At 70.9% G+C, this 55,991-nt stretch carries 55 protein-coding genes, 1 tRNA gene and 1 pseudogene (1 of these 57 running past the window's edge); 38 read left to right on the top strand and 19 right to left on the bottom strand.

What is annotated here, in order from left to right; genetic code table 11:
• The 3 genes in view from ACFVT5_RS40035 to ACFVT5_RS40025 are tightly spaced (each overlapping or abutting the next) and all read left to right on the top strand, a layout consistent with a single transcriptional unit that may run on beyond the window.
• Positions 1 to 478, top strand: partial view of an alkane 1-monooxygenase gene (locus ACFVT5_RS40035; protein WP_389898775.1) — the final stretch only. Its footprint begins 698 nt before the window's first position; the window shows 478 of its 1,176 coding nt (coding positions 699–1,176); its start codon lies off the left edge, out of view; its stop codon occupies positions 476 to 478.
• On the top strand, positions 475 to 645 hold the full coding sequence (locus tag ACFVT5_RS40030) for a rubredoxin (protein ID WP_389898773.1): 171 nt from the start codon (positions 475 to 477) through the stop codon (positions 643 to 645). The genes ACFVT5_RS40035 and ACFVT5_RS40030 overlap by 4 nt, the downstream gene beginning before the upstream one ends.
• On the top strand, positions 642 to 815 hold the full coding sequence (locus ACFVT5_RS40025) for a rubredoxin (protein WP_389898771.1): 174 nt from the start codon (positions 642 to 644) through the stop codon (positions 813 to 815). Before ACFVT5_RS40030 ends, ACFVT5_RS40025 begins: the two co-directional genes overlap by 4 nt.
• A gap of 41 nt (positions 816 to 856) precedes the next feature.
• Here the strand turns inward: ACFVT5_RS40025 and ACFVT5_RS40020 are convergent, their stop codons facing one another.
• Positions 857 to 1,267 carry a PIN domain-containing protein gene (locus ACFVT5_RS40020; protein WP_389898768.1) on the bottom strand — a complete coding sequence of 137 codons (411 nt, stop codon included), beginning with the start codon at positions 1,265 to 1,267 and terminating at the stop codon, positions 857 to 859.
• Entirely contained in the window at positions 1,264 to 1,485 is a 222-nt protein-coding gene (locus tag ACFVT5_RS40015) for a type II toxin-antitoxin system VapB family antitoxin (protein WP_389898767.1), read from the bottom strand. Before ACFVT5_RS40015 ends, ACFVT5_RS40020 begins: the two co-directional genes overlap by 4 nt.
• 114 nt (positions 1,486 to 1,599) lie before the next feature.
• Here ACFVT5_RS40015 and ACFVT5_RS40010 point away from each other — a divergent pair, with 114 nt between their 5' ends.
• The 3 genes from ACFVT5_RS40010 (at position 1,600) to ACFVT5_RS40000 (ending at position 4,285) form a co-directional block, all read left to right on the top strand.
• A complete protein-coding gene (locus ACFVT5_RS40010; protein WP_389898765.1) occupies positions 1,600 to 2,283 on the top strand; it encodes a helix-turn-helix domain-containing protein in 684 nt (227 codons plus the stop codon).
• Positions 2,284 to 2,330: 47 nt separating this feature from the next.
• The gene (locus tag ACFVT5_RS40005; RefSeq protein ID WP_389898762.1) at positions 2,331 to 3,239 is read left to right on the top strand and encodes a hypothetical protein; all 909 of its coding nucleotides are present in this window, start codon (positions 2,331 to 2,333) and stop codon (positions 3,237 to 3,239) included.
• Between the two features lie 215 nt (positions 3,240 to 3,454).
• Entirely contained in the window at positions 3,455 to 4,285 is an 831-nt protein-coding gene (locus ACFVT5_RS40000) for a hypothetical protein (RefSeq protein WP_389898760.1), read from the top strand.
• Positions 4,286 to 4,347: 62 nt separating this feature from the next.
• Here ACFVT5_RS40000 and ACFVT5_RS39995 read toward each other — a convergent pair whose 3' ends face one another.
• A complete protein-coding gene (locus tag ACFVT5_RS39995) occupies positions 4,348 to 5,856 on the bottom strand; it encodes an FG-GAP repeat protein (protein ID WP_389898758.1) in 1,509 nt (502 codons plus the stop codon).
• 134 nt (positions 5,857 to 5,990) lie between these two features.
• Between ACFVT5_RS39995 and ACFVT5_RS39990 the strand changes: the two genes are divergently transcribed.
• Complete coding sequence (locus ACFVT5_RS39990) at positions 5,991 to 6,521, top strand: DUF1203 domain-containing protein (RefSeq protein ID WP_389898756.1); 531 nt, start codon at positions 5,991 to 5,993, stop codon at positions 6,519 to 6,521.
• A 201-nt stretch (positions 6,522 to 6,722) separates the two neighbouring features.
• Positions 6,723 to 8,798, top strand: a complete 2,076-nt coding sequence (locus ACFVT5_RS39985) for a YncE family protein (protein WP_389898753.1) — start codon at positions 6,723 to 6,725, stop codon at positions 8,796 to 8,798.
• 69 nt (positions 8,799 to 8,867) lie between these two features.
• Here the strand turns inward: ACFVT5_RS39985 and ACFVT5_RS39980 are convergent, their stop codons facing one another.
• Positions 8,868 to 10,082: an aminotransferase class V-fold PLP-dependent enzyme gene (locus ACFVT5_RS39980; RefSeq protein ID WP_389898751.1), complete on the bottom strand. Its 1,215-nt coding sequence runs from the start codon at positions 10,080 to 10,082 to the stop codon at positions 8,868 to 8,870.
• Positions 10,083 to 11,171: 1,089 nt separating this feature from the next.
• On the opposite strand from ACFVT5_RS39980, the gene ACFVT5_RS39975 reads away from it, so the two are divergent.
• The 5 genes from ACFVT5_RS39975 to ACFVT5_RS39955 all read left to right on the top strand — a co-directional run bounded on the left by ACFVT5_RS39975 (position 11,172) and on the right by ACFVT5_RS39955 (position 14,237).
• The gene (locus ACFVT5_RS39975) at positions 11,172 to 12,392 is read left to right on the top strand and encodes a helix-turn-helix domain-containing protein (protein ID WP_389898749.1); all 1,221 of its coding nucleotides are present in this window, start codon (positions 11,172 to 11,174) and stop codon (positions 12,390 to 12,392) included.
• Positions 12,393 to 12,538: 146 nt separating this feature from the next.
• On the top strand, positions 12,539 to 12,967 hold the full coding sequence (locus ACFVT5_RS39970) for a hypothetical protein (RefSeq protein WP_389898747.1): 429 nt from the start codon (positions 12,539 to 12,541) through the stop codon (positions 12,965 to 12,967).
• A complete protein-coding gene (locus tag ACFVT5_RS39965; protein ID WP_389898745.1) occupies positions 12,964 to 13,146 on the top strand; it encodes a hypothetical protein in 183 nt (60 codons plus the stop codon). Before ACFVT5_RS39970 ends, ACFVT5_RS39965 begins: the two co-directional genes overlap by 4 nt.
• 199 nt (positions 13,147 to 13,345) lie before the next feature.
• Positions 13,346 to 13,765: a hypothetical protein gene (locus ACFVT5_RS39960; RefSeq protein WP_389898742.1), complete on the top strand. Its 420-nt coding sequence runs from the start codon at positions 13,346 to 13,348 to the stop codon at positions 13,763 to 13,765.
• A 283-nt stretch (positions 13,766 to 14,048) separates the two neighbouring features.
• Positions 14,049 to 14,237 (top strand): hypothetical protein, encoded by a 189-nt coding sequence (locus tag ACFVT5_RS39955; RefSeq protein ID WP_389898740.1) that lies wholly within the window; start codon positions 14,049 to 14,051, stop codon positions 14,235 to 14,237.
• 19 nt (positions 14,238 to 14,256) lie between these two features.
• On the opposite strand, the gene ACFVT5_RS39950 is transcribed toward ACFVT5_RS39955, so the two are convergent.
• Positions 14,257 to 14,508, bottom strand: a complete 252-nt coding sequence (locus ACFVT5_RS39950; RefSeq protein ID WP_389898738.1) for a hypothetical protein — start codon at positions 14,506 to 14,508, stop codon at positions 14,257 to 14,259.
• Between the two features lie 688 nt (positions 14,509 to 15,196).
• Between ACFVT5_RS39950 and ACFVT5_RS39945 the strand changes: the two genes are divergently transcribed.
• Positions 15,197 to 15,913, top strand: coding sequence for an RNase A-like domain-containing protein (locus tag ACFVT5_RS39945; protein ID WP_389898736.1), 717 nt, complete (start codon positions 15,197 to 15,199; stop codon positions 15,911 to 15,913).
• A 208-nt stretch (positions 15,914 to 16,121) separates the two neighbouring features.
• Positions 16,122 to 16,697: a contact-dependent growth inhibition system immunity protein gene (locus tag ACFVT5_RS39940; RefSeq protein WP_389898733.1), complete on the top strand. Its 576-nt coding sequence runs from the start codon at positions 16,122 to 16,124 to the stop codon at positions 16,695 to 16,697.
• A 32-nt stretch (positions 16,698 to 16,729) separates the two neighbouring features.
• Here ACFVT5_RS39940 and ACFVT5_RS39935 read toward each other — a convergent pair whose 3' ends face one another.
• The 4 genes from ACFVT5_RS39935 to ACFVT5_RS39920 form a co-directional block, all read right to left on the bottom strand.
• Entirely contained in the window at positions 16,730 to 17,281 is a 552-nt protein-coding gene (locus tag ACFVT5_RS39935; RefSeq protein WP_389898731.1) for a GNAT family N-acetyltransferase, read from the bottom strand.
• Positions 17,282 to 17,323: 42 nt separating this feature from the next.
• A complete protein-coding gene (locus ACFVT5_RS39930) occupies positions 17,324 to 18,070 on the bottom strand; it encodes a phosphotransferase (RefSeq protein WP_389898729.1) in 747 nt (248 codons plus the stop codon).
• 18 nt (positions 18,071 to 18,088) lie between these two features.
• Entirely contained in the window at positions 18,089 to 18,769 is a 681-nt protein-coding gene (locus tag ACFVT5_RS39925; RefSeq protein WP_389898934.1) for a response regulator transcription factor, read from the bottom strand.
• Positions 18,770 to 18,927: 158 nt separating this feature from the next.
• Positions 18,928 to 20,118, bottom strand: coding sequence for a sensor histidine kinase (locus ACFVT5_RS39920; RefSeq protein ID WP_389898727.1), 1,191 nt, complete (start codon positions 20,116 to 20,118; stop codon positions 18,928 to 18,930).
• Positions 20,119 to 20,246: 128 nt separating this feature from the next.
• Between ACFVT5_RS39920 and ACFVT5_RS39915 the strand changes: the two genes are divergently transcribed.
• The 7 genes from ACFVT5_RS39915 to ACFVT5_RS39885 all read left to right on the top strand — a co-directional run bounded on the left by ACFVT5_RS39915 (position 20,247) and on the right by ACFVT5_RS39885 (position 27,598).
• Positions 20,247 to 21,254: an ABC transporter ATP-binding protein gene (locus ACFVT5_RS39915; protein ID WP_389898725.1), complete on the top strand. Its 1,008-nt coding sequence runs from the start codon at positions 20,247 to 20,249 to the stop codon at positions 21,252 to 21,254.
• Positions 21,251 to 22,819, top strand: a complete 1,569-nt coding sequence (locus ACFVT5_RS39910) for an ABC transporter permease (RefSeq protein ID WP_389898723.1) — start codon at positions 21,251 to 21,253, stop codon at positions 22,817 to 22,819. Before ACFVT5_RS39915 ends, ACFVT5_RS39910 begins: the two co-directional genes overlap by 4 nt.
• Positions 22,816 to 23,601, top strand: a complete 786-nt coding sequence (locus ACFVT5_RS39905; RefSeq protein ID WP_389898721.1) for an ABC transporter permease — start codon at positions 22,816 to 22,818, stop codon at positions 23,599 to 23,601. The genes ACFVT5_RS39910 and ACFVT5_RS39905 overlap by 4 nt, the downstream gene beginning before the upstream one ends.
• A gap of 62 nt (positions 23,602 to 23,663) precedes the next feature.
• The gene (locus ACFVT5_RS39900; protein WP_389898719.1) at positions 23,664 to 24,494 is read left to right on the top strand and encodes an NAD(P)H-binding protein; all 831 of its coding nucleotides are present in this window, start codon (positions 23,664 to 23,666) and stop codon (positions 24,492 to 24,494) included.
• 149 nt (positions 24,495 to 24,643) lie between these two features.
• The gene (locus ACFVT5_RS39895) at positions 24,644 to 25,372 is read left to right on the top strand and encodes a hypothetical protein (protein ID WP_389898717.1); all 729 of its coding nucleotides are present in this window, start codon (positions 24,644 to 24,646) and stop codon (positions 25,370 to 25,372) included.
• Positions 25,369 to 26,031, top strand: coding sequence for a hypothetical protein (locus tag ACFVT5_RS39890; protein ID WP_389898715.1), 663 nt, complete (start codon positions 25,369 to 25,371; stop codon positions 26,029 to 26,031). The genes ACFVT5_RS39895 and ACFVT5_RS39890 overlap by 4 nt, the downstream gene beginning before the upstream one ends.
• A 46-nt stretch (positions 26,032 to 26,077) precedes the next feature.
• Positions 26,078 to 27,598, top strand: a complete 1,521-nt coding sequence (locus ACFVT5_RS39885; protein WP_389898711.1) for an oxidoreductase — start codon at positions 26,078 to 26,080, stop codon at positions 27,596 to 27,598.
• 23 nt (positions 27,599 to 27,621) lie between these two features.
• Here the strand turns inward: ACFVT5_RS39885 and ACFVT5_RS39880 are convergent, their stop codons facing one another.
• The 5 genes from ACFVT5_RS39880 to ACFVT5_RS39860 form a co-directional block, all read right to left on the bottom strand.
• Positions 27,622 to 32,550, bottom strand: a complete 4,929-nt coding sequence (locus ACFVT5_RS39880) for a DNA repair ATPase (protein WP_389898709.1) — start codon at positions 32,548 to 32,550, stop codon at positions 27,622 to 27,624.
• A gap of 122 nt (positions 32,551 to 32,672) precedes the next feature.
• Entirely contained in the window at positions 32,673 to 34,763 is a 2,091-nt protein-coding gene (locus ACFVT5_RS39875; protein WP_389898706.1) for an SPFH domain-containing protein, read from the bottom strand.
• A gap of 216 nt (positions 34,764 to 34,979) precedes the next feature.
• Positions 34,980 to 35,690, bottom strand: a complete 711-nt coding sequence (locus ACFVT5_RS39870) for a hypothetical protein (protein WP_389898705.1) — start codon at positions 35,688 to 35,690, stop codon at positions 34,980 to 34,982.
• A 240-nt stretch (positions 35,691 to 35,930) separates the two neighbouring features.
• Positions 35,931 to 36,488, bottom strand: a complete 558-nt coding sequence (locus tag ACFVT5_RS39865; RefSeq protein ID WP_389898703.1) for a potassium channel family protein — start codon at positions 36,486 to 36,488, stop codon at positions 35,931 to 35,933.
• A 134-nt stretch (positions 36,489 to 36,622) separates the two neighbouring features.
• Complete coding sequence (locus tag ACFVT5_RS39860) at positions 36,623 to 37,354, bottom strand: DedA family protein (RefSeq protein ID WP_389898701.1); 732 nt, start codon at positions 37,352 to 37,354, stop codon at positions 36,623 to 36,625.
• Between the two features lie 114 nt (positions 37,355 to 37,468).
• Here ACFVT5_RS39860 and ACFVT5_RS39855 point away from each other — a divergent pair, with 114 nt between their 5' ends.
• The 3 genes and pseudogenes from ACFVT5_RS39855 (at position 37,469) to ACFVT5_RS39845 (ending at position 41,320) form a co-directional block, all read left to right on the top strand.
• Entirely contained in the window at positions 37,469 to 37,939 is a 471-nt protein-coding gene (locus ACFVT5_RS39855) for a BlaI/MecI/CopY family transcriptional regulator (RefSeq protein WP_389898698.1), read from the top strand.
• Positions 37,936 to 38,859 (top strand): M56 family metallopeptidase, encoded by a 924-nt coding sequence (locus ACFVT5_RS39850; RefSeq protein ID WP_389898696.1) that lies wholly within the window; start codon positions 37,936 to 37,938, stop codon positions 38,857 to 38,859. The genes ACFVT5_RS39855 and ACFVT5_RS39850 overlap by 4 nt, the downstream gene beginning before the upstream one ends.
• A gap of 184 nt (positions 38,860 to 39,043) precedes the next feature.
• Positions 39,044 to 41,320, top strand: a pseudogene (locus ACFVT5_RS39845) (ATP-binding cassette domain-containing protein).
• Between the two features lie 119 nt (positions 41,321 to 41,439).
• On the opposite strand, the gene ACFVT5_RS39840 reads toward ACFVT5_RS39845, so the two are convergent.
• Together ACFVT5_RS39840 and ACFVT5_RS39835 are read right to left on the bottom strand one after the other, a co-directional pair.
• Positions 41,440 to 42,072, bottom strand: a complete 633-nt coding sequence (locus ACFVT5_RS39840) for a GNAT family N-acetyltransferase (RefSeq protein ID WP_389898694.1) — start codon at positions 42,070 to 42,072, stop codon at positions 41,440 to 41,442.
• Complete coding sequence (locus tag ACFVT5_RS39835; RefSeq protein ID WP_389898692.1) at positions 42,062 to 44,206, bottom strand: penicillin acylase family protein; 2,145 nt, start codon at positions 44,204 to 44,206, stop codon at positions 42,062 to 42,064. Before ACFVT5_RS39835 ends, ACFVT5_RS39840 begins: the two co-directional genes overlap by 11 nt.
• A gap of 173 nt (positions 44,207 to 44,379) precedes the next feature.
• Here ACFVT5_RS39835 and ACFVT5_RS39830 point away from each other — a divergent pair, with 173 nt between their 5' ends.
• On the top strand, positions 44,380 to 44,985 hold the full coding sequence (locus tag ACFVT5_RS39830; RefSeq protein ID WP_389898689.1) for an HhH-GPD-type base excision DNA repair protein: 606 nt from the start codon (positions 44,380 to 44,382) through the stop codon (positions 44,983 to 44,985).
• A 136-nt stretch (positions 44,986 to 45,121) separates the two neighbouring features.
• Positions 45,122 to 45,463 (top strand): hypothetical protein, encoded by a 342-nt coding sequence (locus ACFVT5_RS39825; protein ID WP_389898687.1) that lies wholly within the window; start codon positions 45,122 to 45,124, stop codon positions 45,461 to 45,463.
• A gap of 317 nt (positions 45,464 to 45,780) precedes the next feature.
• Here ACFVT5_RS39825 and ACFVT5_RS39820 read toward each other — a convergent pair whose 3' ends face one another.
• Entirely contained in the window at positions 45,781 to 47,253 is a 1,473-nt protein-coding gene (locus tag ACFVT5_RS39820; protein ID WP_389898686.1) for a hypothetical protein, read from the bottom strand.
• A 437-nt stretch (positions 47,254 to 47,690) separates the two neighbouring features.
• Between ACFVT5_RS39820 and ACFVT5_RS39815 the strand changes: the two genes are divergently transcribed.
• Positions 47,691 to 47,987, top strand: a complete 297-nt coding sequence (locus ACFVT5_RS39815) for a type II toxin-antitoxin system VapB family antitoxin (RefSeq protein WP_006377352.1) — start codon at positions 47,691 to 47,693, stop codon at positions 47,985 to 47,987.
• 166 nt (positions 47,988 to 48,153) lie between these two features.
• Entirely contained in the window at positions 48,154 to 48,792 is a 639-nt protein-coding gene (locus tag ACFVT5_RS39810) for a LytR C-terminal domain-containing protein (protein WP_389898683.1), read from the top strand.
• Positions 48,793 to 48,858: 66 nt separating this feature from the next.
• Here ACFVT5_RS39810 and upp read toward each other — a convergent pair whose 3' ends face one another.
• Positions 48,859 to 49,494, bottom strand: coding sequence for a uracil phosphoribosyltransferase (gene upp / locus ACFVT5_RS39805; RefSeq protein WP_389898681.1), 636 nt, complete (start codon positions 49,492 to 49,494; stop codon positions 48,859 to 48,861).
• A gap of 154 nt (positions 49,495 to 49,648) precedes the next feature.
• On the opposite strand from upp, the gene ACFVT5_RS39800 reads away from it, so the two are divergent.
• The 9 genes from ACFVT5_RS39800 to ACFVT5_RS39760 all read left to right on the top strand — a co-directional run bounded on the left by ACFVT5_RS39800 (position 49,649) and on the right by ACFVT5_RS39760 (position 55,587).
• Positions 49,649 to 49,831, top strand: a complete 183-nt coding sequence (locus ACFVT5_RS39800; protein WP_389898679.1) for a hypothetical protein — start codon at positions 49,649 to 49,651, stop codon at positions 49,829 to 49,831.
• A 308-nt stretch (positions 49,832 to 50,139) separates the two neighbouring features.
• On the top strand, positions 50,140 to 50,679 hold the full coding sequence (locus ACFVT5_RS39795; protein WP_389898931.1) for a hypothetical protein: 540 nt from the start codon (positions 50,140 to 50,142) through the stop codon (positions 50,677 to 50,679).
• 34 nt (positions 50,680 to 50,713) lie between these two features.
• Complete coding sequence (gene tadA, locus ACFVT5_RS39790) at positions 50,714 to 51,208, top strand: tRNA adenosine(34) deaminase TadA (RefSeq protein WP_389898676.1); 495 nt, start codon at positions 50,714 to 50,716, stop codon at positions 51,206 to 51,208.
• Between the two features lie 41 nt (positions 51,209 to 51,249).
• Positions 51,250 to 51,334 (top strand) — tRNA-Ser (locus ACFVT5_RS39785).
• Between the two features lie 565 nt (positions 51,335 to 51,899).
• Positions 51,900 to 52,076, top strand: a complete 177-nt coding sequence (locus ACFVT5_RS39780; protein WP_389898673.1) for a hypothetical protein — start codon at positions 51,900 to 51,902, stop codon at positions 52,074 to 52,076.
• Positions 52,077 to 52,110: 34 nt separating this feature from the next.
• Positions 52,111 to 52,404, top strand: coding sequence for a Dabb family protein (locus ACFVT5_RS39775; RefSeq protein ID WP_389898670.1), 294 nt, complete (start codon positions 52,111 to 52,113; stop codon positions 52,402 to 52,404).
• A gap of 202 nt (positions 52,405 to 52,606) precedes the next feature.
• Positions 52,607 to 53,620 carry an RNA polymerase sigma factor SigF gene (locus tag ACFVT5_RS39770; protein ID WP_389898929.1) on the top strand — a complete coding sequence of 338 codons (1,014 nt, stop codon included), beginning with the start codon at positions 52,607 to 52,609 and terminating at the stop codon, positions 53,618 to 53,620.
• 244 nt (positions 53,621 to 53,864) lie between these two features.
• The gene (locus ACFVT5_RS39765) at positions 53,865 to 54,746 is read left to right on the top strand and encodes an RNA polymerase sigma factor SigF (protein WP_389898667.1); all 882 of its coding nucleotides are present in this window, start codon (positions 53,865 to 53,867) and stop codon (positions 54,744 to 54,746) included.
• A gap of 115 nt (positions 54,747 to 54,861) precedes the next feature.
• Complete coding sequence (locus tag ACFVT5_RS39760) at positions 54,862 to 55,587, top strand: hypothetical protein (RefSeq protein ID WP_389898664.1); 726 nt, start codon at positions 54,862 to 54,864, stop codon at positions 55,585 to 55,587.
• Positions 55,588 to 55,618: 31 nt separating this feature from the next.
• Here the strand turns inward: ACFVT5_RS39760 and ACFVT5_RS39755 are convergent, their stop codons facing one another.
• Entirely contained in the window at positions 55,619 to 55,840 is a 222-nt protein-coding gene (locus ACFVT5_RS39755; protein WP_389898661.1) for a hypothetical protein, read from the bottom strand.
• Positions 55,841 to 55,991 lie beyond the last annotated feature (151 nt).

Raw genomic sequence — 55,991 nt, 5'->3', positions numbered from 1 at the left:
CTGGGCGATGTCACTCGCCCTCTTCGGCGCCCTGGTCATCGCCTTCGGCCCGGGTGTCCTGCCCTACCTCGTCCTCCAGGCCGTGTTCGGATTCTGCCTGCTGGAAGTCATCAACTACACCGAGCACTACGGGCTGTTGCGCGGACAGACCACGAAGGGCCGCTACGAGCGGTGCGCGCCCCGGCACAGCTGGAACAGCGACAACGTCGCCAGCAATGTGTTCCTCTACCACCTCCAGCGGCACAGCGACCACCACGCCAACCCCACCCGGCGCTACCAGGCGCTGCGCCACTTCGAGGAAGCCCCCGAACTGCCCACCGGCTACGCGGGGATGATCGTGCTCGCCTACTTCCCGCCGCTGTGGCGCCGCGTCATGGACCACCGCGTACTCGCCCACTACGACGGCGATGTGACCCGGGCCAACCTCCAGCCCTCGAAACGGGCCGCCCTCCTCGCCCGGTACGGATCCGCCGTATGAGCCGCTACGCCTGCCCGGTCTGCGGCTACCTCTACGACGAGGAGACGGGCGCGCCCCGCGAGGGCTTCCCCGCAGGTACCGCCTGGAGCGAGCTGCCGGACGACTGGTGCTGCCCCGACTGCGGGGTACGAGAAAAGATCGACTTCGAGCCCGAGGTGACGTCATGAAGACCTGGCAGTGTCTGGTGTGCGGTTGGGTCTACGACGAGGCCGACGGCTGGCCCGACGAGGGCATCGCCCCCGGCACCGCCTGGGCCGACATCCCCGACGACTGGTCCTGCCCGGACTGCGGCGCCGCCAAGGCGGACTTCGAGATGGCCGAGATCACCCACGCCTGATCCGCACGGCGGCCAGGCACCCAACTGTTCGGTAGGCGCCCTCAGATGACGTCGTGGACGTTGTGCTCGGTCAGGTCGGACGCGTGCCGGGCGACAGCGCGGTAATCGGCGTCGTCATGGAGGACAGCCAGTCCGTGGTGGGCGGCGGTGGCGGCGATGACGAGGTCCACCGCCGAGGCGCCGCGATGCTCCCCGGCCTGGGCCATTCGGTGTTGCACCGCGCCGATCCAGCGCCCGGCGTTCTTGGGCACCGACACATCGGGGTAGAGGTCGGTGAACATCTCCACGATCTCGTCGTACTCGCGTCCGTTGCGGGCGCTGTGCAGGAACTCGGTACGTTGCGGGTAGCAGGACGCTATGGCCCCGGCGTCGATCGCGTCGTACCAGGCCGATTGCAGTTTTGGCTCGCGGAGCAGCCGGACCAGGCCGGATGTGTCGAGCAAGTAGATCACCGGCTGTGCTTCTCCGCCCGATGCAGACGCTCGGCGTCCTCGACGGCGCCCCACTCACGGGCACGCTCGAAGTGACGGCTGATGCGCGCCGCACGCTCCTGCTGCTCGGCGTAGAAGCGCAGCGCGAGATTGACGGCTTCCTTCTTGGTCCTGACCTGGGACAAGGCCATGGCGCGTTCCAGGGCGTCGTCATCGATGTCGATCTGGGTCACAGACATACCCGCACCTCCCGCACATGTTGGTGATGTACATAGAAGGATACGTCATCAACATTCAGGCTGCCTCCGGGGAGGCCGCATACCATCGTCAGGCACCACGGAGGTGGACGGCATATGGGGAGCTACGTGACGCGGCGGGGCGTTCGGACCGGGGCGACGCTGTGGCGGGTGTGTGCCGAGGGGACCGAGCAGCGTGTCGTTCCCGATGGTGTGATGGATCTGATGTGGCTCCAGGGCCGGCTGGTCGTGGCGGGGCCCGATACCCGGGCGATGGTCGCGGCGACGGGTGTCGGCGAGGTCACCTGGGGTCTTCGCTTCGCGCCGGGCGTGGCGTACGCGCTGCTCGGTGTGCCCGCGCATGAACTGACCGACCGGCGCGTCGAGTTGTCGGACCTGGTCGCGTCCACCGGGTACGACGGCCGGTCGTTCGGGGCGGGCGCCCTGGAGCGGGTCTTCGTCGCGCTGTGGACCCGGGCGGAACCTGAGCGTTCCGTTCTACGGCTCGCGGCCTCGCTCGACCGTGCCGCTCGCGAGGGGCGGGGCGTGCGGGAGACGGCGGAGGTCCACGGACTGTCGGAGCGGTCGTTGCTCCGGCTCAGCAACCGGCTCTTCGGCTACGGCACCAAGACGCTCGCGCGGATCCACCGTTTTCAGCACGCGTACCACTTGGCTCGGACAGGGCCGCTGCCGCTGAGTGAGGTCGCGGCGACAGCCGGTTACACCGATCAGGCCCACTTCAACCGTGAGTGCAAACGGCTCACCGGCCGGACCCCCGTCACGCTCACCCGCGCCGGCTGACCGTTTCGTCCAAGCCTGCGGTGCCCGAGCGGTGCCAAGGTCGCCGTATGAACATCAACCTGGGCCGCGCGGGAGCCTTCATGGCCGCGCACGCACGCGTACTCGACCGGCGGCGCTTCGAGGCCGTCACCACCGCCACCACCGCCACCACCGACAGTGACGCCGCCCGCCGGGCCGTCGTCCACGGGCTCGACGCCTACCGGAACCCCGACGGCGGCTACGGATGGGGACTCGAACCGGACCTCCGCGCACCGGAGAGCCAGCCGGGAGGCGCCCAGCACGCGTTCGAAGCGCTCGCCGACGCCGGTCCCGTGACCTCCCCGCACACCGCCGCGCTCCTCGACTGGCTGGACTCCGTGACGCTGCCGGACGGCGGGCTGCCGTTCGCGCTGCCGATCAGCGATCCCGTGGCCTGCGCCCCGTTCTGGGTCGGGGCCGACCCCTCGGAGTCGTCACTCCAGATCACGGCCGCCGTGCTGGCGCAGACATATCGGGCCGCGCGCTGGGACGCGACCGTACGAGAGCATCCGTGGACGGCGACGGCGACGCGCTACTGCTTCGACGCGATCGGCCGGATCGACGAGGCGCCCTTCGCGTATGTGCTCTCCTTCGCGCTCCGGTTCCTCGACATCGCGACCGACACCCACCCACTAGCACATGAACTGCTCGACCACCTCGGGCAGTTCATCCCGAGGGACGGCGCGGTCCCCGTCGTCGGCGGGGCCGAGGGCGAGACGCTGCGCCTTCTCGACTACGCGCCCGAGCCTGGACGCCCGGTCCGCGAACTCCTCGACCCCCAGGCGGTATCCGACGATCTCGACCGCCTGGAACGCGGACAGCGACAGGACGGCGGCTGGGCGGTCGACTTCACCAGCTACTCACCCGCCGCGACACTGGAATGGCGCGGCCACGCGACGGTCGGCGCCGCCGCTGTGCTGCGCATGAATAGTCGGTGACCACCCGATACGCGGACGACCCGCACCCGTATGCCGTAGGTGACCGTATGGCACACATGCCTGGCTTGCAGAGAATCCGTGCAGGAGTGTCACACAGACTGCACACAGTTGTTCGGCTTCCTCGTTAGCGTGACTGGCTGCTCTATTCCCACGTGCGAACGTGATCAGGCCGCGGTCCGGCGGCTCGACGGCATGCCAAGTCAGGAAGACCGCCAATGGATTACTGCTCCTCGTGCCGCCGACATCTCAATGGCGCCCTGGTGTGTCCCGGGTGCGGTGCCTACGCCCCGGACATCGCTCCGGTCGCCGAACTCGACCTCGCCATGAACTCCATGAACACCGTGGCCGTCGTGGACACCGTTCCGCCCACCCCCAACGGTCATGTCGCCGTACCGGCCCCGATGGCGTCCATAGCCACCGCGGATTACGAGTTCGAGCCCTCCGGTGATGTGTACGCTCCGGCTCCGCTGCCCCAAGGGCGGGCGGCCAGGCGGCGGCAGCGGGCCCAGTGGAAGAAGAACCAGCGCCGGGCCGTCGTCGCCACCGCCGTCGCGCTCGTCGGGGGCGGTTTGACCGTCGCCGCGATGGACCGGGGCTCCGCCGACCGTGCGCAGGCCGCGTCGGCGCCGGAGCATGACGGTCCGGATGTCGAGAGCATGGGTGTCGCCGAGGAAGAGGCGACGCAGGAGCCGGAGGCGCCCGCCGCCCGGCCCGGGGGGCGGCACCGGGCGCCGGACAGTTCCACGTCCACGTCCACGGGGCGGACCGTCGCCGATGTTCCGCGTCAGCAGTCCGCCGTCGCGCCGCAGCACAACGCGCCGCCGAGCACCGTGCGGGCGGACACCACGGATCGGAAGTCGCTGGCCACGGCGGTGCCGAAGCCGGTGACCACGCCTCCGGTTGTCTCCGACACCGTCCCTGACACCGTCGTCACACCGCCGCCGGCGCAGACTCCCGCGCCCGCCGATCCGGGTGCCCCGGCGGCCAACCCGGCACCGGAGAAGACGAAGCCGCAGCTTTGCGTGCTGGTGCTTTGTATCGGTTGACCTGCATCCGCTGACCTGCCTCGGCTGACCGGCAGCGCCGGGTGGGCACTGCCGGTACCGAATCAGCGCAGGTAACTGCCGAATTGGGCTTGGGTGGTCGGGGCCCCGACCGTGCCTGGGCCGAAGGCTGTTGCCCCGGTCGTCGTCAGACCGGTCGTGGTGCCGCGTAGGGACCACACCGCTCCCGCCGACGCGTTCTCCGCCACCGACGAGACCGCCAGGTCCCGGTGGCCGTCGCCGTTGACGTCGAGGAGGGTGCAGGCCGCGCCGAACTTGTCGCCCTTCTCGGCGACTCCGGGCACACCGGGAGTGTTCTGGTGCATCACCTGGCTCCCGGTACCGGTGACGCCGGACGCGCTGCCGTGGAGCAGGGCGAACGAACCCGCGTCGGTCAGCCCGCTGAAGTCCTCGCCGCTGATGCCGAGCGCGACCTCCGCGCGGCCGTCGCCGGTGACGTCGGCCACCGCGACGCAGGACCCGACCCGGTCGCCCGGTTCCTGAGCCCCGTAGAAGCCGGGCAGTCTCTGGTCGAAGGACTGCGCGCGGGTCGCGGACGGACCGGTGGGCGTGCCGTAGGTGACGGTGACCTGTTCCTTCTCGCCCGCGCTGCCGGTCACCAGGTCGTCGTAGCCGTCGCCGTCCACGTCGCCCACGCCGGTGGCCGGGTCGTCGCCGGAGGTACCGATGCCGCCGATGGTGCCGGTCCGCTGGAAACCCGTGCCGGCGCCGAGCAGGACATGGGTGCCCCACACCCCGTCGCCCTCGTACTGCCAGACGGCGATGTCGTCGCGGTGGTCGCCGTTCACATCGCCGACGGCCTTCGCGACGGTGGGTCCGCTGGTCGAGTGGGGACCGTCGACGCAGGTGTCGTTCGTGGCGCACGCGGCGCCGTCGTTCTCGTAGCCCCACCACTGGGACTTGTTCAGGAAGTCGAGCTTCGCGGCCGGTGTCCCCTGGCGGGAGATCGGGCCCTTCCAGAGGGCCGCCGACTGTCGTACGGGGTCGTCGCCCTGGACCTTGGCGGCGCCGAACAGCGCGAGGTCGGCCCGGCCGTCGCCGTCGAAGTCGCCGACCTGGGGCGTCCGTCCGTGCCCCGCGATCGCTGTGCCGCCGGTCAGACCCGACGCCGAACCCCACAGCACGACGGCGCCCGCCGCGCCGTCGGCCGAGCCGATGACGAGGTCGCCGTAGCCGTCGCCGTCCAGGTCTCCCTTGGCGAAGGTCTCCCCGAACCGCTGCTTCGCGACGGCCGAACCGGGCACCCCGGCGGTCGAGCGGCTCACGAGCTTCTTGCGCGCGGGGTCGAGCCCGGTCGCCGAGCCGTACGTGACCGCCACATAGCCGGCCTGCGGCTTGCCGGAGATGGTGCCGCCCGGGGCGCCGGTGACCAGGTCCGCGTATCCGTCACCGTTGAAGTCGTCGGCCGGAGCCGCCTTGCCCGAAGCCGCCTTGCCCGGGGCCGCCGTGGCCGGGGCCGCGTACGCGTCGTGCGGGGCGAGCGTCCAGGCACTCAGCCCGCCCGCCACCAGAAGCGCGGCGGCGAGGGGGGCCGCCGCATGACGGCGTCGCATCAGTAACATCCGGATTCCTTACGGTCGTCAGGCAACGTTCACCTCTGAGGACACGGGAACGGCGGGGAGGGTTGCACGACCTCCGCGTCCGAATGCCGCCAGCGGGACCGTCACCCCCCGCCGACACTGAAGCCATGACCCACTACTCCCCCCTCCCCATCGCCCCCGCCGCCCTCAAGGAACTCCGCGACACCGACGACTCCGGGCGGCCGATGCGCCCGTACACCGCGCGCGAGGACGGTGTCCCCGTCAACTGCGTGGGCAGCCCGCTGCGCTGCTGTCTGCGCGGGATCGAGCCCGGCGAGCGGGTCGCGCTCGTCTCCTACGCGCCGCTGCGGCGCTGGGCGGCGGAGACCGGGGCCGAGCCCGGCGCGTACGACGAGGCGGGGCCGGTCTTCATCCACGCCGACGACTGCGAAGGCCCCACCGAGCCTCGGGGATACCCGGTCATCCGCCCGGGAGCCCTGCGCACTCTCCGCCGCTACGACGCCCAGGGCCACATCCTCGGAGGCCGCCTGTTCGAGATCCCCGAGGACGCCGACACCGCATTCGACCGGGCCTTCGACGAGGCGTTCGCGGACCCGGAGGTGGCGCTCGTGCACGTACGGGCGGTGGAGTTCGGCTGCCTCCACTTCGAGGTGCGGCGACCCGAGGGCAGGCCCTGACCACCTGATGACCAGAAACCCCCTCTGCCTCTGTCAGTGCCATGCCTTACGCTGCCGATGGAAGCCGCGCCCCGCACGTCACCGCCCGCACTTCCGGAGCGGGCACGTCCGGGTGTTGCGCGGCGCTTTCGTCTCGCCGGTCATGCACCGTCATGCGCCGGTATTCCTTGTGGGGGGAACGTCACTGTGCGAAGACGCACCATGTCGACCGCTACGGCACTCGCGGTCCTGTTCAGTTCGGCGGCGCTGACCGCCGTCACAGCCGGCCCCGCGTCGGCGGCGTCGGCCACCGTCGCCACACCCGGCGGCGTCGTCGCGGACGGCACGCTCAAGCGGGTGTTCGTCGGCGACCGGTCGGCGGGGAAGATTCTCGCCACGGACTACAACGGCGCCTTCCTCGACTCGGTGAGCGGTATCAGCGGGGTCTCCGACCTGGCGCTTTCCGAGGACGGTACGACGCTGTACGCGGCGGCGTCCGGCAGCCATGAGATCGTCGCGCTCGACGCGGCGACCCTCGACGTCAAGGCCCGCTACGCGGTGGCCACCAACACGGGCCCGCGGTACGTCGCCTTCACCGGCGGCAAGGTCTGGTTCACCTACGGCGACCAGTGGGACGGCAACCTGGGCTCGGTCGACCCGACGCCGGAACCGACGCCCGACCCGACGCCGGACCCGACCTCGGAACCGACAACCGACCCGACGCCCGACCCGACCACGGAACCGACAACCGACCCGACGCCCGACCCGACCACGGAACCGACAGCCGACCCGACGACGGAACCGGCGGCGGGCCTCGCGAGCGCCGCCGACCCGGTGACGCTCGGTCAGTTCCCTCTGGCGCTGGGCATCTGGGGACCGGGTCTCCTCGACACCGACGCGTCATCGCCCGGCCTGCTGGCCGTCGCCCAGTCGGGGATCTCCACGGACTCGATGGCCGTCCTGGACGTCTCCACCGGAGAGCCCCGGATGGTCGCCTACCACCAGGGCGACTACACGCTGAACACCGGCATCGGCGACATCGACCTCGTCCCCGGCACCGCGCAGGTCCTGGTCAACGGCACCGAGCGGGACGCGTACGCGGACGGCAAGTTCACCCGCGCCGGCGCGTACCCCACCGGGCACCGGGCCGACGTCGCGGCGAACGGACTGATCGCCCAGGTCTACGGCGACAAGCTCGCCGTCTACCGTCCCAACGCCACCAAGCCGCTCCGTACGTACACCACCAGCTCGACCGGCACCGGCGACCTGGCGTGGGCCCCGGACTCCTCGCGGATCTTCGCGCTCGTGGGGTCGGGTGGCCGTTACACCCTCAAGGCGCTCACCGGCCCGACGCTGAACGTGCCGACCCTGACGGTGAACGCGCCGTCGAAGGCCACGCGCGCGAAGAAGCTCACCGTGACGGGGAAGCTGTCGGCGACGGTGGCGCTGCCGACCGGTGTCTCCTTGCAGGTCACCCGTACCGACCTGGACAGCCCGAACGGCAAGGCGCTGCCCTCCGTGAAGGTGAAGACGGACGGCACGTACAGCTTCACGGACACCCCGCCGGCCGGCGGCACGGTCACCTACCGGGTCGCCTACGCGGGCGACGCCGGGCACACGGCCGTCTCCGCGTCCGACAAGGTCGATGTCTCCCGTAACAAGGCGACGCTGACGCTGAGCAACAACGGCAAGGTCTACTCGTACGGCAAGGACGTCTCCTTCAAGGCGCACCTCGGGTCGACGTACAAGAACCGCACGGTCGAGATCTGGGCCAACCCCTACGGCGCCGACAAGCCCAACAAGCTGGTGCGGACCGGGAAGGTCAACTCCAGCGGCAACTTCTACGGCACCGTGGACATGAAGCGGGACACCGTCGTCACCGCGATCTTCCGGGGCGACTCCCGTACCGCGCCGAAGACCACGAAGGTCACCGCGTACGCCAAGGTCAAGATCTCCACCACCGTCTCCAGGCACTACAAGACGGGCAAGGTCGGCGGCTCGACCACGTACTACTGGTTCCACAAGAACAGCGACGCGGTCCTGAACACGACGATGACCTACTACAAGGGCCGTCAGATGCGGTTCGACCTCCAGGTCTACTCGGGCGGCAGGTGGTACTCCGCGGACTCGCAGTACTTCAGCCTCCCTTCGAACGGAAAGCTGTCCGTACTGCTCCCGGGACCGGGCGAGTCGGGCATCAAGGCGCGGATCCGGTCCGCGTACATCAACGGTTCGTCGGGCGACAACGTCAACTCGACTACGTACGGGTCGTGGAAGTACCTGTACTTCACCAGGTGACCGGTAACCGGTAACCGGTAACCGGTAGTTAATAGCAGGTGGTCGGTGGAGGGGGCGCGCCTTACCCCTTCACCGGGCCCATTCGACGAGTGCGGGGACGGCGCGCTCGACGAAGTCCTCGAAGTCGGCGGGGGTGTTGTAGACGTGGGTCGACAGGCGGAAGTACCCGGCGCCGCCGAAGCTGGTGAACGCGGCCTCGAAGCCGAGTTCGGCGGCGACCCGGTCGCGTAGGGCATCCGCGTCGGCGCGGGTGGTGCCGAGCCCTTCGGGGATACGGACGAGACGCAGCGCGTTGACGGGCATGCCGACATCCACGGTGGCGTCGGTGCCGGTGGCCTCGGCGAAGGCGTCCGCGATGAGGCGTTCCGCGTAGTCGGCGAGGTCCCGCATATAGGTGCGGGCGGTGTCCCAGCCCCAGGTGCCGTCGATGAAGGCGAGCGAGGTCGGGGCCGCCAGGTAGCTCGTCACGTCGAGCGTGCCCTGGGTGTCGAAGCGGTGCGGGAACGGTTCCTCGGCGCCCCAGGAGTCGATCAGCGGATGGAACGCGTCCCGTAGCGGGCCCCGGGCGACCAGGGCCGACGTACCGCGGGGCGCGCAGCCGAACTTGTGGAGGTTGCCGACCCACGCGTCGCAGTCGACGCCGGCGAGGGGGTCCGCGGCGAGGCCGGGGACGTGGGCGCCGTCGATCAGCAGCGGGATGCCGCGCTCCCGGGCCAGCGCGCCGATCCGCTCGACCGGCATCCAGCGGGCGGTGGCCGAGGTGATGTGGTCAAGGACGATCAGCCCGGTGGCGTCGGTGAGTTGGGCGGCGATCGCCCCGTACGCCTCGTCCTCGCCGGCGTCGAGCGGGACGTGGGCGGTCCGGACGGTGCCGCCCCAGCGGCGGGCGAGACGCCGGGCGCCCATGGTCACGGCGCCGTAGCCGTGGTCGGTGACGACGATCTCGCCGCGAGTCCTGGTGGGCAGGTTGGCGTAGACAACGCTGGCGCCGCCACTCGCGTTCGGGACGAGGGCGAGGTCGTCGGCGGCGACGCGGAGGAACGCGGCGATCTCGGTCCGCGCCGCGGCGACCCGGGTGTGAAGGCCCGGGAACCAGGTGCCGGGTGAGCGCTCCATCTCCTCACGGAGCCGGTGCTGTTCCCGCTGGGCGACGAGGGGGACGGCGCCGAACGACCCGTGGTTGAGGTGCCGGTGCGCGGCAAGCAGCGACCATGCCTCGCGGGCCGGGCGACCGTCGGCGAGGAGGAGGGGGCGGGGCGCCGTGACGACACCGGTCTCGCTCACGTGACTCAAGATCTCCTTTTGACTGAGGGGTCCGGGGGTCCGGGGGTCCGGGGGTCCGGGGGTCCGGGGGTCCGGGGGTCCGGGGGTCCGGGGGTCCGGGGGTCCGGGGGTCCGGGGGTCCGGGGGATAGGCTGCGATGCCTGGTCGGTAGCAGTCAATAGCGGTCAGTAGCGGCGCCGGTGCCACTGGCCGTCGGCGAGATCGAGTTCCGAGTACGCGGCCTCGCAGCGTACTGCCGTGGCCGACCGGGTAGACGTCATGCGCGACACGGCCACGGATGGCGCCGATCGGCTTACCGATGCCGGGATAGAACTGCGACCAGTCGTGGCCGTTCCAGTGGTAGAGCACGCCGCCGAAGGTGGCGATGTGGACGTCTCTCGATGCACACGTAGATCGGTCGCATGGTGCGCTCTCCGTTCTGTCAGCTCGTTCCGCTGCCGTGGCACTGCGAGCACTGGCCTGTCCACCGGTGCACGGTCGGTATGTGGTTCCCGTCCTTGTCGATCTCGACGGTGTGCTATCCGTGCTCGGTCACAACGGCTCCACCACAGGCGCCGCAGGGCGGGTCAGGCATACGGTGAGGATGCCCGAATCGACCCCCTCGTGTCAGGCCATCGGTCGACAGGCGTCCGCACGGATCCAGAACCGTTCACGAAATCGGGGGACGTGAGACCCAGGCTACGGACAGTCGACAGCACTGCGGCCCCCACAACGCGAGGGCCGCAAGGCGTACCGTTGGCCACCTCACCGCCGCCGGATGCCGAGTCGGTACCTAGGACGCCGGGGCATAAGGCTTACGCCCCCTCACCGACGACGAACGAACAACCCATATGTCCGGTTCATTGAAAGTGAAGAAAAACGGCATCGCCCGTCCGTAAAGCACCAGGTCAGCGCCTGTGGTCCCCGCGCGTGCGGGGATGGTCCCGACAAGAAGTCAGCGCTCTGGCAAATGGGCGCCTACTCCCCGCATCTGCGGGGAATTTGGTCGACGTCGGACACGGCCGCCCCGCCGAAACGAAGGCCGTCTGCGATTCAACCCGGAGTCATCCAGGCGTAGATTGCGAGGGACAGCACGCAATGGGAGCCAGCATGTCCGAGCACCCTGAAAGGCACGTCGGGACCCGTATTCGCGAGTTCCGTGCCATACGAGACTTCAGCCTTGCCGAGCTGAGCCGCCTTGCCCACGTGTCCACCAGCCAACTGTCCCGGGTCGAGACCGGTGAGCAGCCGGCCAGCCCGTCCGTGCTCGCGGCCGTAGCCCGCGCGCTCGGCGTCACGCTGTCCGTACTGCACGGTCAGCCCTACGTGCACATGCTCCAGAAGGACCAGCTCGACCGGCTACTCGCGCCGATCAGCAGCGCCCTGGACGCGTGGGACATCCCACCCGACGATGACATGCCGTCACGCCCTCTGGACGAGGTGGCGGTGCGCACAGCACAGATCGCGAAACTCCGTGCGGCAGGAGAGTTCGGCGACGTTGCCGAAGCTCTGCCGGAACTCATCTCCGACACGGCGGTCGCCGTACAGATGCACAGCGCCCCGGGCCGGGAGCGCGAGCGTGCACACAACATGCAAGCGGAAGTTGCCCGCACTACGGCGATCATCGCCTACCGGCTCGGCTTCATGGACCTCGCCCGGCTCGCACTCGCCCGCATGGCCATGGCCGCCCCGCAGTCCGGGGACCCGCGTCAAGTCGCTGTCGAACGGTACGAGCGAGCCGTCATCACCCATGCGGAGGCGACTCGACCCGACCGAGGCGTGGCGTTGGTCAAGAAGGCGCTACGGGACCTCGATGACGACGGTGACCCATCGACGCTTGCCGTACGGGGAACGTTGCTGCTGCGCGCCTCGGCTCTGTCCGCCGTACAGCGTGATCACTCCGCCGCGCAGGACTGGCTCGGCCAGGCCAACGAACTCGCCGGGGCCGCGGCGGCGGCCGATGCGGCGGCAGATCCGCCCGGTACTCGATACGCCCTGGCGTTCGGTGAACTCAACGTGGCACTCGGACGCCTCGATGTGGCCATGTACCAGGACGACCACGACGAGGCGCTGCGCGTCGCTTCCGGGGTGCGCTTGCCGGACTCCTACCAGCCGACCAGAGTCGCCGGGTTCCTGATCCGTAAGGCCAGCGCGGAAACGTGGACGGCGCACCACGACGAGGCGCTGGAATCTCTGGAGAAAGCACGCGAGACCGCGCCGCAACTGACGCGGTACCACCCGGAGGTTCACGAGACCGTCGGAACGCTGCTGCGAGCGCGCAGGCGAGCACCGGACCCACTACGCGAGTTCGCACAATGGAGCGGTGTGTAGCGCAACGGGCACTCTGAGTCAAGGCTCTGCTTGTCCCCAACTTGGGGACGGCAGAGCCTTGTTCTGTCGGCACGCTGAGTCAGCAAGCGAGACCCCGGCGACCGCGCGAACGGCCCCGGGGCTCGGCCGACTTCGAGGGAGCCGACATGCCGCACCGCACAACCGCCCTGACCTCAACCGATACGGCGTCCCCGGCAGACGCCCCGCCGCTGCTGACGGACCAGCTCGCCGAGTGGGTGCGGGACCAACCCCCCTGCGAACGGGTGGCCGTGGCCGCGCTCATCGAGGAGGACGAGTTACTGGCGCGGGAGTGGGTGCGCCGACTTCTGGTTGCCGAGCACGATGACGGTGCGGTGTCGTGTGACTGGCTGGCGTTCGAGGCCCGCTACACCCGGGCGCCGGGTCTGACTCCGGAGGACAAGGCGTTCCTCCGCCTGGTCGTCGCGGTCCGCTTCCCCCGCAATATCTCACTGTGGAATCTCGAACTGCTGGATGAACGGCGCCTGTGCATCGTGCTGCGTGCCATGGCGAAACTGGCCGGGTCCGACACCGTCGCCGTGGGGACGCGGGTATGACCGGGCCCCAGCTCATGTACGACACCAACGACGGCCGCGTCGAGTTCTTTCCGGAGGCCGCCATCGCGTACGAGGCCCTGATCGAACACACCGTGACGTGCGCACAGTGCAACGCCAACCAGAAGAAGTGCGTACCCGGTACCGCCCTGCGCCGCGCCCTCCGGGACACCCGCCGATGATCTGCTGCCGCTGCCAGGCCCCCATCCTCCCCGGCGAAGAATCCGAACGGCTCATCCTGGACCGGGCATCCGGCCCGCCCCTGATCAACCACCGCCACACCACCTGCTCCATCGACGCCGAACGGGCGGCCCTCGGACGCCTGTTGTCGCGATTCCTGTGACCAGGGCGGCCAGTCGCACCCCGCCGAAAGGATCCCCCATGTCGCCATGCGGCACCCCCTTAACCCTGCCCGCCAACCTCATCGACACCACCGTCAACCTGGCCGGCGGAGACACCGCCGCCACCGACGTATGGCCGTACGTGAAGTGCGAGGTCGAGACGCACACCGAGGGCGAACACGCCGCCCACCTCGTGTTCGTCCCCGGTGTATCCGGACGGGCCGTATGGGCGGTGTGGAAAGAGTCGTACATCGCGGCACAGATCAAAGAACCGTGCATGGCCGCCGTCGGATCGGGCGGAACCGAGGAAGTCTGCGTCCTCTTCGCCGAACATCCCGGACGCCACACATGGGAGATGTCCCCCAACCATCAAACAGGCAAGGAAGCATGGGAAGGGAAGGAGTGCGCCAGCGCCCGCTCGCGGGTCGCCGAGGTGCCGGCCCCGGTGGACGAGACGTGAGTATCCGCGTATCGCCCGTACGGGACTTGCCCGGCTTGTCTACAGATACCGGGGCATCGTGCTGCCGCACTTCACGTACCCAACCGGCTCGGCGGTCAGGGTTTGATAGACGATCAATCATCCGGTCGTCATCGTCCAAGCCACTACTACGTGGCGCTCCCGCGCATGGTTCGTGTCCGCCGGCACCCGGGCATCATCCCCGGGGCCGGCCGTGAGACGGTCCACCCATGCCCCGAAGAGGTACCGCTCCGCGCCGCCGCTGAGCCGGGTGCGAGGAGGAGATGTGAGTCGGAGGCGGTACGTCGCCAGAGGGGTACCCGGGGGCTACCGGATCTGGGACAACCGACGGCGCGGGTGGTGGGGCGACCTCTACCAACTCTGTCCTGACGACCTGCTGACCGAACTCAACGGACAGGCGGACCAAGCGCGAATCACGGCGCTGCTCAAGCGGTACCGGGCACTCAAGCGGTAGTGGTGGCCGGCCGCCCGTCTCAGTCGGCGCGCGGGACCGCGCGCCCCAGCGCCTGGTCCGTGATGCACACCTTCATGTTCACCTCGTACAGATGACTGACCAGATCGTCGATGGCCTTCGTCCTGCCCTCGACTATGACGCGCGTGAGGTAGCTGAGGCGGGCTATCGGTTCGGACACCCGCTCCCCGGTGACATCGTTGTCCTCGGGCCGCGCGGGACGCCCGACATGGCCCGGACGCGCCTTGCGCACCGAGTCACGGAGATGCGTCACGGCATCATCGGAGTGCTTGAATTTCCGCTTATCACCCATGAATTACCCATCCGTCCCGTTGCCTTGAACCCACCGTCCCTCTCCCACACGAGGGTAGCTTGAACGGGTCACGGGCTACGGAAAACGGAGGCTACTGGGGTGGGCAGGCCGACGGACTGGGAGTTGCTGGGTCTTTCCAAGGATCCAACACCTGGCGACGCGGACGTACTCCTTGAATGGCAACGCTTTTTCCGGCGCAGAGAGCAGGACGCCGAGGACGCGCACAGTCAATTAACCCGCGTGATCAACGACTTGCCGTCCGCCGACCTGGAGAGCACCTGGTTCACCGCGGTATGGGGCCGGTTGAACTTCATCAAAGATCAAGTCTCTCCCGAGATGAGCGCCCACAAGCAAGCGGCCGACGGAATCAAGACGTTCCGACGCCTCCTCCTTGAGTATCAGCACGAGGCGGACATGGCCCTCGGCAACGCCCGCGCGATCGCCGAGGCCGGCGACGACACGACCGACGAACTGCTCCACACCGCACGGGAGAAGGCCGAGCGCGCGGGGGCTGACCATCACTCTGCGGCTACCAATCTGGTGCGGGCACTGGAGGACGCCTGCGACACGATGGTCAACAAACATCCACCACACCAACGACACCGCGTTCGTCCGGGAGCCGAGCTTCGCGACCTGGTATTTCCGGCAGGTGGTGGCCGACGTCTACGCGCTCGCGGGCATCACGGCCGACACCCTGGACGGTGCCACCCAGGTCGGCATGGACATCGAGACGATGATGATGCTCGGCGGCCCCGGCTCCGGCGGCATGAGCGCCGGCGGCGCGTGGGCCGTCGCCGGCGGTCGCGGCGGGTCGGGCGGGCTGGCCGAGGCATACGCGTCCGGAAGGAATCCGTACCGGGGCTACGGGGTCAACCCGGAGAGCCCCGACGCCCACTGGCTCAAGAGGAATTGGAAGACCTACGAGCAGAAGTGGGTCCGCGGGGGCGCGAGCCCGCCGAAGCTGCGGGAGCTGGACCCGGCGGTGGAGGAGAGCCTGGGCGGCCACACCATCCAGAAACACGTGGGCAAGAGCGACCAGCACCTACGGAACCGACTGAAGGACGAGCCCGACATTCCTGCCGCGTCCACGTATGAGAGCTTCACCGAGGCCAAAACCTATATGGACAAGGTGGCCACCAAGAGAAAGGTAGGGATTGAGACTTGGCTGAAAAGCGGAACTGGTAAGACCAAGGAATTTACGGCGGATTTTCCAGATGCCCAGATTGGGCGCAGGATATCCCAGGAAGAAGCACGAAAGAGCACGAAGCCGCACTCTGTCAGTGACGCGACCATCGTGATCAAACGAGACCCATCGGCACCGGATGGTTACATAGTGATAACCTCCTTCCCTGGCCCGGCAATTTAGAATCTCCATCAGCGAAAGCGAACCGTACCTCATGTCCGACACCCCCATCCCTTCCGCCGAAGAGGGCGAAGAAAGGGACATCACATTCCATGAGCTGCCGGACCTACTGGCTGCCTACGAAGGGACCCGTAGCACCAAAAGGCGGTCTCGGGACGGGGAATTGTTGGGGGTCGGGGATCTTGATACCCCCGATGTTCCGTCTCGGGCCATGCGGGGGTATTTGCGGGTGGCCGCGCGGCATCCTGGGCGGGCCGCCCGGGTGTTGGCGGAGCTGGAGACGCTGTTGGAGGCCGGGCCCACGGAGCCTGTGTTCAACGCGCTCTACGACGCCGGTATCCCGCCCGAGGCACTGCAGTCCTCGGACGGCAAGGACCCCGACGACTTCTTCGCGTTGATGCTCCCGCACCTGCGGAAGTTCATCGCCTCGGGCGAGCGGATCGAGGACGCCGTACCGGAATCCGGGTGGGAGTGGCGTGAGCGGTACACCGCGATCCGGGGCTTGCTGGCCGGCGGATTCCATATGGACAGTCTCCACCTGTACCCCGATCGCGAGGCGATCATGGAGGATTTCCTGGAGGGGTCGCCCGGTGCGTACGCCACGGAGATGTTGCGCGATCTCGATGATCTGCGCGTCATCGCGCCCACCGAGGACGACCTCAAGTACGCCCTCTACGACGGCGCCATCGGCTGTGGCCTGCTGCCCCCGAAGGGCATGACCGGCTGGGAGTGGATGAACCACATCGCCGACCGGCTGCGGCGGTACGAGAGGGACCACCGGGACTGAGAAGCCTCGTCCCGGGGTCGACGGTCACGCGGTCACGCGGTGTCCCGGTTCGCCGGGATCTCGTAAATGGTCTCCAACCCGTCCTCCTCGTCCCACTGCTCGCCGACCTCCTCGAAGCCGAAACCGGCGATCGTGGCGCGGGACGCGGTGTTGTCGGGGCTGATGGTCACCCGGATCGTCCGTACGTCCTGCTCGGTGGCGGCTCGGCGTACCAGGTCGGTCAGCATCGCCCTGGCGTATCCCTGGCGGCGTCGGTCGGGCACCACCGAGTAGCCCAGCTCGACCATGCCCGTCTCGTCCGGCGGCCCGTGGAATCCGGCGTACCCGACCGCCGCGCCGTCCGCCGCCTCGTCCACCACGGCGTGTGTGAGCCAGCCCTCGATGCCCGGCCGCTCGGCGAGCTGGCCGAGCCGGTGCCGCCAGACCCACCGCGCGGTGTCCGTGGCGAAGAAGTCGCCGAGGTCGACCCCGGCCTCGGCGCTCCCCTGCACCAGGTCACCCTCGGCGAGGGCGTTCAGCGCGGCCGTGGACAACGGCACGAAGCGGAGGGTTTTCTGCTGTGCATGCTCTGATTGATCGGTCATCCCCGAAGGGTCACCGCCGCCCCGGTCCCTGTCCAACGCTTTTCAGTTCCCGGAGTCCCGGACCAGACGTACGGCTTCGTCGAGCAGGCTTGTCTCGCTCGCCGTGAGGCACGGGTCGGTGGCCCGTCGGGCGCGGGCCCGTGCGAGGCAGTCATCATCCAGGGGTCCGAGGTGGGCTGTCAGCGACACCAGGACCGAGCGGGCGGGCACGGCGTACGGGCCGGGGGCGACCGCGACCTGCGCGAGGATCAGCGCCGACATGCTCCGGTCGAAGCACGGGTCCCCTTCCTCGGTGTTGCCCCAGTCGATCACGACCGGTCCTTCGGGGGTGAGCATCACGTTGTCCGGGTGCAGGTCCAAGTGGAGGACGCGGTGCGCGGGGTCGGCGGAGACGCGGGCGGGGAGCGCGTGCAGGCGGTGCAGCAGGTCGGCGAGGGTCGCTCCCGCCTCCTCGGCCGTGAGGGTGCCCTCCGCCAAGGCCCCCAGCATCGACGGGCCCCGCAGCCGTCGCATGACCAGGTCCGTGCGCGGCGCCACGAAGGCGCCGGGTCCGGCGGGCGCAGGGTCCCGAAGCCCCGGTACCGGATATCCGCGCCCCGCGAGATACGCCATCACCTGTGCCTCGGCAGAGGCGTCACCGCCGTTCCGGTACCGGCGCAGGACCCAGTCCTCGCCGAGCGCGAAGACGTCGGCGCTGCGTCCGGTTCCGATCAGATCCCCTGTCCCCGACTCTCCGGTCCCCGACCCCCCGGTTCCCAACTCCCCGGTCCCCAACTCCCCTGTCCCCATGGGTGAAACGGTACGGCTTCACTCCGCCGACCGCGGTACCACCAGGCCCGATTCATAGGCCGCGACCACGGCCTGAGTGCGGTCGCGCAGGGCGAGTTTCGTGAGGATCCGGCTGACATGGGTCTTGACCGTCTCCTCGCTGACGCTCAGGCGGGCGGCGGTCTCCGGGTTGGACAGGCCCTCGGCGAGCAGGCGCAGCACCTCGGTCTCGCGCGGGGTGAGCGCCGCGAGCGGGCCGACGGTCGGCGCCGGCGGCGGTCTGCGGCGGAGGCGGGCGAACTCGCCGATGAGGCGGCGGGTGACGGCAGGCGCGAGCAGTGCGTCCCCGGCGGCGATCACCCGTACCGCGTCGAACAGCCGCTCCGCCGTGACGTCCTTCAGGAGGAAGCCGGCGGCACCGGCGGCGAGCGCGTCGTAGACGTGTTCGTCCAGGTCGAAGGTGGTGAGGATGAGGATACGGGCACCCTCCTGCGACGGCCCGGCGTCCGCGCGGATTCTCGCCGTCGCCTCGATACCGTCCATGCCGGGCATCCGTACGTCCATCAGTACGACGTCGGGGCGCCGCTCACGGCAGACCCGTACCGCTTCGGCGCCGTCCGCCGCCGTGCCGACCACTGTGAAGTCCGGCTGTGTGTCGAGGAGTCCGGCGAAACCGGCCCGGACCACCTCGTGGTCGTCCACCACCACGATCCGGGTCACATGCGACTCGTTCACCGGGCCACCTCCGCCGTCTTCACCGGGTCGCCTCCGCCGTCTTCACCGGGCCACCTCCGCCGTCTTCACCGAGTCGCCTCCGCCCGTCTCCACAGGGCCCGCCGTCTCCACAGGGCCCGCCGTCATCACAGGACCCGCCGTCTTCACAGCGTCGCCTCCGTCGTCGGGAGTCTCGCCTCGATCAGGAAGCCGCCTCCCGGTGCCGGGCCGACGCTCAGTTCGCCGCCGACCGCCGCGACCCGCTCCCGCATACCGAGGAGTCCGTGTCCACCGGCGGGACCGTCACCGCGACCGCCGCCCGACTCGCCGCCGGGTCCCGGGCCGTTGTCCCTGATCCGCAACTCCAACTCCTCCTTCGCGTACCGGAGTTCCACGTCCACCGCCGCGCCAGGCGCGTGCCGCCGCGCGTTGGTGAGGGCCTCCTGCACGATGCGGTACGAGGTCAGCTCGACGCCCGGGTCGAGCGGGGCGACCGGACCGCTGACGATCAGCCGGGTACCGGCCCCCGTGGCCTCGCGTGCCTCGTCCAGGAGTTCGCCGAGCTGGGTGAGTCCGGGCTGCGGCCTGCGGGTGACCGGCGGCGCCCCGGCGTCCTCGCGGAGCACACCGAGCAGCCGCCGCATCTCCGTCAGCGCGGCGCGCGCGGTGTCCCCGATGTCCCGCAGCCGCTTCGCCCCGGCGTCCGGCATCCCAGGCGTGGTCAGCCGGGCCGTCTCCGCCTGTACGGAGATCATCGAGAGGTGATGGGCGACGACATCGTGCAACTCACGGGCGATCCGGGCCCGTTCGCCGCGCGCCACGTGTTCCATGAGGGTGTCGGCGACGGCCCGTTCGGTGGCGTCACGGGCCACCGCGTCGGCACGAGTACGGCGCCCGACGCCCTCCGCGACCGCCGCCGCCGCGAGGACGGCACCCAGCACCGCGTACACCCGGACACCCATGTCGTCGGAGTCGGTGACCGCCAGTGTCAGGTACGGGAGCGTGAGGAGCGGGGCCAGGTTCCGGGTGCGGTGGTGACCGGCGGCGAGGTGGCGCAGGACGAGGAACTGCGCGGCGAGACCGGCGAGCGTCAGGATCCGGTACTGCGTGAGTGCCAGCATCCCGGCCGCCGTCACGGTGAGCGCGGCGGTGCCCGGCCAGGTCCGCACGAGGGCGACGGGTGCCGTGGTACAGAGGGCGAGGAGTAGGGCGACGGGGATTTCGGGCGGGAGTCGGATCGCTGTCTCGGTGGCCGCCAGGAGGGTCAGTGCCGTTGCGATGCGTGCCGGGTCCGACCCGCCTTTTCGTACCCACCCGCCCATCAGCGCCTTCGGCGTCAGTGCCTTCCGCCCCATCCGCGTTCACCTCCCCGTTGCGTCATTCTCACCGGCCCCCTCCCGCCGTACGTCCCCCACGCGAGGGATACCAAGACCGCTCCCGTACGTGACGACCCCTGACCCCCGTCTCCCTAGCCTCCCTTCGTATGGAAGCAACCATCGAAGTGCGCGAACTGCGCAAGCGGTTCGGGGCGACCGTCGCCGTCGACGGACTGTCCTTCACCGTCGAGCCCGGCCAGGTCACCGGCTTCGTCGGGCCCAACGGCGCGGGCAAGTCCACCACGCTGCGCATGCTCCTCGGCCTGGACGCCCCCGACGCGGGGACCGCCCTCATCGGCGGACAGCCGTACGCGACCCTGCGGCAGCCGCTGACCAGGGCCGGGGCCCTCCTCGACGCGACGGCCGTGCACCCGAGCCGCCGTGGCCGTGACCATCTGCTGTGGCTGGCGCACTCGCACGGGCTCTCCGCCCGGCGCGTGGACGAGGTTCTGGAGCAGGTCGGGATCGGCTCGGCGGGGCGGCGGCGCGCGGGCGGCTACTCGCTCGGTATGCGGCAGCGCCTCGGTATCGCGGCGGCCCTGCTCGGCGACCCGCCGGTCCTGCTGCTCGACGAGCCGGTCAACGGACTCGACCCCGAGGGCATCCGCTGGATCCGGGGCTTTCTGCGGGGGCTGGCCCGCGAGGGCCGCGCGGTCCTGGTCTCCAGCCATCTGATGAGCGAACTGGAGGATTCCGCCGACCACTTGGTGGTCGTCGGACGCGGCCGGCTCATCGCCGACACCTCCGTCGCCGCGCTGCTCGACGCGGCGTCCGGCAACCGCGTCGCGCTGCGTACATCGGCCCGTACGGAGGCCATGACGCTGCTCGCCAGGGAGGGGGCGACCGTCGCCGCCGACGGGCCCGACTCGCTGACCGTGACGGGGCTGCCCGCCGAGCGGATCGTCGGGCTCCTCGGTGCTGCCGGGGTGCCGTTCTCGGAGGTCGGCGCGCATCGGGCGACGCTGGAGGAGGCGTACATGGAACTGACCCGGGACGTCACGGAGTTCCGGGCGACGGACGGCGCGACGGACGGCGCGACGGACTCGCCATGCAGGGACTCGACCGGCGGGGACTCGACCGGCACGGACGACGGACAAGGCGGTACCCCCTCATGACGACACCCCCCGGCACCCCGTCGCCCCCGGTCCCTTCGCCACCCCCCGTCACCCCGTACCGCTCCCAACTCCCCCCCTCCCACGACGGCTTCCCCCAACTCCTGCACGCCGAGTGGACGAAACTGCGGACCGTGCGCCGATGGGGCGTCGCGTTGCTCGCCGCCGTGCTGGTCACCGTCTTCGTCTCGATGCTGGGCGCGCTGAGCGGCAGCAGCAAGGTCGCCGGCGGCGGTCCGCCCCCGCCGCCCATCGGCCCGGACGGTAAGGCGGTCCTGGACTCCTTCCCCTTCGTGCACCAGGGGCTGACCGGCGACGGCACCCTCACGGCGAGGGTGTCCCCGCCGACCGGCCGCGAAGGGCCCGCCGAACCGTGGGCCAAGGCCGGGATCATGGTCAAGGCGAGCACGAAACCGGGGTCGGCGTACGCGGCCGTCATGGTCACACCGGGGCACGGGGTCCGGCTCCAGTCGGACTTCACGCACGACACGGCGGGCGCCGCCGAAACCGGTGACGGCCCGTACTGGCTGCGGCTGACCCGCGCCGGCGATGTCGTCACGGCATACGAGTCGGCGGACGGCGCGCGCTGGAACAAGGTCGGAAGCGTCACCCTCAAGGGGCTGCCGCGTACCGCGCGGGCCGGGCTCTTCGCGGCGACACCCGGGCATGTGGAGGTCCAGCGGGAGTTCGGCTCCGCGCGGATCGGCGGAAGCCCGTCCCAGGTCACGGCGGCGTTCGACCGGGTCACCGTGGAGGGGACCGGGGCCGGGAGCGGCTGGCGGCAGGACCGGATCGGCGGGGGCGCACCCGGCGACCCCCGGGACACCGGCCGTGCCGACGGGTCCACGGAAAGCGGCGGTACGTGGAGGCTGACCGCCTCGGGCGACATCGCCCCCATGGTCCTGGACACCGATCTCGTCCAACGGGCCCTGAGCGGCGCCCAGATCGGGCTGATCCCGCTCGCGGCCCTGGGCGCGCTGTTCATCACCGCCGAGTACCGGCGCGGCATGATCCGTGCGACGCTGACGGCGTCGCCGCGCCGGGGCCGGGTGCTCGCGGCGAAGGCCGTCGTCCTCGCGGGAGCCGCCTTCGTGACCGGCGCGGTCGGGTCGGCCGTGGCGTTCCTGTTCGCCGAACCCGCCCTGCGCGAGCGGCTCCCGCATCCCCTGTACCACCCCGACCTGGGGCTCACCGACGGGCCCGTGCTGCGCGCGGTGCTCGGCACGGCCGTCCTGCTGGCCGCGGTCACCGTCCTCGCCCTCGCGGCGGGCGCGCTGCTGCGGAACACGGCCGCCGCGGTGACCCTGATCGTCGTCGTGCTGGTGCTGCCGCTGGTCCTGCTCTCCGGGCTGCCGGTCGATGTCGCCCAGTGGGTGATGCGGCTGACCCCGCTCGCCGGGTTCGCGATCCAGCGGACGGCACTCCGGTACGAGCAGGTGGACACCGTCTGTCTGCCCGAGGACGGCTGCTATCCCCAGGGGCCGTGGACGGGGCTCACGGTGCTGTGCGGGTACGCGGTGGTCGTGCTCGGCGTGGCGATGTGGCGGCTGCGGAAGCGGGACGCGTGAGTACGGGACTGGGCGCGCTGTGGGCCGAGTGGACCAAGTTCCGTACGCTGCCCGGTACTTGGTGGCTGTTGGCTGCCGTCGCCGTGCTGACGGTGGCGCTGGGCGCGGCGACCACGGGCTCGGTCTCGGCGGACCAGTGCCCGACGCCCGCCGAGTGCCACGAGGACACGGTCAAGCTCGCGCTCACCGGTACCTGGCTCGGGCAGGCCGCCGTCGCGGTGCTCGGGGTCCTGGTGATGAGTGACGAGTACGGCACCGGAACGATCCGCGCCACGCTGACCGCCGTGCCGGTCCGTGGGCGGGTCCTCGCCGCGAAGGCCCTGGTCGTCGCGGTGGCCGCCGGGGCCGCGGGCACGGTCGCGGTCCTGGGCTCGCTGCTCGCCGCCCGCCTGCTGCTCCCCGGCAACGGCTTCTCCACGGCACCGCTCTCCCTCGCCGAGGGCCCGACGCTGCGCGCCGCCTGCGGCACGGTGCTGTATCTCGCCCTGGTCGCGCTGCTCTCCCTGGGCGTGGCCACGGTCGTCCGGGACACGGCGGGCGCCCTCACCACCGTCCTGGGCCTGCTCTACGCATTCCCGGTGGTCGCGATGATGCTCGCGGACGGCCGCTGGCGCGACCGCCTTGAGGAACTGGCCCCCGCATCGGCGGGCCTGGCCATCCAGTCCACCCGGAACCTCGACGCCCTCCCGATCGCCCCCTGGCCGGGCCTGGCGGTCCTGGTGGCATGGGCGGGCGTGGCACTGGCGGCGGGGGCGGGGGTGCTGCGCGGGCGGGACGCGTAACAGGGCCGGAGGGCCCCGTCTTGCGGACTCTCGCTGTCCGCGAGGGCTTCTAGCGTGCCGGTATGGCGAACACGACAGAGATCTATCTGGTGGCCGGGGCCACCGGGACGGTCGGGCGGCAGATTGTCCGGGAGCTGCTGGAGCGCGGGCACACGGTCCGTGCGCTGACCCGTGACCCGGACCGGGCGGCCTTCCCCGACGCGGTCGAGGTGGTACGCGGTGACCTGACGGACCCGGCGACCGTCGAACCCGCGCTGGACGGCGTGACCGGTCTGCACCTGATCACGTTCTCCCACGGCTACGAACCCCTGGAGACCGGCCCCGACCTCCTGAAACCGGCGCGCGACGCGGGGGTCCGCCGGGTCACCGTCCTGCACGGCGGCGGTCCGACCCCACTGGAGGACGCGGTCCGCGGGAGCGGTCTGGACTGGACGGTACTGATGCCCGTGGAGTTCATGGCGAACTCCGTCGAGTGGGCCGAGTCCATCCGTACCGAGGACACGGCCCGCGCCCCCTTCGTCGACCGGCTCAGCGCGCTGGTCCACGAGGCGGACATCGGCGCGGTGGCCGCGGTCGCGCTCACCGAGGAAGGGCACGCGGGCCAGGAGTACGTGATCACCGGGCCCGAGGCGCTGACGGTCCGCGACAAGGTCGCCGCCATCGCCGCCGCCCGGGGCCGCGAGGTCCGCCTGGTGGAACAGACCGAGGCCGAGACGGCGGACGAGATGCGCGCCCAGGGCCAGGACGAGGACTCCATCGCCTGGCTCCTCGACGTCTACAAGAACACCCCACCCGTGGGCCGCACGGTCGTGGACACGGTCCCCCGCCTCACCGGCCGCCCGTCCCGCACCTACGCCGAGTGGGCCCAGGAGCACGCCGAGTTGTTCCGGTAGGCCCAGGCGGGACACTCGCTTGGTGGGAACTTGGCCGGGATCTTGGCCGGGATCTTGGTCGGGATCTTGGTCGGGATCACCGGCAGAGAGCGACGTGCGCGTATAGGGTCCCTGCGGGCAGGCCGTACGGGGACAGGGGGCGGGGGAGCGTGCTGCGGGCGGTGTACGGGCAGGTGTTGCGCGCGCTGGCGTGCGGGCTGCTCGCGTGGCAGGTGTGGCTCATGTGGTTCGTCGCGAGTTCCGAGGCGTCGGGCGTCGAGTGGTCCTGCGACGGGAACGGGGGCTGCGGCAGTGACCGGTTCGCGGCCTGGGCGACCGTCCCGGGCATCGTGAGCGCGATCCTTCTCGGCGTGCTCGCCGTACGGTTCCTGCACCGGGCGGCGGCGGGCACGGCGATCGCGTTCTCGGCGGTCGCGTGCGTCGCGGGCTGGTACCACGCGGTCGCGGACGGCCGGGTCGACTACGACACCGTGACCGACTTCCACATCCTGTTCCCGATCGTGCAGTTGCCCGTTTCGGACTGGCTGACGTTCCTGTGGGCCGTCTTCGGCCTCGGCGCGCTGCTCGCCAGTTGGGGCGCCGCGGTCAGCCTCCGGCGCACCGCCGCGCTGCGCCGCCTGTCCCGCCGGTACGCGACCGCCGAGGCGACGGTCACCGGGTGGCGGCGCGTGAACGGCCACTACGGCGCGGTCACCCTCGTCTTCGAGGACCGGGACGGCGTGCGCCACGAGGTGCCCGCCGTCACCGAACGCCTCGCGCTGGCCCGCCCGGTGCTCGCCGTGTACGCGCCGGACCGCCCGGACGACCCGCGCCGCACCCGGGTCGCGATCCCGCGCCGACGCCGGACCGCGAACCTGGCCGTCAGGAACCCGCTGTGAACCGCCCGGCGCGCGAACCGGGCGCGTTCTCCTTCGTACGGCGCCTGTTCGCACCGCATCTGCTGGTGGCGACCCTCGTCGTGACCGCCTCGTTCACCGCGCTCGGTGTGGGCGTGATCGAGGGCCCACGCTGGCTGCTGATGGCCGGTCTGACGTCCTCGGCGCTGTTGCTGACGCTGCTCGGTGCGGTCGGCGAGAGCGCGCCCGAGGGAGGCGCGGCAATGGCGCTGCGGTCGGGCGGGCCCCGCGTCTTCGCGCCGGCCGTGGTCCACTCGGTACGGGCCGTGGACACGGCGACCGGGCGCACGGCGGACCCGCAGTCCCAAAGCAGCGTGTTCGCCTTCCAGTTGACGGTGGTCCCGCCGGACGGCTCCCGCCCGTACCGCATCCAGGTCCGTCACCCCCTGGACGTCCAGGGCCTGCTGCACCGCACCCGCGCCGTCGTCGAGTACGACCCCCTCCAGCCGTGGCGCGTCGTCCTGCCCCCGTATCCGCCCACGCCGTGGCTGGTCCGCGCGAACAATCTGGACGCCGAGACACTGACCGCCCCCGAACTCGTCCGCCGCGGCCTCCCACCCGGCTCCCAGATCCTGACCACGGCCGTACTCCTCGCCACCGCCGCGACAACGACCCTGATCAACCAGGGCCTGACGCCCTGACGCCCTCACCCCCTGACTGACACCGGGTCCGGCTACGTTGGCGCGCATGCTGTCGTACGAGAACCTGAGCGCGGCCGAACGCCGGGTGTGGGACGCGTTCCCGGAGGGCCGCCGGGTCGATCTGCGCACCGGGACTCCCGAGGACGACGATCCGGCGGGCGGCCACGCCTGGCCGGCGGACCGCACGGTACGGGCGGCCGTGCTCGCCGCCCTGCTGCTTGGCGACGGGCAGCGGCACCAGGGCGCGGTGCCCGCGCTGCGGCTCACCGGTGCGCGGATCACGGGCCCGATCGACCTGAGCGGCGCGGAGGTCCCGCACGCCCTCTGGCTCGCGGACTGCCACCTGGACGAGGACATCAGCCTGTACGGGGCCACGGTCCGGTCGATCGGTGTGGCGGGCAGCCGGGCCACGCGGATCGACGCCAGGATGGCGCGGATCGAGGGCCGTCTGGACCTCCGGTGGTCCGCGTTCACGGGCACCCTTGACCTGGCCAACGCCCACATAGCCGCCGAACTCGTCCTGGACGGCGCCGAGATCGCGGTGTCCGACACCTGGGCGGTGAACGCGGGCGGGCTCGTCATGGGCGGCGGCATCTGGTGCCGCAAAGGGTTCACGGCGCGCGGCGGCATCTCGATGCCCGGCGCGACCATGCCGGGCGGACTGTTCCTGCGCGAGGCCCACCTCGACAACCCGCGCGGCATCGCGCTCTGCGCGGAGAACGCCACCGCCTCCACGATGGACTTCCGCGACGGATTCACCGCGCACGGCACGGTCGACCTGAGCGGCGCGCAGATCACCGGGCCGCTGAGATTCGGCGGAGCCGTCCTTCACGGCGACACCCAACTCCCGCACGGGGGAACGGCATTGAACGCCACGCGGACGCAGGCGGGCGCCCTGGAGTTCACCCCGGCCCTGCCCCCGTCGGGCGCCGTCGACCTCCGGGGTGCCCACGTCGACGTCCTGCACGACCGGCCGGACTCCTGGCCCCGGATCGTCCACCTCCAGGGCCTGGTCTACGGCACTCTCCAGTCGGCCGACGAAGGCCCGCCCCGCGCCCGGCGGGCCCGGCACGAGGTGGACCGCCGTCTGGCGTGGCTGCGCCGGGAACCCGCCTACGTGCCGCAGCCCTACGAGCAGTTGGCGAGTTGGTACCGGACGGTCGGGCACGACGACGACGCCCGCCGGGTACTCCTCGCCAAGCAGCGTCACCGCCGCGCCACCATGGGCGCCGGCGGCCGGGTGTGGAGCCATGTCCTCGACGCCACGGTCGGGTTCGGCTACCGGCCCTGGCTCGCCGGGCTGTGGCTGCTGGCCCTGACCCTGCTCGGCACGGCCGTGTTCAGCGGCGGGTCACCGCACGCGGCGCAGCCCGGTGACGGTCCCCCGTTCAACCCGCTCGTGTACGCCCTCGATCTGCTGATCCCCATCGGGGGCCTCGGCCAGCGCGACGCCTGGTACTGGACGGGCGGCCTCACCCAGGGCGTCTCCTACGCGCTGATCGGTATGGGCTGGATCCTCACGACGGCCGTCGTCGCGGGCGTGACGCGGACGCTGAACAAGACCTGACCGCCGACCGCCATGCCCAGGGGTCACCCCCACCTCGGCCCCGCCGCCCGGTCGATCGCCTGTTGCACCGATGTCAGGCGGTCCGCCAGGAGGGTCAGGGCCGCCAGGGCCCGGGTCGCCGGGTCGTCCCCGGGGCCGCCCAGGGTGAGGGAGCGGGCATAGGCCGCCTTGACCCGGGTCCAGCGGTCCGCGTCCGAGGCCGTGAGCGTGCCGCGGAGTTCCGCGAGTTTCAGCAGGTTCGACTCGGCGCCCGTGGTGAGCGTCTGGGACTCGGTCGTGTAGTGGTCGTCCAGGAGGGCGGCGAGTTCGGCGGGGTTCATGACCGGGCGGATCCGCTGAACGATCTTGTTCATGTTGCGGTACGAACCCTGGAGGCGGAACGGCGGTTCGGTGCGGGACGCTTCGGCGCGGGACGCCGACGCGATGTACTCGGCGTTCACCGCGAGGACCGTGTCCCGCGCCGCAAGGAGATGGCGCAGCACGCCCAGGATTGCGTCCAGTTCGACCGTCGAGTACGGGTGGACGAGCTGGTCGGCGCGGGCCGCCGCGTCACCGCCCGCGAGCCGGATCAGCAGATCCAGGTCGGCGCGGTCACGGCCGGCGAGCGGGGCCAGCACCGGATGCGAGGTGAGCGCGTTCTCCACGAAGCTCAGCGCGAACGCGCCCTCCTTGCCGGTGACGACCTCGCCGAGGTTCCAGATGTCGGCCCGGTTGGCGAGCATGTCGGGGATCCGGAACCGGTCGCCCGACTCCGTGTACGGGTTTCCCGCCATGCACACCGCGAACCGTTTGCCGCGCAGGTCATAGGTGCGCGGCTCGCCCTCCCACACGCCCTCGATCCGCCGGGTCGCGTCGCACAACGGGATGAATTTCTGGAGCAGTTCGGGCGAGGTGTGCTGGATGTCGTCCAGATAGAGCAGGGTGTTGCCGCCCGCCGCCAGCGCGAAGTTGATCTTCTCTACCTCCTGCCGTGCCGTCGCGTTCGGCGCGTCCGCCGGGTCCAGTGAGGTGACGCCGTGCCCGAGCGCGGGCCCGTCGACCTTCACCAGGACCAGACCGAGCCGGTCCGCGACGTACTCGACCAGGGTCGTCTTGCCGTACCCGGGCGGTGAGACAAGCAGCAGCAGACCGCTCGTGTCGGTACGACGCGTGTCGCCCGTCGTACCGAGCTGCTTGGCGAGGTTGTCGCCGATCAGCGGCAGATACACCTCGTCGATCAGCCGGCTCCGCACGAACGACGACAGCACCTTCGGACGGTGGTCGTCCAGGCGCAGCCGGGCCCGCTCGGCGGCGACCAGCTCGGTACGGCGCCGCTGGTAGGCACGGTGCGCGGGCACCTCGTGGGCGCGGAACGCCCTGGTGCGGGCGAGGAATTCGTCGATCCGGACGGTCAGGGCGCGGTGGGCGATACGGGGGTGGGTGCCGAGGAGTCCCTCGGCGGTGGCGGTCACCGGGGCCTCACTCTCGTAACGGACGAGACCTGGGCAGAGTTCCGCCGCCACCGCCTCCGCGAGGTCACGGCCGGCGAGACCATCCCCCGTCGACGCCGTGTACGCGCTCAGCCACGCCTCCACCAACTGCCGCCGTGCGCTCAGACCGCCCGGCTCCCCCAGCGCCGCGAGGTCGTCGTCGTACGCCGAAGTCCCCACCGCGCCCCGGAACTTGTCGAGCAGCGTCCGGGTCGCGGTGCTCACCACGAACCCCTCGGGCCCGGTCGTCAGCTCCTCGAAGAGATACGCGGCGGCCGACGCCCCGTCCCCGCCCGCACCCGGCGCCATCGCCTCCGCCAACTCGCCCTGGAAGTCGGCGATGGCCGGTGCCGGGCCGAAGGTCGCGCGGGCCCGCGCGAGGGACACCGCGCGCCGCGTCCACGCCGCCCGCGCGTCGGCGGTCGTGGCGTGCGCCCAGAAGAGCTGCGCGGCGGCCCGCGCCGCCGGCTCGTACCGCAGCGGCCCCGCGCCCTCGTACAGCCGCAGCAGCACCCGCAGGATCGTCGTCGCGTCCAGGTCGTGGACGCCCCGCTCGTACCCCTCGTCGTACGCGTCGTCGGCCGCCCGGCGCACCAGCGCGGGCAGGTCGGCCGCCGCGAGCGCGCCGGGCCCGTGCTCGTCGAGGAGGCGCCCGGCGAGGTGTTCGGCGCGGTACACGTCCGGCGACTCGGAGGGCAGCGGGCGGTCCCAGAAACGGCGGGTGTCCGCGAAACCGCCGCCCGGAAATCCGTCGCCGCCCGGGAAGCCCTCGCCCCCCGTCACCGGCGCCCGGTAGTCCGTCCCCGTGACCGCGAACGCCAGCCCTTCCCCGTCCGGTACGAGCGTCAGGTCCAGCGGACGCGTGTTGACCGCGAACCGGTGCCGCCCGAGCCGGACCACGGCGCCGCCGTCCGTGTACAGGTCCCCCCGGTCCCGCAGGGCGCGCGCCGCCTCCTGCCGGGCCGCCGCGATCCGCCCCTCCAGCTCCTCCGCCCGTACCGTGTCGCCGAGTTCCCGCAGCGCGTCGGCAGTACGGCGGACCTTGCCGACCATCGGGTCCGACGCGAAGTAGGTGCTGACGCCGTCCGCGTCGGGCAGTGCGGCGGCCCGGCGCGCCACGGTCTCCAGGACCCGCGCGGCCGACGAGGCGAGCTGTTCGGCCCGGCGGGCACGGGCGTCGGCGAGGGTCTGGCGGCGCGCCGAGAAGGTCTCGTACACCTCGGTGCGCTTGTCGGCGAGCTGTGCGAGGAAGCCGTCGAACTCGGCGAAGCGGGACTCCAGGGTCTCCAACTGGAGCAGACAGCGAGCGAGTTGGTCGTCGCACGCCTCGGGGCTGCCGGCCGCCGCGAGCGCCCCGGTGACCGCCTGCCCGAGCAGCGCGAACTCGGCGGCGAACTCGGCCCGGCCCTCCTGGTCGAGCAGGTCCCGGCGCCGGGACTCCAGCTCGGCACGGGCCCGGTTGACCCCGCCGAGCACCTCGGCGATGCGCTCCAGGACGGCGGTACGGACGGTGGCGTCGCCGATGTCGAGCCCGGCGACGACCTCCGTGACCGTCCGCAGGCCCTCGGCGAGTTCCTCGACGCGGGCGGCGAGCGGCGCGGCCTCGGCGACCGTGCCGATCGCCCGCGCGTCCCCGATCAGTCCCTCCACGTCCTCGTGGTGGCCCCGGAAGGCGTCCTCGCGGGCGAGGAAGGCGACGGCGCGCCGCCCGAACGCCGCGAGGTCGGCCTCGACATCACCGGCGAGCGCGTCGATCCGGTGCGTATCCGCGTACCGCATGTCCTTGAGGGTGAGCAAGTGGCCTTGGGCGCGACGGAGTTCGGTGAGCCCGTCGACCCAGGCGACCGCGTCGCGAGGCGCCTCGCCGCGCAGCCGCCGCACGACGAAGGCGATCCGTACGGCGGCCTCGCCGAGCGCGTCGGCGGCCTGCCGGGTGAGCGCCCGCACGGCGGCGAACTCGGCGATCACCTGCTCGGCGGTCGCGCGCAGTTCGGCCAACGGCCTCCCCAGCGCGCCGAGTTCGGCGTCGGACAGCCAGTGGTACGTGTCGGCGGCGCGGGCGCAGTCGGCAGCCAGCGCTTCGTACCCCTCGGTCGTCGGTGTGGTCGCGGTGGCGGCGCGCGTGACGGAGAGGCAGTCGGAGATACCGCGCACGAGGTCGGCGTTGCCGACGCGGGCCAGCGGCCCCGACCCGGTGGGTCCGGCGGCGGCACGCGTGTCGGACAGGAACGGCGAGCGCCACACCTGGACCGGATGCACCCGCGCGGCCTCGGGCCCCGCCGGGCCCGTACGCAGCGCGCACAGGGTGCCGTCGTCGAAGAGGGCCCAGCCGTGACAGACCAGCGGCGGCGCGGTCTCCTTGCGGATCAGGTTGTACGGGAGCAGCACGCTGCGGCCCTCGGCGCGCGCGTGGAACGCGTACAGGACGTCCTCGCCGTTGGGTGAGCGCAGCGTCCGCTCGAACTCCAGGTCGGTGGCGTCGACACCGTCGAAGATCTTGTGGGAGCCCTCCGCGAGGCAGTAGCCGCCGGGGAAGACGATGCCCTGGTCGTCGGGGAGCCGGCGGCAGGCCCTGCCGATGGCGTCGAGGCGGACCACGGTCCGGGTGAGCGTGTTGAACACCAGGTGGCGGTGGTCGGGCTCCCGGTAGGGCCGCACCCGCAGCAGGATCAGGGCGCCCACGCGCGCGTACGCGATGTCCGCGTCGGCGAGTGCTTGCAGCGGCTCGTCCACGGGCTCGGAGTGGATGTCGTCGGGGGTCTCGGTGTCGGCGGCGTCGACGGCGGTCGTCAGGGTCAGCGATCCGCCGACCGTGGACACGAACACCTCACCCCCGACCGACACATGGGGACGCCGGCCGAGTACATGGTCCTCGCGGGTCGTCTCCGTCCAGGTGACGTCGTGCGACGGCGGGAACACGGCGTGGTGCTCGCCGCGTTCGCCGTGCCCGTCGAGGAAGGCGGCGGTGCCGTCGTCGCCGATGGCCCAGCGCAGCACCCGGATGTCACCCGTCTGCTCACCGGTACGGAACACGGCGAGCAACTTGCCCTCGGTGTGCCGCAGTTGGAGCAGCCGACTGCCCTGGTAGTAGCGGAACAGCGCGGCGAACTCCCGTACGAAGGCGGGGTCGTCCAGCAGTCCCGGCACCGCGTCGTCTGGCAGCGGATTCAGGTCGCGGTCGTACAGCGCGAACACATCGGCGGGCGTGGTCTCGGCGCCGGACGCGAGCGCGGTGCCGTATCCGGTGCGGTATCCGAAGAGCAGCCGGTCCGCGACGGCGACCAGGTCACGGGGGGTACGGGCGCGTTCGGTGCGCAAGTTGTCGGTGCCGGTGAGTTCCAGGCGGGCCGAGCCGAACTCCTCGATCCGGCGGGCGTTCAACTCCTCCGCGCGGTGGGCCAGTTCGGCGGCCTGCGCGGCGAGCCGGTCGCGCAGGACCTCGTAGGTACCGGTGTCGGACGCCTCGTAGGTACCGGTTGCCATCTCGTCCTGCCTTCTTCTTTCTCGACATTTCTCGACGGTGTTTCTCAACGGTGTTTCTCGACAGTGCGGTCCGGAGCCGCCCACCCCCGTGCGGCGGCTCCGGACCCGTTGGAGGGTCGGTCCTACGCCTTGACGGCACTCCCGTTCAGCTCCGACAGCGGCATGTCCGCGAGCCCCAACTCACCGGCCTTCTCGATGAGTTGACGGACCTGGTCGGAGTTCACGGTGCCGCCGCCCCCGGACTTCATGAGCTTCATCAGCAGCGCGGAGACCGTGAGGTTCCGTACATCGCCCGTCGACACCGACCCGAGGACCCGGCTCAGGTCGTCCGTGAAGCTGGACGTGCCGTCGAGCCACGGCCGTACCAGCGCCTGCGCGGTCTCGGAGTGCTGGACGAAACCGTCGACGCTCTTCCCGAGCGCGATGGAGTTCATCAGCCGGTCGAAGAAGACGGACTCGCCGCCGACGATGTTGATGTCCGCGTTCTCCAGGCCCGTCGCCAGGACCGTGGCCTGCGCCTCGGCGACCTGCCGCTGCACATCCAGACCCGCGAGCCGGATGTCCTTCTCGGCCTCAAGACGCAGCCGGTACTCCTCGTGGCCGCGCGACGCCTCGTCAAGCGCGGCCATCGCGACGGCCTTCTGGTTGATGCCCTCGGCCTCGGCCTTCAGCCGCTCGGAGATCGCGGTGGCGTCGGCGAGCGCCTTCGCGCGGTTGCCCTCCGCCTCGGCGAGCGCCTTGGCCCTGGTGCCCTCGGCCTCGGCGCGCATCCGTGCCTCGGCGACCTCCGCCTCCGCGCGGCCCGCCTTCTCGATGACCTCGGCCTCCTTGTCCCGCACCTGGATCTCGGCGAGTCCGATCGCCGCGGTCTCGGCCTGGATGCCCTCGGCGAGCCGCAGCTTGGCGCGCGCGTCCAGGTCGGCGGTCTTCAACCGGGCCTCGGCGAGGGTGAGTTCCTCGGCGGCGCGGTGCGTGGCGGCCTGCTCGGCGGCCTCCGCGGCCTTGATGTCCTTGACCAGCTTCTCCTGCGCCTCCGCCTCGGCGGCGATGATCACGGACTGCCGCTCGCGCTCGGCCTCCTCGACCGCGCGCAGCCGCTTGATCGACTCCTCCTGCTCGGCGACCGTACGGTCCACCGCGACGCGCTCCCGGATCACCTCGGCGATGTCGCGGCGCTCCGCCTCGACCTCCTTGTCGGCGGCGATCCGCGTCAGCTCGGTCTCCCGTTCCCGCGAGATGACTTCGAGCATCCGCTCCTTCTCGACGCGCTCGCTCTCGACGGCGATGACCCGCTCCCGGTTCTTCGCGGCGACGGCGACCTCGCGGGCCTGGTTCTCGCGCTGCACCCCGAGCTGCTCCTCGGTCCGCAGGAACGCGCTCTGCGCCCGCAGCCGCTCCTCCTCGACCACCCGCGCGGTCTCGGCCTCCTCACGGGCCCGTACGGTGTCGATCTCCCGCTTCTGCTTGATCTCGGCGTCCGCCTGGCGCCGCTCCAGCTCCAGGATGGCCTCGCGGGCGTCGACGTTCTGCCGGGTGATCTCCTTCTCCTCGTGGCGCTGGAACTCGTTGGTCCGTACGTGCTCCACGGCGGTCAGCTCGGTGATCTTGCGGATGCCCTGGGCGTCGAGGACGTTGGCCGGGTCGAGCTGGGTGAGCGGGGTCTGCTCCAGGTAGTCGATCGCCGCGTCCTCCAGGCTGTAGCCGTTCAGATCGGTGCCGATGACCTGGATGATGCGGTCGCGCAGTTCGTCGCGCTTGGTGTAGAGGTCGGCGAAGTCCATCTGCTTGCCGACGGTCTTCAGGGCCTCGGAGAACTTGGCGTTGAACAGTTCCTGCAAGGTGTTGCTGTCGCTGGCGCGGGCCGTGCCGATGGCCTGGGCGACCTTCACGACGTCCTCGACGGTCTTGTTGACCCGGACGAAGAACGAGATACGGATGTCGGCGCGGATGTTGTCCCGGCAGATCAGGCCCTCGCGGCCGGTCCGCATGATGTCGATGGTCTTCACCGAGATGTCCATCACCTCGGCCTTGTGGAGTACGGGCAGGACGACCTGCCCGGTGAAGGTCACATCGACCTTGCGCATCTTGGAGACGATCAGCGCCTTGCCCTGCTCCACCTTGCGGAAGAGCCGGGAGACGACAAGCAGCAGAGTGACGACGACGAACAGGACAACGGCGACGAGCACGCCTATGCCCAAGGTGATGGCATCCATGGAAGTCCTTGGTGGTCAGCGGTGAGCGGTAAACGGAAAAGGGTGAAGGGTGAGAAGCGAAAGGTGACGGGCGTGGTGGCGGGCCGGACGCGCGCCGGCCGGAGGCCCCTGGCCGTTCGGCGCTACGGACGCCGCCGGCGGGATACGGGCGATACGGCTGTGGGCGATACGGGCCCCGCGCGTGCGGGTGCTACGGGCGATACGGCGCTGTCGGCCCTATCGGCGCGGTCGGGACCGCTTGCGTCCCGATTCCGATTCCGCTCCCGTTTCGGGTTCCGGGTCGCCGGGTGCGAGCGCCGCGTCGTAGGGCGCGACCCAGAAGAACTCGCCGGGCTCGTCGTACGCGTAGAGCAGCCCGGTACTCCCGAGCCCGAGGGAACCGTCACCGGTTACGGACCTGAGGTCGGCGGCGGCCCTGGCGTCGGCGGCGGACAGCCGGACCTGGACGACAGCCGTCGACCCGTCCCGCGCGGCGACCTCGGCCTGCCCGAACCCTGTGTCCACACGGCCCGTGCGGATGGTGCAGATCCGGCCGACGAAGTCCTGCCGGGACGGCCCGGGTTCGTCGGGGAAGAGGGTCGCGAGCGGCCGTACGAGCCAGCGGGTCAGGCGCCAGGCGACCAGCAGGGCCCCGGCGAGTACCAGCAGATGGACGAACGAGCGCAGTGTGCCGCCGGACGGGACGACCGGCGCGAGCAACACGGTCGCGGTGAGGCTGGTGAACCAGGCGAGGGCGGTGACGAGCGAGACCGAGACGGTGACGGGTACCCCGCCCAGGCCCCAGGAGCCGAGATCGGCGTCGGCGTCGAAACTGTCCGTGTCGGAGACCCCGACGGCCACCAGCACCCAGAAGCCGATGACGACGACGAGTGCGGCGGAGAACAACACGGTCGGGAATCCGGCGACGGTTTCCAGAAACATCCCCATGGCCGACTCCCCCTCCCCGAAGCGTCCCGGACCCCTCTGCGGGCTCCGGAACCACCCCGGCGCATTCGGTCCCGGTGACGCGACACCTGCCGGTGCCCGGCACCGGGACCGTCCGGTGCTCCCCTTGCGGCCATCATGACGCCCCCTCATCTCCCGGCGCATTGCCGGAACCCGGCAACGTTCACACCCTCCTGGATGCCGGGCGGCGTTAAGAACGCGTTAAGACGGTGTCAGGAAGCGTCATTTCCCCTTGCCGTCCCCGTCCTGTCCGGGGCGCCGCCCCGCCCGTTGTCCCACCTGGGATCTGAGGCGGCCCGAGAGGGTGGTGGCGGCTGCCGTGAGAAAGACGAAGGTGTACCCGATCTGGAGGATGACGACCAGGCGGCCCGACTGGCCGGTGGCGGTGATGTCGCCGTAACCGACCGTCGCCAGCGTGGTCATCGTGAAGTAGAGGGAGTCCAACTTGGTGTTCAGACCGTTGAACTCACCCTGATTGCGGGCCAGCGCCACATAGCTGAAGGCGAAGACCATGACCGTGACACACATCAGGGCGAAGAGGGCGAACGCCGGGTGGGTACCGGGACGTTCGAGCACGGCGTCGCGCATGTGTCGCAGGAGGAGTGACGCGATCACGGTGAGGGCCACGATGAACGCGGTCCAGCTCAGGACCGGCCGCTCCGGGCCGAACGTGGTGACCGGGAGCACGGCGAAGACGGCCACCAGGACGACGATCGTCCCCGCGACCGTGAGCCAGGCGCGGGTCGGGCTCCAGAGGACGGGCGGCCCGTCGGACACCATCGCGCCTCCACGGTTCGCCGCTCGGTCGGGAAGACATCAACACGCACAGCGTCCGACGGTGGGCCGGGGGGCGCAGCCGGGGTGAACCGATCAGGTGAGGAACGACGGACCACGGGCCCGCGGGGGTCACACGGCTACGCCACCTTGTCGCCCGCCGGGTGAGTGGCCGCCGCGCGGCGGGCCGCCGCACGGGACTTGCGCAGCTCCAGGGCGATCGGGATCAGCGAGATGACGACGATCAGGGCGACCAGCGGCAGCAGGTACTTGTCGACGTTCGGGATCGAGGACCCCAGTGCGTACCCCCCGAGGATCAGACCCGTCGTCCAGACCAGGCCGCCGAGGACCTGCCAGAGCAGGAAGGTCCGGGCCGGGACGTCGAGGGCGCCCGCGAGCGGGTTGAGGACGGTCCGGACCACGGGGACGAAGCGGGCCAGGACGATCGCCCTGCCGTACCCGTACTTGGCGAGCAGTTCCTCCGCGCGGTCCGCGCCCTCATGGAGCCGTTTCGCACCGCTGCGGGCCAGCAGGGCGCGACCGCCGCGCCGCCCGATCCAGTACCCCACCTGGGCGCCGACGATGGCGCCCACCGCCGCCGCGATCAGCACCTGCGGCAGGGAGAGGTGCACCCCGCCATGGCTGCCGCCGCTGCCCGGAACGCAGAGCAGACCCGCCGTGAACAGGAGCGAGTCGCCGGGCAGGAAGAAGCCCACCAGCAGGCCGGTCTCCGCGAAGAGCACGACGGCGATGCCGATCGCGCCGAAGGCGGCGAGCAGGGAGCTCGCGTCCAGAACGTTCACCGCGAGCGGGTCGGCGAGCGGGTCGGCGAGCGTGGCGGCGAGCGTGGATCCGAACGCGGATACGCCCATGGGCGCGGCCCCTCTCATAATGGAGTGCGGGGCAGCCTGGCCGGGGCCCCGATGACTACAGTGAAGTAGACGGTCTACATCACTGTAGACGAATAGCGGGTGAGGAGTGTTCCCATGGCCGAAGAACAGCCCGACCGGCAGCCGGACCGCCGTCCCGCGGGCGAGCTGGAGGCCAGCGTGCTCGCGGCGCTGTGGGCCGCCGATGTGCCGCTGACGCCGGGCGCGGTGCAGATCGCGCTGGGCGGTGAGCTGGCCAGGACCACGGTGACGACGATCCTCACGCGCCTGCACACGAAGGGCGCGGCGACCCGTACGCGCGCGGGACGCGGTTTCGCGTACGCGCCCTCGCAGGACCGGCACGGGCTCACCGCCCGCCGGATGCACGCCGAACTCGACAAGGACGCCGACCGGCACACCGTCCTGGCCCGTTTCGTCTCGGAACTGAACACCGAGGACGAGCAGGTACTGAGGGACCTGCTGGGGTCGGTGGGCGGCCTGGAGTTCGACCACATATCCGACGGCACCGACGACGCCGGTACCGTACGTGAGGAAGGCACGGCACGTGAGAAAGGCGGAGGCACATGATCTATGTCGTATGGCTGCCGCTGCTCGTACCCGTCCTCGCCGTGCCCGCCGCGCGCCGCCTCGGCCCCCTCCTGCCGCCCCGGATCGCCGCCTGGGCGCTCACCGCGTGTGCCGTCGTCCTCGCGGGATGCAGCACCGCCGCGCTCGGCCTGCTGATGGCCGCCGGCGCGCTCCGACTGCCGCCCGTCGCCGCGTACGGGCATCTCTCACCGCCGCTGCTCGGCGAACCAGCGCCTTTGATCGTGCCCGCTGCCTGTATCGCGACCGTCCTGCTCGTGGTCGGCACCGGGATGCTCGTCCACCGGACCCGGACTCTCGTCCGCGAACTGCGCGCCGCACACTCCGCCCACCGCGAGGAAGGCTGCGCGGGCGACCTCTCGGTACGGGTCGACGCCCGCCCCTATGCCTACGCGCTGCCCGGCCGGCCCGGCCGCGTCGTCGTCACGACCGGGATGCTGCGGTCACTGGGCGCGGCCGAGCGGGAGGTCCTGTTCGCGCATGAGCGCGCGCATCTCGCCGGGCGCCACCATGTCTTCCTGGCCGTCGGGGAACTCGCCGCGTCCGTGCATCCGGCGCTGCGGGGACTGCGCGCGCCGCTCGGCTACGCGCTGGAACGGTGGGCCGACGAAGCCGCCGCCACGACCGTCGGCGACCGCCGCCTCGCCGCGCGAGCCATCGGGCGCGCGGCACTGGCCGCCCACGCGGGCGGTGCGGGAGTGCCCCGCATGGCACTGGCAGCCACCCAGGGCCCGGTCCCACGCCGGGTGGCGGCCCTCCTCGGAGCCACACCCCCACGCCCCCACCGCGTCCTGGCCGCCCTGGTCCTCGCCTGCGTAGCCCTCTCAACAGTCTCAGCGCTGGAAGCAGCGAGCGACCTCCACGGCCACGTGGAAATAGCCCAGGGAGAACAACCCGACTAGGGCACACGCGCCCCACCCCCTCCTCACCCCGCACCGGCTCGCGGCATCTCCCGGTACACCCGGTCCAGCATCAGCGCCAACAACACATATTGTGCGTACGGTGTACTCAGTACTATGTATAGTGAGCTTCGCCGATCAGTTTGCGGCCCGGCAGCTGTCCATACCCGGAGTACCGAGGAGGGCCATGCCCACGCACGCCGACACCCATGACGTCATCCAGGTCCGCGGCGCCCGCGAGAACAACCTGCGGGACATCTCCCTCGACATCCCCAAACGCCGTCTGACCGTCTTCACGGGAGTCTCCGGATCGGGCAAGTCCTCGCTCGTCTTCGGGACGATCGCCGCCGAGTCGCAGCGGCTCATCAACGAGACGTACACCGCGTTCGTCCAGTCGTTCATGCCGTCGCTCGGCCGCCCCGACGTGGACGGGCTGCACCATCTGAGCGCCGCGATCGTGGTCGACCAGGAGCGGATGGGCGCCAACTCCCGCTCCACGGTGGGTACCGCGACCGACGCGTACACGATGCTGCGGATCATCTTCAGTCGCCTCGGCACCCCGCACATCGGCTCCTCGCACCACTTCAGCTTCAACAACGCCGAGGGCATGTGCGCCAAGTGCGAGGGCATCGGCCAGGTCTCGGACATCGCCCTCGACCAGATCATCGACCGGAACCTCTCGCTGAACGAGGGCGCGATCACCGTGCCCGGCTTCGCCGTCGACTCCTGGCCCTGGCAGATCATGGCCAACTCCGGCTTCTACGACCCGGCCAAGAAGCTCCAGGACTTCACGGACACCGAGTGGGCCGACTTCCTCCACAAACCCCAGGTCAAGGTCCGCGTCGGCACCAACAACTTCTCGTACGAGGGGCTGATCACCCGTATCCAGCGGAGCCTACTCAGCAAGGACCGGGACGCGATGCAGCCGCACATCCGGGCCTTCGTGGACCGTGCCGTCGTCTTCACGGCCTGCCCGGCCTGCGGTGGTACGCGACTGAGTGAGGCCGCGCTGTCGTCCCGGATCGCCGGCGTGAACATCGCCGAGTGCTCCGCGATGCAGATCAGCGACCTCGCCGCCTTCGTACGCGGCCTGGACGACCCGTCCGTGGCACCGCTGCTCGCGAACCTGCGCCACCTCCTCGAATCGCTGGTCGAGATCGGCCTCGGCTATCTCAGCCTCGACCGCACCTCCTCCACGCTCTCCGGCGGCGAGGCGCAGCGCGTCAAGATGGTCCGTCATCTCGGCTCCTCGCTCAGCGATGTCACGTATGTCTTCGACGAGCCGACGATCGGGCTGCACCCGCACGACATCCGCCGGATGAACGACCTGCTCCTCCGACTGCGGGACAAGGGCAACACCGTGCTCGTCGTGGAGCACAAGCCCGAGGTCATCGCCATCGCCGACCATGTGGTGGACCTCGGACCCGGCGCCGGTACGGACGGCGGCCGGATCTGCTTCACCGGCGACGTCACGGCGCTGCGCGCCTCCGACACCCTCACCGGGCGCCACCTGGAACACCGCACCGTCCTGCGGGACCCGGTACGCAAGCCGACCGGGCAACTCGCCATCGAGGGCGCCGATCTGCACAACCTGAAGAATGTCTCCGTCGACGTGCCGCTAGGTGTCCTCACGGTCGTCACCGGCGTCGCCGGGTCCGGCAAGAGTTCCCTGATCCACGGTCATCTCTCGGACCGCGAGGGCGTGGTCGTCGCCGACCAGACCCCGATCCGTGGCTCCCGCCGCTCCAACCCGGCCACCTATACCGGGCTCCTGGGCCCCATCCGTACGGCCTTCGCCAAGGCCAACGGCGTCAAGGCGGCCCTGTTCAGCGCCAACTCGGAGGGCGCCTGCCCGCACTGCAACGGCATCGGGCTCATCTACACCGACCTCGCGATGATGGCGGGCGTTGCCTCCGTGTGCGAGGAGTGCGAGGGCAAGCGGTTCACGGCAGAGGTCCTCACGTACACGCTGAACGGCAAGAACATCAGCGAGGTGCTCGGCATGTCGGTCGCCGAGGCGTACGAATTCTTCCGGTCCGGACAGGCACGCACCGTCCTCGGCCGACTGTCCGACGTCGGCCTCGGCTACCTCCGCCTCGGCCAGCCCCTCAACACCCTCTCCGGCGGCGAGCGGCAGCGCCTGAAGCTCGCCATCCACATGGCCGAGAAGTCCTCGACCTACGTCCTGGACGAGCCGACGACCGGTCTGCACATGGCCGACGTGGACAAACTCCTCGCCCTCCTCGACCGGCTCGTGGACGACGGCAACACGGTCGTCGTCATCGAACACCACCAGGCCGTCATGGCCCACGCCGACTGAATCATCGACCTCGGCCCCGGCGGCGGCCACGACGGCGGCGAGATCGTCTTCACCGGCACCCCGACAGACCTGGTGACGGAGGCGAAAACGGTGACGGGGGAACACTTGGCGGCGTACGTGGGCGGAGCACGAACGCTCGACTGAGCGCCCCCAAGGGGCGCGGGGCTGTGACATTTGCGGCTCCGCCGCGTGGGCGCGACCAGCGCGCCCAAGGGGCGCGGGGAACTGCGCAACCGGCCACCAAGGTGCCGCAGCCCCCGACCTCACCTCGCGGCACTTCCCCCCGCGGTACTTCCAGAGCCGTGCTTGTCCTGGTACAGGAAGGCGAGTCTGGCCCGCTTCGCCGGCAAATACACCTCCGGCAGGTCGACTTCGGGCAGGACCACCTCCGGGCCCAGCTCGAAGCCGGAGCGGGCGAGTCGGGTGACGGCCTTGTCGTTGGCGGCGTCGGGCTCGGTCACCACCCGCCGTACCGCCGGATCCGACAGCACGTAGGACAGGAAGACGTCGATCAGGGTGGACGAGTACCCCCGCATCCCCCCACCCGACCGGGGCCCGATGAGCAGGTGGATACCGATGTCGCCCGGCTCGACCGCGTAGCACTCGCAGACCCGGTCGGCCGCCGGCTCGTACGTCTGGAAGAGCGCCGCCGGCTCCTCGTCACGGAACACCAGGAACGCGTGATGCGTGTCGAGCGAGTCCAGATGCGCGTACGTCTGAAGGACCTGCTCGCGGGTGTGCCCGGTCATGCCCCAGAACCGGGCCCGCTCCTGGCTCACCCACGCGTGCAGCAGCCCATGGTCGGCGTCCGGGTCCACCGGCCGTACCCGGACGGTCCCGAACCCGGCGACCACCCGCTCGTGGACGACGGGACGGGCGGCGGTTTCAGAGGTCATGACGCTCCTGAGGTTCCTGAGCTTCCTGAAGTGATTCCTGGGGGGAGTCCGGTACGAGCCGATTCCAGTCGGTGATCACCGGGACGAGTTCGCCGCGCAGCCACAGCGGCGCCTGGTCCCGCTGATGGGGTCCCGGCCGCCCGGCCGCCCCGAGCGGCACCACCCAGAGGCTGTCGTCGCGCCGGGCGAGGTCCCAGACGTACCGGGCGGCGGGCCCGCGCGCGCAGAGGTCGGTGACGCCGGGCAGGCTGGACGTACAGAGGACGCAGTCGTGGTCACCGGCAAGCGGGGGCCCGGGTTCCGACTCGGGGACGGGGAGTGCGCGCCACGGGGTCAGCCGATGGGCCTCGCCCCACGCCACCGCGCCCGGCGCCCCCGCCGCCACCTCTTCGACGGCCGCGCGGACGAGCGCCGCCCGGTCGACACGGGGAAACTGATTCGTCGTCAGCAGCGTCTCCAGGGCGAACGCGACCCGGGGGACCAGCGCCAGCCAGGGCCGGAACACCTCGGGTACGTCCGGGGGTTGGGCCAAGGACGCCAGCTCGGGATGCGCGGCGAACCCCCGGACGACCGCGCCACGTACCTCCGCGTACGCCATCGCATCGGTGCTCCCGGCAGCCATGTGCCGGTCCCAGCCGAGCAGCCGTTCCCGCAGCCGCGCGGCCCGGTCGCCCAGTCCGTCGAGCCCGGCGAGCAGGTCCAACAGGGCCCGCGCGGACGGAAGTCGCGTATCCATGTGGATCGCGGCCATGTCCCTCGCCGTCCACAGGGGCGCCGCGTTCAGCAACTCCCGGATGCGGTCGGCGCGATACGTCGGCGCGAACTCGACACCCAACGGCGCCGCCAGACCACGCTGGTTGGCCATCACGGCGGTGTCCCGGTGACCGACGTCCGCGCGCGGCATCGGCCCGTGCCAGCCACGCCAGGCGTACGCGGGGTCCCAGGCCGGTACGGTCCGGCGGCCGTTGTCCGCGTGCCGCAGCGGCACCCGGCCGGCGACCCGGTGCAGCAGCCCGCCGTCGGTGTCGGCGGCCTGCACGACGTTCACGGGCTCGGCCCAGCCGTCGAGGGCTCGGTCGACATCCGCGACGGTACGGGCGCGGAGCAGCGGCAGCAGCGCCGAGAAGCCCAGGTCACCGGTGACGCGGGGCGGGTACCGCAGACTGATCGCGTCCCGGATTCCGTCACCGGATTCGGCATCCTGGGCATCGATCACCACCGGCCCCCGGTCCGTCTCGATCACCTCGATCCGTACCGCCTCCGCCCCCGCGACCTCGATCGTCTCGGTATGGACGGCGACGGCCTCCCAGCCACCCGGCCCGAACGCCTCGACGCCCCCGTCCCCATCCCCATTCCCGTCCCCTCGCCGCAACCGCTCCCGGTACAGGTCCTGGTAATCCGCCATCGCGTTGGTGATCGCCCAGGCGACCGTGCCGGTGTGGCCGAAGTGGGCGAGGCCCGGGATGCCGGGGACGGCGAGTCCCACCACGTCGAACTCCGGGCAGACCAGATGGACTTGCTGGTAGACGCCCGGGTCCTCGATGAAGCGGTGCGGGTCGCCCGCGATGACCGCGTGGCCGGTGCCGGTACGTCCGCCGGCGACGAGCCAGCCGTTGCTGCCGGAGGTGCCGGTCCCGTCGGCCGCGAACAGGTCCACCGCGTCGGGACCGAGCCGCCGCGCGGTGGCGTCCCGCCAGAGTTTGGCCGGGAAACCCGCGAACAGGATGTGCGTGGACAGCCACACACCCAGCGGCGTCCACGGCCGCCAGCCACCGGGAGCAAGGCCCGTGGCCGCGAACTCCGGTGCCGGCGGCGCCCCTTCACGGAGCCCGGCGTCGACCCCTTCGGCGTACGCGGTGAGCCAGGCGGCGGTCTCCGGGTCCTCGGCCGCCAGGCGCCGGTAGCAGCGGCGGGCGGTGTCGTCGAGCCGCGCCTGCCGCGCGAAGGTGTCCCAACCGACCGCGTCCGCCCCGAGGAACGCGGCCGTGGTGCCCTGGGCCCGGTGCCGCTCGACCTCGATCTGCCGGGCACGGTCGACGGCGGCGTTGTGGCCCTGCGCGTACGCGAGCGCGCGGGCGTCGGCGGCCCTCAGATGCGGGATCCCCCACGCGTCCCGCCGTACCTCGACGTTCACGAATCCCCCCACATCCCGCATCCCACATGCCGCATGCCACATGTCCAGAAAGTTAGGTTAGCCTAACTTAATTCGGCGGGACGCCCCTGGTCGGCACCCCCACACCCTGCGGGAGAGCGGGAGAGCGGGAGCGCGGGAGCGCGGGAGCGACGACACCGGGTCATCATCGACTCATGGATGTCACCCTTCACCTCGCGCAGGAGCCCGAGGCCGACCGGCTGCTCGGCCGCAGTCCGCTGGCCGCGCTGGTCGGGATGCTCCTCGACCAGCAGATCCCCATGGAGTGGGCGTTCACGGGCCCGTACACGATCGCCCAACGCCTGAACGTGGACGACCTCGACGCGCACGAGATCGCCGCGTACGACCCGGAGGCGTTCGCCGCGCTGCTGTCCGCCAAACCGGCCGTGCACCGCTACCCGGGTTCGATGGCGGGGCGCGTCCAACAGCTGTGCCAGTACCTCGTGGAGCACTACGACGGCCGGGCCGACGCCGTCTGGGAGGGCGTCGACAGCGGTGCCGAACTGCTGCGCCGCCTGAACGAGCTGCCCGGGTTCGGCGAGCAGAAGGCGCGGATCTTCCTGGCGCTGCTCGGCAAGCAACTGGGCGTCGATCCACCGGGCTGGCGCGAGGCCGCGGGCGCGTACGGGGATGCCGGGTCGTACCGGTCCGTCGCCGATATCAAGGGCCCGGAATCGCTGGCGAAGGTCCGCGCCCACAAGCAGGAGATGAAGGCGGCGGCGAAGGCGGCGAAGCCTGCGGCACGCAAGCCCCGGAAGTAGACGGCCACCCCCACCGTCACTGCACGTCACGGGAGTTCAGGCCCTGCCGTCAACATGGCGCCGCATTCGTACGCCGACCGAGCGTTTCTCGCCCGACACTGTGCGCGGCGCCTCCCACCTGGGCACATCACCTCGTATGAGCGCCACCACATCCCGCAGCCATCGTGCCCCGCGCGGCACGGTGTGGGGACGGGCGCTCGTCGTCCTGGTGGCGGTGCTCGGTACGGCCTTCGCGGTGGGCGCCCCGGCCGACGCGCTGCCCGCGCCCGCCGCCCTGGTGTCCATGGAGTCCGGCGAGACGCACGCGTGCCCCGACCCGGCGCTGCGCCCGCCGCCCGTGCGGCCGACCGCCGTACCTCCCGCGCCCGGCGCACGGATCTCCCCCGCGCGCCCCCGCGCCGTCCGCCCGCCCCTCGCGCGCACCGGATCCCCCGCCGGTGCCGTGGGCGCCCTGCGCACCGTCGTCCTGCGCTGCTGACCGGCCCGAGCCGTCTCGGACCACCCCCCACCAGCACACGCAAGGACAGGCGATCACCCATGCCCATTGACCCTTACGCAGTACTCCAGGCCCTGGTACGCGCAGAAGCGGTACGAGACCGCCGCCCCCCGGTACGCGACACCAAGCCAGCGGAATCCCCGGTCCCTGAGCAGGCCCCGGAACCCACCCCCACCCGCCCGGCCCCCGTCAACACCTGACCCCCCACGACCCACCCACGGCACCGGCCCCCGGGGAGACCCCCGGGGGCCGGTGCCGGCCGTGGAGGTCCGGCGCCGCTCGCGGCACGCACACCGATGTCAGAGGCCGGCCAGGTCGAGAAGCCGATCCATGTGTACGGGCGGCAGGTCGGGGTTGGCGGCCGCGGCGACCGCGACCCCTTCCGATGGATCGGCCAGAAGCCGCGTCAGCTCACGGGTCGGAAGCCGGGGATGGGACGCGATCGCACAGCGCACCCCGTCATCGGGATCGGCGGCCAGGCGAAGGACGAGTTCCACCGGCAGGTCCAAGTCGCGCGGAGCCAGCAGCCGCATCCTCGGATCGGGATCGGTGGCCAGACGGCGAAGGACGTTCGCGGGGAGCGGGAAGTCGTCGGCGGGACGCCACCGGGTCCTCTTCGCCGGGCGGTAGCCGCGGTCGACGCGTTCGGCGGTGGCGGGATCGATCCGGTCACGGGCGTGCAGAGCCATCGTCGTACGGACGCTGCTCTCCTCGTCGTCGAGCAGCCGGGCCACGACCGGGGCGGGGAGGCCGTCGGACATCGCGGCCGAGGCCCGGAAGCAGACGTAGGGCGAGTCGACGTACGGCAAGGGGGCAGCGGTCACCCACGGCAGACGCAGCGTCCGGATCTCCCGACGCGCCATGTCGTACAGGAACTCCCGTTCGAACTCGTCGTCGTCCAGGACGTGGAGATCGGTGAACCGGCCCTGCGCGGGCGCCTCGGACACGATCTGTGCGTGGATCGCGGCGCGGGTCGGCTCAGGGGTGTCCTGACGGGCGAAGACGCGGAGCGCGACCAGCGGGTTGGGGTCCTCGGCGAGCCGGTCGCGCAGGGGCGGCGGGAGGTCGGGGTGATCGGCGAGTTCCTTACGCACCTCCTCGTCCGGGTCATCGGCCAGCCGGCGGGCCGTGTCGGCGTCCAGCGCGCAGTGGCGCACCGCTCCGGCGCGCGTGACGGGGTCGGCCAACAGCGCGGGGAGCAGGTCGGCGGGCGGTACGGGATGGGGAAGCCGCCGATAGTAGGTCGCGCAGGCCGCCGCGCGCACGGACTCCTCGGCATCCGTCAGCAGGACCCGACGTACCGCTTCCGGGGCTCGCGCCCACCACTGGGCGAGCGTCGCCCGGATCTCGGGGTCCGGGTCGGCCGCCAGCCGCGCCCGCAGATCCGTCGGCACGTGATCGCTCCGCGCCAGGTACTCACGCACCCGCGAGTCGGCGTCGCCGAGCAGCCGCTCGAACAACTCTCGGGGCGCGTCGTCCGCGCCTATCACCACGGCCGCGCGTATTGACGGATCCGGGTGCTCGGCAAGCGTCATCCGGAAGGCATGCGGGAGGGCGCGGTTGAGCGCGAGGGAGTGCGTGAGCCAGCAGTCGTCGGCCGCGACGATCTCGGCGATCATGTCGTCGGTCAGGTCCGGGCGCCGGGCGACGCTGCCGAAGTCCCCGCGGTGGGCGAAGAGGCGGCGGACGAACTCGGGTGGCAGCGCGGGGTTCTCGGCCAGCGCCTCCACCACCTTGTCCAGGTGAACCGGCGACAACGTGCTGTCCGACACGGCAAACGGCCCTTCAGCCCCAGCGAATTGACCGCCGAGTCTCCCACGCCCGGCCGTCCTTTCACGCTCGGGTAACCCTTTGGGGTCTGCGTCGGGGTCTGCATCCTTCAGGGTCTGCGTCACGAAGAAGGCACCTGCCCCTTTCGAGCGAATCGGCCGCCCGACGGGAAACCCCGCGCCTCCCGGTGCCGGCCGACCTCGGCGGCCCGCTCGGTGACCGTGTCGTTCGGGGTGCCGGGCGCCGAGGTCGAGGGCCGGTCCGGTGAAGGCGTACCCGGAGGCGATCTTCAGGGCCCCCACTCATTTTTCGGACCCCTGTTCCCGCCTGACCCCGCACGCGCTGATACCGGTTCGTCCAGTGATGCAGTGATATGTCACAGCCTCGCACTAGGTCGCCATGGCTGCGCCCGGAAGGTCATGACCGGTAGGCTTTCCGTGTGATCTTCAAGCGCATCGGAAACGGCCGGCCGTACCCCGACCACGGCCGGGAAAGCACCCGGCAGTGGGCGGATGTCGCGCCGCGACCGGTCCGCCTCGATCAGCTCGTGACGACCAAGGGTCAGCTCGACCTGGAGACCCTCCTCGCCGAGGACTCGACGTTCTACGGCGACCTCTTCGCGCATGTCGTGAAGTGGCAGGGCGATCTCTACCTGGAGGACGGACTGCATCGCGCGGTGCGTGCCGCGCTCCAGCAGCGCCAGGTGCTGCACGCCCGCGTACTCGAAATGGACTGACACCCTCCGCGAGCGGGACCAGCGACACCGACGGCACCCGGCGGCACCGGGGTCACTCGCGTCATCCGCCGTTCGCAGGGCGCGTATTGACCCTTTTGGGTTGGACTGCTGGACCGTCGATGATCATTTGATACGCAGGACCGTCAGGTCGCACTACGCTGCGTTCATGAGCATGCTCACACCCCCCGGCATGGGCGGTCGCTACCGCATCACGGGGGACAAGTATCCGCGTATGCGTCGGGGCCGTCGGCGCAGCAGGATCGTGCTCGCGCTCGTCGCGTCGACCGCCGCGCTCGGTCTCATCGGCTGGGGAACTCTCCAGCTCGTGGACGTCTTCACGGGTGGCGGGCAGGCGACGGCGGCCGGGTCGCGGTCCGGGTGTCCGCCGAAGTCGACGGCGTCACCGACGCCCGCGACACCGGTGTCCCTGCCCCGTCCTGGCGGCATCAAGGTCAACGTCTTCAACGCCACGCCGCGCAGCGGGCTGGCCAAGCAGACCGCCGACGAGCTGAAGAAACGCGGGTTCGCGATCGGTCAGGTCGGCAACGCGTCCAAGGAGTACGACAAGAAGGTCGCCGGGCCCGGGATAGTGCTGGGGCCCAAGGCCGCGGCGGAGGGAGCCCTTCCGGTGCTCGCCGCGCAGCTCGCCGGGGTGCAGCAGAAGACGGACGCCCGCGCGAGCGGCGACATCGACCTGATCCTCGGCACGACGTTCACCCGGCTCTCGCCCGCCGACGACGCGACCAGGGCCCTGACGGCCTTGACCACGCCCGCGTCGCCGTCGCCGACTCCCTGCAAGAACTGACCCTGTCGCCGCGGTGGCACTCCGCCACCGCGCGACAGTTACTCCTACGCGGCGACTACTCGGCGGCTACTCCGCCGCTCCGTACATGCGGTCTCCCGCGTCGCCCAGGCCCGGCACGATGTAGCCGTTCTCGTTGAGGCGTTCGTCCACCGAGGCCGTCACGACGGTGACCGGTGTGCCGGCGAGTTCGCGTTCCATGACCTCGACGCCCTCGGGTGCGGCGAGGAGGACCACGGCGGTCACATCGTCGGCGCCCCGCCTGATCAGCTCCTGGATCGCGGCGACCAGCGTGCCCCCGGTCGCGAGCATCGGGTCGAGCACGTACACCTGCCGGCCGGACAGATCCTCGGGCATCCGCGTCGCGTACGTGGACGCCTGAAGCGTCTCCTCGTCGCGGATCATGCCGAGGAACCCGACCTCGGCGGTCGGCAGCAGCCGCACCATGCCGTCGAGCATGCCGAGCCCGGCCCGCAGGATCGGCACCACGAGGGGCCGCGGGTGGGACAGCTTGACGCCGGTGGTCGGTGAGACCGGGGTCTGGATGTCGACCAGCTCGGTCCGTACGTCGCGCGTGGCCTCGTACGCGAGCAGGGTGACGAGTTCGTCGGCGAGCCGCCGGAAGGTCGGGGAGTCCGTACGCCGGTCGCGCAGGGTGGTGAGCTTGTGGGCGACCAGCGGGTGGTCGACGACGTGGAGACGCATGCCCATAACAGTAGCCGGGGCTTCCGCACCCTCGTGTTGGCATCAAACCGCCCGACCGGGGGAAAGTGGCAGGGACCGAGTGGGGGTGTTGCCCATGCCGGACCGAATACCGGATCGCGCGCCGAACCGCATACCGGACCGCATACCGAACCGTATGCAGGACCGTGTGCCGGATCAGGAACCGGAGGCCGATCGCGAGGCCGAGCGTCGGCGTCGCCGTGCCCAGTTCCTCCGCGACCTCACCGAGGCACGGGAACTGCGCGACCGCGTCCAGCCGCGCCGCGCCCGAGCCGCACGGATGCGCCAAGCCGTTCGGATGCGTACGTTCCGCTGGTGAGCGGCGAGTGAGCGGCCGGCCCGTCCGTACCCCGCTCCCGGCCCCGTACCGAAGCTCCAGCGCGGTCTCGAACACGCCGATGGGCACGCGACAACCACCTCCCGACCATCCGCCGACCACCCCCTGAACACGCCGTGAACACGCCGTCGGGACAAAGCGACGCGGACACAGCGGGCGGAAGACCTCTCCTGAAGCCGTGGTTTCTGCCACGATTCCGAGTGGGCGGGAGTCTGGCTCAGCACCCCCGCCCCCGACCTCCGCCGGGGGGAACCCCGACCGGCACGCCTATGACCAGTGGGAGAGTCACGGTGTACTTCGCCGCACTGCTCGCGCGCACCGAAGACGGGTGGGAAGCGAGCGACACAGATCTGGACGATGTGGAAACCCTGTCGGACCTCACCGACCTGGCCCACGAGGCCGCGGTCGACGACGACACGGTGCTCGTCCTCATCGAACAGGAAGGTGCGTGGTTCGGCGTCGTCCGAGTGGACGGCGAGGAAGACCCGCGCATCTATGTCTCGGACGCCGCGGCGGCGGCCCGCAGTTCCTACGGCGAGATCCTCCTCACCGATGAACTGCTCGGCCGTGAGCCCGGCGACGATGCCGACCTCGACGCACTCGACCTCGACGGCACCGAGGACGGCGAACCCGACGCCGCCTCGTCCGACGACGAGGACGATTCCGCGCCGTCCGCCGACGCCGCGCCCTTGGGTCCGATCGGGGACAGCGCCGTCCTCGTCGACCTCGGCGTCACCGCCAAGGAGCTGCTCGCCCTGGAGAGCGGGGACGCGCTCGGAGAGATCGCCGAGGTCCTGGGAGTGGCGGAGGTACTCGAAACGGTCCGCTAGGTGTTCCGCCCGGTGGCGCGTGTAGGTTCCCCGTATGAACGCCCCACCCGGCCTTCCCGAGGGACCGCCCGATCCGGTACGGGACCCCTGGCGGGTGGCGATGCGGCTCGCCCTGGACGAGGCCCGGCTCGCCGTCCGAGGCGGTGACGTACCGGTCGGGGCGGTCCTGCTGTCCGCCGACGGCACCCTGCTGTCGGCGGGCCACAACGAGCGTGAGGCGACCGGCGATCCGACCGCCCACGCCGAGATCGTCGCGATCCGCCGGGCCGCCGCGAAGCTCCGCTCGTGGCGGCTGACGGACTGCACCCTCGTCGTCACCCTCGAACCCTGCACGATGTGCGCGGGCGCGATCGTGCAGTCCCGCCTCGACCGCGTGGTCTACGGCGCCCGCGACGAGAAGGCGGGCGCGGTCGGCTCCCTGTGGGACGTCGTACGGGACCGCCGGCTCAACCACCGGCCCGAGGTGATCGGCGGCGTCCTGGCCGACGCGTGCGGAAGCGTGCTCACGGCCTTCTTCCGCGCCCGATAGTGATTTCTGAGCACGCCCCACCGTGCGGTAAGGTCTCTCTCGGTAGCGTGTCCGAGCGGCCGAAGGAGCTCGCCTCGAAAGCGAGTGTGGCGCAAGTCACCGAGGGTTCAAATCCCTCCGCTACCGCTCTCACACCCTCCCGACCTGCGGAAACGTAGCCGGGAGGGTGTTTTGCGTACGGCACGCACCGCACGGCCGTACGACACGGGAGCCAACAGAAACACAACTGACTCACGCACCGGACGCGTTGCCTTTCGTGTCCCCGACCTGACCAACGACGAGATCGAGGACGTACTCGGGGGAATGGGTACGTGATCGCCATTGCCGGCACCAACGCGCTCTACCGTCTCCTCGACCCCTGTCTTGAGGGTCACGCGGCACACAGAGAAGCGCTGGCCGCGGCACGGTTCATCGAGCGGTACACAGCTCCCGCCGTTTCGAAGTGCCGCCTGTCGCCGCACACTTGAGCGCGGCCATCGCTGAACGTCGCCCTGGCGGCGGCCTACGGGACCGAAGTCCTGTTCACCTCCGACCGGCACTTCCGCATGATCCGGCCACTGACCGGACACCAGGCGTTCCGGCTCCTGCCCGACGACGCGTAAGGGCTCCCGTGGCGGGTTGTTGACGGCGGGATACACTGCACCGCCGATAACAGGGGACGCGTGCGGGCGGCGGTAGGGGAGGCCACGGCGTGGTGCAGACTAAAAAGATCGCGCTCTATGTGGTGGTCGTCTTTGTGCTGTATGTGATCATCACGGATCCGGGCAAGGCCGCCGATTACGTGCAGATAGGGTTCGAGGGCATATCGAGCGCCGCTCAAGCCATCGGTGACTTCATGACCTGGATCGTCAACGGCGCCAAGGACTGAGCGGCGGAGTCCGTCCGTCTGTCGAGGAGTCGCCGTGATCCGCCACCTGGTCCTGTTCAAGCTCAACGACGGCGTCGTACGCGAGGATCCGCGCGTCGTCGAGGGTGTCAAAGCGTTCAAGGCGCTCGGCGGCCTGATCCCGGAACTCGCGGTCTGGGAGTGCGAGTGGAACATCAGCGACCGGCCCATCGCGTACGACTTCGCGATCAACGCGGCCGTCGCGGACGCCGACGACCTCCGGCGCTATCTCGAACACCCGGCCCACCAGGCGGGCGTCGCCCTGTGGCGCGAGTTCGCCACGTGGGTGATCGCCGACTACGAGTTCTGAGGCGCCGCACCCCCGGCACGCCCCCCGCGCACCCGCGAACCCCCCACGGCCGACCGGCCGCCCTGGGGGGTTCGGTCATATCTCCCCCATATCTCCCCCAACACGGCGTTATGCGGTGCTTGCACACAGTGCACATGTCTTGTGATGCTATGACCGCTTTTGACGGATGAGTTGAACGTTTTGTACGAACGTGGGTGAAGGGGTGGCGTTGACCGTGCCGGCCAGTACTGCGCCTCAGGCTCCACCCCAGGCTCCATCCCAGGCCCCGCCCCAGACCCCGCCTCAGGCCCCGCCCCACGCTCCAGCCCAGACCGCGCCCCCGGCCATGCCCGCCATGCCCCCGGCGCCGCCCCACCAGGTCACGCCCCACGACCCCGTCACCCCTCAGGAACCCCCGGCCGAGCAGTCGCCCCCGGAGGAACCCCCCGCCGAAGAGCCCGCCCCGCCCCGAAGCCGGGGCGCCGACACCCGGGCCCTCACCCAGGTCCTCTTCGGACAGCTCAAGCACCTGGAACCGGGCACCCCCGAGCACAGCCGGGTACGCGGCGCGCTCATCGAGGCCAATCTGCCCCTCGTCCGGTACGCCGCCGCCCGCTTCCGCAGCCGCAACGAGCCGATGGAGGACGTGGTCCAGGTCGGCACCATCGGCCTCATCAACGCCATCGACCGCTTCGACCCGGACCGGGGCGTGCAGTTCCCGACCTTCGCGATGCCCACCGTCGTCGGCGAGATCAAGCGGTACTTCCGCGACAACGTCCGTACCGTCCACGTACCGCGCAGGCTGCACGAGCTGTGGGTGCAGGTGAACGGCGCGACCGAGGACCTGACCACCAACTTCGGGCGCTCGCCCACCACCGCCGAGATCGCCGAGCGGCTGCGCATCACCGAGGAGGAGGTGCTGGCCTGCATCGAGGCCGGCCGCTCCTACCACGCGACCTCACTGGAGGCCGCCCAGGAGGGCGACGGCCTGCCCGGCCTCCTCGACCGGCTCGGCTACGAGGACCCGGCACTCGACGGCGTCGAACACCGCGACCTCGTACGGCATCTGCTCGTACAGCTGCCCGAAAGGGAGCAGCGGATTTTGCTGTTGCGTTACTACAGCAATCTCACGCAGTCACAGATCAGCGCCGAACTCGGTGTGTCCCAGATGCATGTGTCAAGGCTCCTCGCCCGTAGCTTCGCGCGATTGCGATCCGCAAACAGGATCGAGGCGTAACCGGAACGGGTTGACCGTCCCTGGAGCCGGTTGCCGACATCACGCGGACCGAAAGCCCCCAGACCCCCCGTTTCCTGCGCAGACTCCCCCTCCCCATGTCGACAAGTCACTACAGCGTGTTGCCGACATGTGACATTCTGCGGGAACTGCGTTTGCCGGGGCCCCACCGCCGGTATTCAGGTGGAGGCTGCGTTCCTCAGACGGGTGCGCCGGCCACGACCGTCCGCGACCTCAAGGGGGTGGCATGTCCGTAGACCAGGGCAGCTCGAAGGTGCTCACGCTCACGAAGAGCGCAACCGCGCCCGACGCGCTGAACAGCCCGGCGGTGACCATTCGTCGCTCGACGCCGTCCGCGACTTCGGAAGCCATCGACACCCGCACCCTGTCCCGCTCCCTGTTCCTGCGGCTCGCCGCGCTCGACGAGGACAGCCCGGAGCGCGTCTATGTCCGGGACACCCTCATCGAACTCAACCTCCCGCTCGTGCGGTACGCGGCGGCGCGCTTTCGCAGCCGTAACGAGCCGATGGAGGACATCGTCCAGGTCGGCACGATCGGCCTGATCAAGGCGATCGACCGCTTCGACTGCGAACGGGGCGTGGAATTCCCGACGTTCGCGATGCCGACGGTGGTCGGTGAGATCAAGCGGTTCTTCCGGGACACCTCGTGGTCGGTGCGGGTGCCGCGCCGCCTCCAGGAACTCCGCCTGGCCCTCACGAAGGCCAGCGACGAACTCGCGCAGAAGCTCGACCGCTCGCCGACCGTGCCCGAACTCGCCGCTGTCCTGGGCGTGTCCGAGGAGGACGTGGTCGACGGACTCGCGGTAGGCAACGCGTACACGGCCTCGTCCCTGGACTCCCCGGCCCCGGAGGACGACGGCGGCGAGGGCTCCCTCGCGGACCGTCTCGGGTACGAGGACTCGGCCCTGGAGGGCGTCGAGTACCGCGAGTCGCTGAAGCCGCTGCTCGCCAAACTGCCGCCGCGTGAGCGCCGCATCATCATGCTGCGGTTCTTCGCGAACATGACGCAGTCGCAGATCGGCGAGGAGGTCGGTATCTCGCAGATGCATGTGTCGCGGCTGCTGACCCGGACGCTGGCGCAGCTCCGCGAGGGCCTGATCTCGGACTAGCCGGTTCCTGGCCGGTTCCCTACCGGTTCCTATTTGACGGACCGTCAGCCACACTGTCGCGATGCGACGGCGACGGCGATGGCGATGGATGGGGACGCGGGGCCGCAGAGGTGCCGTGGCCGCGGCCTCGGTGACCGCGGTCGCCCTCGGCACCCTGCTGGCCGCGTGCGGCGCGGACGGCGGGCCTGCCGGGTATGTGGCGGTGGGGCCCAACGGCACGGCGGGGCCCGGCAAGGCGGTGGCGCCTACGGGTGAGGTGACGCTGGTTCCGCTGGACGGTGACGAAAGTTCCGGCGGCGGTGGCGGTTCGGGGGGTTCCCGTTCGCCGGGGGCTTCCTCGTCCTCGCCCTCAGCTTCGTCCTCGCCCTCGTCCGGGGAGGGCTCCAGTGGTACGGGTACGGGTTCGGGTACGAGGGTGCCCGGTGGGGTGAACTCGCCTTCAGCGGGCGGAACTTCGGAGCCGGGACCTGGTTCCGGTACCGGCGCGTCCCCGGAGACGCCGGCTTCGCCTTCGTCGCCTCCGACGCCGGCCACGCCTGCCGCGCTCACCCTCGATCCACCGGAACGCGAGGCCGGCGACCAGCGTTGGTGCGAGAAGGTGACGGTCGCCTTCCACAACACCGGTGGCACAGCGGCCCGTTCGGGCACCGTCAGCTTCGGTACGCACATCATCGGCGCCCTGGGCATCGACTGGGCGACCATCGAATCCACTCAGCCGTTGCCGGCCCCGATCGCCGGGGGCGGGACGAAGAAGAAGACGTACGAGGTGTGCGTGGACGCCTGGCGGGTGCCGTTGGGCATGCATATCGAGACCCGCGACGTCTCGGCGACGTGGAAGTAGGCGGCGCGGGCCTGTTCGTACGGTGCCGGTACTAGCCGAGGGCCAGCCAGGCGACCGCCGCCACGATGACGACGGCGGCGATCACGCCGGCGATCACGCCGAGTCGGGGGCCGGAAGAGGTGGTGGGCTGGGGCTGCTGGGGGCCTCCGCCCTGGGGGGCGCCTTCGTCAACGAAAGCGCGGAACATTTGGGTGCTGCCCGCGGGGTCGTAGCCGCCCTCGGGTCCCTGGGGGGCTTGGGGGTTCTGTGCCATGGGGATGGACCCTAGCGAATTCGCTGGCGCTGACCAATAGGGGGCCCCTACGCGGGGCTTGGGTTCTAGTGATCGTCGCAACACCGATCCAGATTCAGGCGGTCAGTAGATCACGTAGGCGCTCGGCTGGGTTATCCCAGTCGAGCGTCTT

Source organism: Streptomyces sp. NPDC058001 (assembly GCF_042886315.1).
Taxonomy (GTDB): Bacteria; Actinomycetota; Actinomycetes; order Streptomycetales; family Streptomycetaceae; genus Streptomyces.
The sequence above is the reverse complement of the archived record's forward strand: the minus strand, read 5'-3'. Positions and strand labels throughout refer to the sequence as shown.

Coding starts and splice junctions, on each gene's coding strand:
- ACFVT5_RS40030 (WP_389898773.1), top strand. CDS start 475: ATGAGCCGCTACGCCTGCCCGGTCTGCGGCTACCTCTACGACGAGGAG.
- ACFVT5_RS40025 (WP_389898771.1), top strand. CDS start 642: ATGAAGACCTGGCAGTGTCTGGTGTGCGGTTGGGTCTACGACGAGGCC.
- ACFVT5_RS40015 (WP_389898767.1), bottom strand. CDS start 1,485: ATGTCTGTGACCCAGATCGACATCGATGACGACGCCCTGGAACGCGCC.
- ACFVT5_RS40010 (WP_389898765.1), top strand. CDS start 1,600: ATGGGGAGCTACGTGACGCGGCGGGGCGTTCGGACCGGGGCGACGCTG.
- ACFVT5_RS40005 (WP_389898762.1), top strand. CDS start 2,331: ATGAACATCAACCTGGGCCGCGCGGGAGCCTTCATGGCCGCGCACGCA.
- ACFVT5_RS40000 (WP_389898760.1), top strand. CDS start 3,455: ATGGATTACTGCTCCTCGTGCCGCCGACATCTCAATGGCGCCCTGGTG.
- ACFVT5_RS39995 (WP_389898758.1), bottom strand. CDS start 5,856: ATGCGACGCCGTCATGCGGCGGCCCCCCTCGCCGCCGCGCTTCTGGTG.
- ACFVT5_RS39990 (WP_389898756.1), top strand. CDS start 5,991: ATGACCCACTACTCCCCCCTCCCCATCGCCCCCGCCGCCCTCAAGGAA.
- ACFVT5_RS39985 (WP_389898753.1), top strand. CDS start 6,723: ATGTCGACCGCTACGGCACTCGCGGTCCTGTTCAGTTCGGCGGCGCTG.
- ACFVT5_RS39975 (WP_389898749.1), top strand. CDS start 11,172: ATGTCCGAGCACCCTGAAAGGCACGTCGGGACCCGTATTCGCGAGTTC.
- ACFVT5_RS39970 (WP_389898747.1), top strand. CDS start 12,539: ATGCCGCACCGCACAACCGCCCTGACCTCAACCGATACGGCGTCCCCG.
- ACFVT5_RS39965 (WP_389898745.1), top strand. CDS start 12,964: ATGACCGGGCCCCAGCTCATGTACGACACCAACGACGGCCGCGTCGAG.
- ACFVT5_RS39960 (WP_389898742.1), top strand. CDS start 13,346: ATGTCGCCATGCGGCACCCCCTTAACCCTGCCCGCCAACCTCATCGAC.
- ACFVT5_RS39940 (WP_389898733.1), top strand. CDS start 16,122: ATGCGGGGGTATTTGCGGGTGGCCGCGCGGCATCCTGGGCGGGCCGCC.
- ACFVT5_RS39935 (WP_389898731.1), bottom strand. CDS start 17,281: ATGACCGATCAATCAGAGCATGCACAGCAGAAAACCCTCCGCTTCGTG.
- ACFVT5_RS39930 (WP_389898729.1), bottom strand. CDS start 18,070: ATGGGGACAGGGGAGTTGGGGACCGGGGAGTTGGGAACCGGGGGGTCG.
- ACFVT5_RS39920 (WP_389898727.1), bottom strand. CDS start 20,118: ATGGGGCGGAAGGCACTGACGCCGAAGGCGCTGATGGGCGGGTGGGTA.
- ACFVT5_RS39915 (WP_389898725.1), top strand. CDS start 20,247: ATGGAAGCAACCATCGAAGTGCGCGAACTGCGCAAGCGGTTCGGGGCG.
- ACFVT5_RS39910 (WP_389898723.1), top strand. CDS start 21,251: ATGACGACACCCCCCGGCACCCCGTCGCCCCCGGTCCCTTCGCCACCC.
- ACFVT5_RS39900 (WP_389898719.1), top strand. CDS start 23,664: ATGGCGAACACGACAGAGATCTATCTGGTGGCCGGGGCCACCGGGACG.
- ACFVT5_RS39885 (WP_389898711.1), top strand. CDS start 26,078: ATGCTGTCGTACGAGAACCTGAGCGCGGCCGAACGCCGGGTGTGGGAC.
- ACFVT5_RS39880 (WP_389898709.1), bottom strand. CDS start 32,550: ATGGCAACCGGTACCTACGAGGCGTCCGACACCGGTACCTACGAGGTC.
- ACFVT5_RS39875 (WP_389898706.1), bottom strand. CDS start 34,763: ATGGATGCCATCACCTTGGGCATAGGCGTGCTCGTCGCCGTTGTCCTG.
- ACFVT5_RS39870 (WP_389898705.1), bottom strand. CDS start 35,690: ATGGGGATGTTTCTGGAAACCGTCGCCGGATTCCCGACCGTGTTGTTC.
- ACFVT5_RS39865 (WP_389898703.1), bottom strand. CDS start 36,488: ATGGTGTCCGACGGGCCGCCCGTCCTCTGGAGCCCGACCCGCGCCTGG.
- ACFVT5_RS39860 (WP_389898701.1), bottom strand. CDS start 37,354: ATGGGCGTATCCGCGTTCGGATCCACGCTCGCCGCCACGCTCGCCGAC.
- ACFVT5_RS39855 (WP_389898698.1), top strand. CDS start 37,469: ATGGCCGAAGAACAGCCCGACCGGCAGCCGGACCGCCGTCCCGCGGGC.
- ACFVT5_RS39850 (WP_389898696.1), top strand. CDS start 37,936: ATGATCTATGTCGTATGGCTGCCGCTGCTCGTACCCGTCCTCGCCGTG.
- ACFVT5_RS39840 (WP_389898694.1), bottom strand. CDS start 42,072: ATGACCTCTGAAACCGCCGCCCGTCCCGTCGTCCACGAGCGGGTGGTC.
- ACFVT5_RS39830 (WP_389898689.1), top strand. CDS start 44,380: ATGGATGTCACCCTTCACCTCGCGCAGGAGCCCGAGGCCGACCGGCTG.
- ACFVT5_RS39825 (WP_389898687.1), top strand. CDS start 45,122: ATGAGCGCCACCACATCCCGCAGCCATCGTGCCCCGCGCGGCACGGTG.
- ACFVT5_RS39810 (WP_389898683.1), top strand. CDS start 48,154: ATGAGCATGCTCACACCCCCCGGCATGGGCGGTCGCTACCGCATCACG.
- upp (WP_389898681.1), bottom strand. CDS start 49,494: ATGCGTCTCCACGTCGTCGACCACCCGCTGGTCGCCCACAAGCTCACC.
- ACFVT5_RS39800 (WP_389898679.1), top strand. CDS start 49,649: ATGCAGGACCGTGTGCCGGATCAGGAACCGGAGGCCGATCGCGAGGCC.
- tadA (WP_389898676.1), top strand. CDS start 50,714: ATGAACGCCCCACCCGGCCTTCCCGAGGGACCGCCCGATCCGGTACGG.
- ACFVT5_RS39765 (WP_389898667.1), top strand. CDS start 53,865: ATGTCCGTAGACCAGGGCAGCTCGAAGGTGCTCACGCTCACGAAGAGC.
- ACFVT5_RS39755 (WP_389898661.1), bottom strand. CDS start 55,840: ATGGCACAGAACCCCCAAGCCCCCCAGGGACCCGAGGGCGGCTACGAC.